At 70.9% G+C, this 57671-nt stretch carries 46 protein-coding genes and 2 pseudogenes (1 of these 48 running past the window's edge); 19 read left to right on the top strand and 29 right to left on the bottom strand.

The genetic code is table 11. The features are described from left to right. Positions 1–254: 254 nt before the first annotated feature. The 12 genes and pseudogenes from AC5WRT_RS08270 to ku all read right to left on the bottom strand — a co-directional run bounded on the left by AC5WRT_RS08270 (position 255) and on the right by ku (position 15907). On the bottom strand, positions 255–3230 hold the full coding sequence (locus tag AC5WRT_RS08270; RefSeq protein ID WP_496100055.1) for a DUF499 family protein: 2976 nt from the start codon (positions 3228–3230) through the stop codon (positions 255–257). 2 nt (positions 3231–3232) lie between these two features. Next, on the bottom strand, positions 3233–6016 hold the full coding sequence (locus AC5WRT_RS08265) for a DUF1156 domain-containing protein (protein ID WP_496100054.1): 2784 nt from the start codon (positions 6014–6016) through the stop codon (positions 3233–3235). After that, entirely contained in the window at positions 6013–9171 is a 3159-nt protein-coding gene (locus tag AC5WRT_RS08260; RefSeq protein ID WP_496100053.1) for a helicase-related protein, read from the bottom strand. Before AC5WRT_RS08260 ends, AC5WRT_RS08265 begins: the two co-directional genes overlap by 4 nt. Positions 9172–9997: 826 nt before the next feature. After that, positions 9998–10405, bottom strand: coding sequence for a hypothetical protein (locus AC5WRT_RS08255; protein ID WP_496093516.1), 408 nt, complete (start codon positions 10403–10405; stop codon positions 9998–10000). 128 nt (positions 10406–10533) lie between these two features. Beyond that, positions 10534–10656, bottom strand: a pseudogene (locus AC5WRT_RS08250) (NERD domain-containing protein); the annotation flags it as partial. A gap of 554 nt (positions 10657–11210) precedes the next feature. After that, the gene (locus AC5WRT_RS08245) at positions 11211–11399 is read right to left on the bottom strand and encodes a ComEA family DNA-binding protein (RefSeq protein WP_496100100.1); all 189 of its coding nucleotides are present in this window, start codon (positions 11397–11399) and stop codon (positions 11211–11213) included. A 21-nt stretch (positions 11400–11420) separates the two neighbouring features. Then, positions 11421–11639, bottom strand: coding sequence for a hypothetical protein (locus AC5WRT_RS08240; RefSeq protein WP_496100104.1), 219 nt, complete (start codon positions 11637–11639; stop codon positions 11421–11423). Positions 11640–11997: 358 nt separating this feature from the next. Next, positions 11998–12153: pseudogene (locus tag AC5WRT_RS08235) on the bottom strand (DUF4236 domain-containing protein); the annotation flags it as partial. A 554-nt stretch (positions 12154–12707) separates the two neighbouring features. After that, entirely contained in the window at positions 12708–13193 is a 486-nt protein-coding gene (locus tag AC5WRT_RS08230) for a hypothetical protein (protein ID WP_496093518.1), read from the bottom strand. 507 nt (positions 13194–13700) lie between these two features. Next, positions 13701–14123 carry a hypothetical protein gene (locus AC5WRT_RS08225; RefSeq protein WP_496093519.1) on the bottom strand — a complete coding sequence of 141 codons (423 nt, stop codon included), beginning with the start codon at positions 14121–14123 and terminating at the stop codon, positions 13701–13703. A 138-nt stretch (positions 14124–14261) separates the two neighbouring features. Beyond that, a complete protein-coding gene (locus AC5WRT_RS08220; protein WP_496093520.1) occupies positions 14262–14603 on the bottom strand; it encodes a hypothetical protein in 342 nt (113 codons plus the stop codon). Positions 14604–14812: 209 nt separating this feature from the next. Beyond that, positions 14813–15907 carry a non-homologous end joining protein Ku gene (gene ku, locus AC5WRT_RS08215; RefSeq protein ID WP_496093521.1) on the bottom strand — a complete coding sequence of 365 codons (1095 nt, stop codon included), beginning with the start codon at positions 15905–15907 and terminating at the stop codon, positions 14813–14815. Between the two features lie 86 nt (positions 15908–15993). Between ku and ligD the strand changes: the two genes are divergently transcribed. Then, on the top strand, positions 15994–16881 hold the full coding sequence (gene ligD / locus AC5WRT_RS08210) for a non-homologous end-joining DNA ligase (protein WP_496093522.1): 888 nt from the start codon (positions 15994–15996) through the stop codon (positions 16879–16881). Between the two features lie 506 nt (positions 16882–17387). Here ligD and AC5WRT_RS08205 read toward each other — a convergent pair. Next, positions 17388–18191, bottom strand: coding sequence for an NERD domain-containing protein (locus AC5WRT_RS08205; RefSeq protein WP_496093523.1), 804 nt, complete (start codon positions 18189–18191; stop codon positions 17388–17390). Positions 18192–18291: 100 nt separating this feature from the next. Between AC5WRT_RS08205 and AC5WRT_RS08200 the strand changes: the two genes are divergently transcribed. From AC5WRT_RS08200 to AC5WRT_RS08180, 5 genes are all read left to right on the top strand, one after another. After that, positions 18292–18801 (top strand): protein-tyrosine phosphatase family protein, encoded by a 510-nt coding sequence (locus AC5WRT_RS08200; protein ID WP_496093524.1) that lies wholly within the window; start codon positions 18292–18294, stop codon positions 18799–18801. 133 nt (positions 18802–18934) lie between these two features. Continuing rightward, positions 18935–19675 carry a hypothetical protein gene (locus AC5WRT_RS08195; RefSeq protein ID WP_496093525.1) on the top strand — a complete coding sequence of 247 codons (741 nt, stop codon included), beginning with the start codon at positions 18935–18937 and terminating at the stop codon, positions 19673–19675. Further along, complete coding sequence (locus AC5WRT_RS08190; RefSeq protein ID WP_496093526.1) at positions 19672–20922, top strand: ATP-binding protein; 1251 nt, start codon at positions 19672–19674, stop codon at positions 20920–20922. Before AC5WRT_RS08195 ends, AC5WRT_RS08190 begins: the two co-directional genes overlap by 4 nt. A 144-nt stretch (positions 20923–21066) precedes the next feature. Continuing rightward, positions 21067–22422 carry an FtsW/RodA/SpoVE family cell cycle protein gene (locus tag AC5WRT_RS08185; RefSeq protein ID WP_496100052.1) on the top strand — a complete coding sequence of 452 codons (1356 nt, stop codon included), beginning with the start codon at positions 21067–21069 and terminating at the stop codon, positions 22420–22422. Between the two features lie 35 nt (positions 22423–22457). Next, positions 22458–23915 carry a penicillin-binding transpeptidase domain-containing protein gene (locus AC5WRT_RS08180; protein ID WP_496100099.1) on the top strand — a complete coding sequence of 486 codons (1458 nt, stop codon included), beginning with the start codon at positions 22458–22460 and terminating at the stop codon, positions 23913–23915. A 25-nt stretch (positions 23916–23940) separates the two neighbouring features. On the opposite strand, the gene AC5WRT_RS08175 is transcribed toward AC5WRT_RS08180, so the two are convergent. Then, the gene (locus tag AC5WRT_RS08175) at positions 23941–24846 is read right to left on the bottom strand and encodes a hypothetical protein (RefSeq protein ID WP_496093620.1); all 906 of its coding nucleotides are present in this window, start codon (positions 24844–24846) and stop codon (positions 23941–23943) included. 184 nt (positions 24847–25030) lie between these two features. Further along, positions 25031–26140, bottom strand: coding sequence for a ferritin-like domain-containing protein (locus tag AC5WRT_RS08170; RefSeq protein ID WP_496093528.1), 1110 nt, complete (start codon positions 26138–26140; stop codon positions 25031–25033). A 123-nt stretch (positions 26141–26263) separates the two neighbouring features. Here AC5WRT_RS08170 and AC5WRT_RS08165 point away from each other — a divergent pair, with 123 nt between their 5' ends. The 4 genes from AC5WRT_RS08165 (at position 26264) to AC5WRT_RS08150 (ending at position 29537) form a co-directional block, all read left to right on the top strand. Further along, positions 26264–27202 carry an AurF N-oxygenase family protein gene (locus tag AC5WRT_RS08165; protein ID WP_496100051.1) on the top strand — a complete coding sequence of 313 codons (939 nt, stop codon included), beginning with the start codon at positions 26264–26266 and terminating at the stop codon, positions 27200–27202. Positions 27203–27366: 164 nt separating this feature from the next. Further along, positions 27367–28023: a TetR/AcrR family transcriptional regulator gene (locus AC5WRT_RS08160; RefSeq protein ID WP_496093530.1), complete on the top strand. Its 657-nt coding sequence runs from the start codon at positions 27367–27369 to the stop codon at positions 28021–28023. Between the two features lie 4 nt (positions 28024–28027). Continuing rightward, positions 28028–28360 (top strand): DUF8847 domain-containing protein, encoded by a 333-nt coding sequence (locus AC5WRT_RS08155; protein WP_496100050.1) that lies wholly within the window; start codon positions 28028–28030, stop codon positions 28358–28360. Between the two features lie 124 nt (positions 28361–28484). Continuing rightward, entirely contained in the window at positions 28485–29537 is a 1053-nt protein-coding gene (locus AC5WRT_RS08150) for a C40 family peptidase (RefSeq protein ID WP_496093532.1), read from the top strand. On the opposite strand, the gene AC5WRT_RS08145 is transcribed toward AC5WRT_RS08150, so the two are convergent. From AC5WRT_RS08145 to AC5WRT_RS08125, 5 genes are all read right to left on the bottom strand, one after another. Continuing rightward, positions 29510–30763, bottom strand: coding sequence for a styrene monooxygenase/indole monooxygenase family protein (locus AC5WRT_RS08145; RefSeq protein ID WP_496093533.1), 1254 nt, complete (start codon positions 30761–30763; stop codon positions 29510–29512). The genes AC5WRT_RS08150 and AC5WRT_RS08145 overlap by 28 nt on opposite strands. A 70-nt stretch (positions 30764–30833) precedes the next feature. Then, positions 30834–31493: a GTP-binding protein gene (locus AC5WRT_RS08140; protein ID WP_496093534.1), complete on the bottom strand. Its 660-nt coding sequence runs from the start codon at positions 31491–31493 to the stop codon at positions 30834–30836. Further along, positions 31474–31884 (bottom strand): DUF742 domain-containing protein, encoded by a 411-nt coding sequence (locus tag AC5WRT_RS08135; protein WP_496100049.1) that lies wholly within the window; start codon positions 31882–31884, stop codon positions 31474–31476. Before AC5WRT_RS08135 ends, AC5WRT_RS08140 begins: the two co-directional genes overlap by 20 nt. Continuing rightward, positions 31881–32378, bottom strand: a complete 498-nt coding sequence (locus AC5WRT_RS08130) for a roadblock/LC7 domain-containing protein (RefSeq protein WP_496093536.1) — start codon at positions 32376–32378, stop codon at positions 31881–31883. The genes AC5WRT_RS08135 and AC5WRT_RS08130 overlap by 4 nt, the downstream gene beginning before the upstream one ends. Beyond that, positions 32375–35869: a sensor histidine kinase gene (locus tag AC5WRT_RS08125; RefSeq protein WP_496100048.1), complete on the bottom strand. Its 3495-nt coding sequence runs from the start codon at positions 35867–35869 to the stop codon at positions 32375–32377. The genes AC5WRT_RS08130 and AC5WRT_RS08125 overlap by 4 nt, the downstream gene beginning before the upstream one ends. Before the next feature lie 411 nt (positions 35870–36280). Between AC5WRT_RS08125 and AC5WRT_RS08120 the strand changes: the two genes are divergently transcribed. Then, positions 36281–37069 carry a protein phosphatase 2C domain-containing protein gene (locus AC5WRT_RS08120; protein ID WP_496100047.1) on the top strand — a complete coding sequence of 263 codons (789 nt, stop codon included), beginning with the start codon at positions 36281–36283 and terminating at the stop codon, positions 37067–37069. Between the two features lie 51 nt (positions 37070–37120). Here AC5WRT_RS08120 and AC5WRT_RS08115 read toward each other — a convergent pair whose 3' ends face one another. Beyond that, positions 37121–37612, bottom strand: coding sequence for a MarR family winged helix-turn-helix transcriptional regulator (locus tag AC5WRT_RS08115; RefSeq protein WP_496093539.1), 492 nt, complete (start codon positions 37610–37612; stop codon positions 37121–37123). A 238-nt stretch (positions 37613–37850) separates the two neighbouring features. On the opposite strand from AC5WRT_RS08115, the gene AC5WRT_RS08110 reads away from it, so the two are divergent. Next, positions 37851–38675: a lysozyme gene (locus tag AC5WRT_RS08110; protein ID WP_496093540.1), complete on the top strand. Its 825-nt coding sequence runs from the start codon at positions 37851–37853 to the stop codon at positions 38673–38675. A 119-nt stretch (positions 38676–38794) separates the two neighbouring features. Continuing rightward, positions 38795–41164: an ATP-binding SpoIIE family protein phosphatase gene (locus tag AC5WRT_RS08105; RefSeq protein ID WP_496100046.1), complete on the top strand. Its 2370-nt coding sequence runs from the start codon at positions 38795–38797 to the stop codon at positions 41162–41164. A 1-nt stretch (position 41165) separates the two neighbouring features. Here the strand turns inward: AC5WRT_RS08105 and AC5WRT_RS08100 are convergent, their stop codons facing one another. The 6 genes from AC5WRT_RS08100 to AC5WRT_RS08075 all read right to left on the bottom strand — a co-directional run bounded on the left by AC5WRT_RS08100 (position 41166) and on the right by AC5WRT_RS08075 (position 47686). Beyond that, a complete protein-coding gene (locus AC5WRT_RS08100) occupies positions 41166–41687 on the bottom strand; it encodes a hypothetical protein (protein WP_496100045.1) in 522 nt (173 codons plus the stop codon). 86 nt (positions 41688–41773) lie between these two features. Next, complete coding sequence (locus AC5WRT_RS08095; protein ID WP_496100044.1) at positions 41774–42247, bottom strand: hypothetical protein; 474 nt, start codon at positions 42245–42247, stop codon at positions 41774–41776. A 108-nt stretch (positions 42248–42355) separates the two neighbouring features. Continuing rightward, positions 42356–42949, bottom strand: a complete 594-nt coding sequence (locus AC5WRT_RS08090) for a hypothetical protein (RefSeq protein WP_496093544.1) — start codon at positions 42947–42949, stop codon at positions 42356–42358. 244 nt (positions 42950–43193) lie between these two features. Beyond that, positions 43194–44144: a serine/threonine-protein kinase gene (locus AC5WRT_RS08085; RefSeq protein WP_496093545.1), complete on the bottom strand. Its 951-nt coding sequence runs from the start codon at positions 44142–44144 to the stop codon at positions 43194–43196. 116 nt (positions 44145–44260) lie between these two features. Then, complete coding sequence (gene lon, locus AC5WRT_RS08080) at positions 44261–46681, bottom strand: endopeptidase La (RefSeq protein ID WP_496093546.1); 2421 nt, start codon at positions 46679–46681, stop codon at positions 44261–44263. A 183-nt stretch (positions 46682–46864) separates the two neighbouring features. Further along, positions 46865–47686: a rhomboid-like protein gene (locus AC5WRT_RS08075; RefSeq protein WP_496100043.1), complete on the bottom strand. Its 822-nt coding sequence runs from the start codon at positions 47684–47686 to the stop codon at positions 46865–46867. A gap of 198 nt (positions 47687–47884) precedes the next feature. Here AC5WRT_RS08075 and AC5WRT_RS08070 point away from each other — a divergent pair, with 198 nt between their 5' ends. From AC5WRT_RS08070 to AC5WRT_RS08055, 4 genes are all read left to right on the top strand, one after another. Next, on the top strand, positions 47885–48562 hold the full coding sequence (locus AC5WRT_RS08070) for a spermine/spermidine synthase domain-containing protein (RefSeq protein ID WP_496093548.1): 678 nt from the start codon (positions 47885–47887) through the stop codon (positions 48560–48562). 115 nt (positions 48563–48677) lie between these two features. After that, positions 48678–49418 (top strand): response regulator transcription factor, encoded by a 741-nt coding sequence (locus AC5WRT_RS08065; RefSeq protein WP_031163266.1) that lies wholly within the window; start codon positions 48678–48680, stop codon positions 49416–49418. Further along, positions 49415–50542 (top strand): HAMP domain-containing sensor histidine kinase, encoded by a 1128-nt coding sequence (locus AC5WRT_RS08060; RefSeq protein ID WP_496093549.1) that lies wholly within the window; start codon positions 49415–49417, stop codon positions 50540–50542. The genes AC5WRT_RS08065 and AC5WRT_RS08060 overlap by 4 nt, the downstream gene beginning before the upstream one ends. 303 nt (positions 50543–50845) lie before the next feature. Next, on the top strand, positions 50846–54664 hold the full coding sequence (locus tag AC5WRT_RS08055) for a multifunctional oxoglutarate decarboxylase/oxoglutarate dehydrogenase thiamine pyrophosphate-binding subunit/dihydrolipoyllysine-residue succinyltransferase subunit (protein WP_496093550.1): 3819 nt from the start codon (positions 50846–50848) through the stop codon (positions 54662–54664). Between the two features lie 107 nt (positions 54665–54771). Here AC5WRT_RS08055 and AC5WRT_RS08050 read toward each other — a convergent pair whose 3' ends face one another. After that, positions 54772–54951, bottom strand: a complete 180-nt coding sequence (locus AC5WRT_RS08050) for a DUF6104 family protein (protein WP_018544467.1) — start codon at positions 54949–54951, stop codon at positions 54772–54774. Between the two features lie 221 nt (positions 54952–55172). Then, on the bottom strand, positions 55173–56054 hold the full coding sequence (locus AC5WRT_RS08045; protein ID WP_496093551.1) for a hypothetical protein: 882 nt from the start codon (positions 56052–56054) through the stop codon (positions 55173–55175). Positions 56055–56211: 157 nt separating this feature from the next. On the opposite strand from AC5WRT_RS08045, the gene AC5WRT_RS08040 reads away from it, so the two are divergent. Then, complete coding sequence (locus AC5WRT_RS08040; protein WP_496093552.1) at positions 56212–57213, top strand: DUF4097 family beta strand repeat-containing protein; 1002 nt, start codon at positions 56212–56214, stop codon at positions 57211–57213. Position 57214: 1 nt separating this feature from the next. Further along, positions 57215–57671, top strand: partial view of a PadR family transcriptional regulator gene (locus AC5WRT_RS08035; RefSeq protein WP_496093553.1) — the 5' portion only. The gene runs 608 nt beyond the window's last position; the window shows 457 of its 1065 coding nt (coding positions 1–457); the start codon lies at positions 57215–57217; its stop codon lies beyond the right edge, outside the window.

Raw genomic sequence — 57671 nt, 5'->3', positions numbered from 1 at the left:
TCCCCGGCAAGACCCAGGGCAAGAAGAAGTAGCCAGCCCGACCCTGCCTCCTGACTACAGCATTCGCGTAGGCAGGAGGCTAGAAGGGTCCTGCGCGAGCCTCAGCACGCCGAATCAACCAGTCGGCGCGTTTGAGCCGATTTCGCCTCCTCGTCTTGTCCCTGAGCTGCCGGCCAATCGCGGGTCGGCACAGGGGAACCCCCTGGCCGGCTGCGCGTAATACCAGGCTTTGGCATTGGCTCACGCCCGGCTGGTTAGAAGTCGTCGTCCTCGACCCGAACGCGTGCACCTGCCTGTTGTGCCTTCTGCTCGATAGCCCCCTGCGCGCCCTCAGACGTAACAAGCGTGACGCTCAGGCTAATGAGCTGGTGGTTAGTGCCGGGTGCATCAATGACCTTGCTCAGTTCCTTGAGGAGTTGCCAGACCTGCTCACGAGAATCCGGAGCGGTGATGCTGCGGTTGGTCAGATCGATGATGTACCGCTTAAAGGAGGTCAGCTCCGAGTTGCCCGGAGCGGCATCTCCGGTGCTGGCCTCGCTCGCCTGTCTCGTCGTGGCCCGGTACTCCTGGTCGTCGACGCCAAACAGCCTGCTGGACTCTCCGCCGCTGACTGGCCCGCCTGGCTGCCTAGGGATCGAGATCGTCGTGGTGCTCTTGGACGCACCACCGGCTGCAGGCACGGTCTCGGCCGCTTTAACCGCGCGGCGAAGATTCTGGCTGATGGAGCCGATCGAGATATGTTCCGGAGAGGCGATGGCAAGCTTGTTGCCGTCGGAGTCTGCCAGTTCCCAGCCGTTACGGAGCAGAGCAAAGATTGCCTGGCGTATCTCGTCGGTCGCGGCAACCAGGGGGAACATGGGGTTCTTGTAGAAGGACTGGACGACTTCGCGCGGCGTAAGGGTGCGCTCGAAAGTGTCCAGCAGGGCCGCCAGATAGTCCGCCGAGAGGCCTGCCGTGTCCGTTGCGCGACCAGCCTCGATGAGCGCTGCCCACACCTGGTCCCCGCGCAGGGATGACTTGCTGTCGTCGTCGAACCGCTTGAACTCCACATGGAGCCCGTCCGAGGCGCGGACGAGGTAGGCGTAGTGCTGGAAGGCCTTCTCGATGTCCTTCTTGAGTTTGTCCTCAGCCTCGGTCACCTTGGTGGTGGCCTCGCGGAACTCGTCGACGTCCTCGGGATTGATCTGCTTAAGGACACTGCGCCAGGCAAGGACCTCCCTGGCGCGCTTGCGCGCCACGTCCCGCCTCTGTGTGTTCACGCAGGCCACGACACAGCTGGCGGCATTATCCACGCGCAGCGCGTCGGGTCCGAGCCCGAGCAGAGCTGTAATCTCAGCGCGGCTGAGGGTGTCCTTGCCGTTGAGCAAGGTCCAGCGACGCGAGTCGAGCACGACGAGGCGGGTGACGGCCGAATCCACTCCGTCAAACGTGCGCGGGAGGTCGATATCCCCGGTCGCGGAAGGCGCGTCAATGAAGCGAATCTCGTCGAAGATACCGCGCCGAGCGAGTCTCTGCGTCTGCTCCCAGACCAGCTTTCCGCAAGAGGGTGGGTCCACGAGCGCGAGGGAGGCCGTGAAGTACATCCTGAGCGTCTGCCTGATGGACAGGTAGTAGCGCCCGGGTGCGTTGGTCGGCTGAGTGATCTCAAGAGCGCCGAGCCCGTCCTCGCCAGTAAGGGCATTGAAAATCTCCTCGGCATCGGTGTAGGGGGTACCGGGGGCCGGAGTCGGCTCGAAAATGGCCGCAAGCATCTCGGCCTTTGTCGCCCCCCGACCGCCGCGCGGGCGGGCGACCATCGAGTAGCAGAACAGGGCGGTGGCCATACGCAGGCCCGCGTGGTCCTGGCCGGCGGTGACACCGGCGGCGCGCAGCCGCTGGTCGATGGCAACGGCGCGTCCTGCAGACCCGTCGGTGCTGGTGATGTCGGTGGTGGCGACGGAGCGATAGCCTTGGATGGCCCGGTCGTTGCCCATGAAGAGACCAGAGGACAGCAACTGCTCAAGGGCGGTAGTGAGGGGGATGTCGCCGACGCCGATGAGAGCCGGCGCCCAGCGCCCGGCTTGGTGCTCGGTGACCCAGTGCAGCGCGGTCCGAGCGAAGATGGCGACTGTGGAGCGGACACGCTGGAAATTCTGGACCTGGGACCACTCCTCTCGCACGAGTCGCATGAGCTCGGGGTGGAAGGGGTAACTTGCCTCGACTCGCTCGGCGAAGCCGGTCAGCGCGCGGTTCGGACCGAGCTTGTCAAGCACCTTGTCTCGCCAGGCGGTATCGCTCGCCGTGTCGTACCGCCTGGCCACGTCCGACGCTGCAGCGCCCACGTCGGCCGGCTCGAACAGACGGCGCTGGATGATCGAGGCGAAGTCGTGGGACTCAGTCACCGCGACTCTGCCGTCCGGGCCGTTACGCACGAGCCGGTCGGAGACATAGCTGCGGAAGTCATCGGCTAGCGGTGGGTAACCGCGCTCGTCGAGCTCGCTGCGTATCATGACCACGACACATACGACGCGGGGAACGTCGTCGCAGGCGTCCATGAGGGCGTTGAGGAACGCCTTCTCGTTGGGCATGCGGTCGACGTTGGTCGCGTCCGCGAGCTGCAGCACGTAATCCATCAGCTCGTCGAGCAGGATGAGTACCGGCTGTCCCGCGTCACTGAGCGCCTGCTGTAGCGTCCCCTTGTTGGGGCCGCTCTTGACGTAGCGCTTGTAACGGTCCATGTCGCCGCCGGTCAGCGACCAGAGGAACCGCTCGAACAGGTTCGTGGCCGGGCCGAATGTCTCGCTGGGTCTGCCCGGGCTGAAGTAGTCGGCCGTGAGGACAACGGCCTGGGCACCGGTGAGGTCTACATCGCGGCCGCCCCGCCCCGCTTCAGTGCGGACCTTCCGGCCTAGCTCCGTGGCGAAGAACTCTTGCGGCGAGTTGGCCATGTGGTAGAGCCCGACGAGAGCATGGCTCTTGCCTCCGCCCATGCCTTGGTCCAGGTGGAACAGCGCCGTGGTCTCGGCGTCGGTACCCAGTCGACGGGCGACACGGCTGAAGAAGCCGACGAGGTTCGGGGTGGGCTGGGTGATGTCGCCGTAGTAGTCGACCTTGCGGTAAGGCACGTCAACGGTCTGGTAGACGGCCTTGTGCAGGCTCATCTGCAGCTCGCCCACTGAGCCGTCGGACGCAGTGACCTCGGGCCGGAGTGTGAGGACGTCGGCCCAGTGCGAAGCGGTGCCGGTCGACATGCTCAGGACTCCTTAATGGTGAAAGGAAGGGTGGGCTGGTCAACGCGCTCGCTGGCGGCGAGCTCGGTGGCGACGCGGTGCGCAAGGTTGGCGATGGTGCCGGCGTTGCGCTGAACGGCTGTGAGAGCCTTGGCCACTGTGTCGCTGGGAGGCAGCTGCGCGAGGATCTCCCCGACGACGGCCCACAAGTGCGCGTCAGTAGGTTGCCGGTCAGACTCAGCGACGACAGCGGCAACGCCTTCGGTGGCGCCCTGGTCCCAGGCGGCGGCCATAGCTCGGACCACCTCGAACGTCGAGGACCTGTCGCTGATAGCGCTCGGGGCGTCGAGACGCAACTTGTAGCCGCTCTTGCTCTCCGTGAGCAGCGCGCCGCGCAGATCCTCCAGGCGCAGGTTGTCCGCCTGCGCCTGAAATCGGGCCTCGCCTTTGGGAACGTCCGAGCGTGCGAAGAGCCGCTGCCAGAAGACCGCGAAGCGGGTGGGCGCGTCGAACGTCTCAAGCGGCAGCTCGTCCAGCTTGAGCGCTGTTGCGTCGCGGACCGCGGTGCGCGCTAGCTTGAGGTAGCGGTCGAGTTCGGCCTGGCTGCCGTCAGGCTTGAGAATTTTGGCGTAGCGGCCGTAGACCTCCATCGCCGGTCCGTAGGCTGCCATGAGCTGGTCAGTGAGGGCCAGGCCGTCACGGTCCCATTCCCGTACGGCGGTCTTGACCCGCTCAGCAACCTCACGGTCGACCTGAGCGGCGGTTGCGACTGGCCGGTTCGCGGCGGCAACGCGGCAGCCGATCGCGACTGTGACCTTGATGCTCGCCACCCCGGTCGAGGACGTCTCGGTCCTCGACGGCCAGGAGCTGGTAACGACGAAGCCGGCATCGCGCAGGGCTCCGAGCAGCCGTCGCCACGCGTCAGGGTCGGAGTGCCCAAACACAACGACAAGGTGGCCATCCGCGCGCAGCACGCGCCGTGCCTCGCCGAACGCACGGCTGAGCATCTGCTCGTAGAAGTCGCGAGTCCGGTGCTCACCCGGGGCGTTGCCGCGCTTGACGATGATCTCGTCGGTCTTGTCCTGCAAGCCTGGAACATCGAAAACATCGGGGAACACGTCGAAAAGGCAGCGCTTCAGCCAGACGTGAAAAAGATCCGACGCGTCGGCGTAGTCGATCATGTTGTAGTACGGCGGGTCAGTTACGACCGCATCCACCGACCCGTCGCGGAAGGGGAGGGCTGTCGCGGAGGCTCGGCGGAAGCGGCCCGGACGTCCTGCATTGCTTCCCTGGATGACCTTCTTGAGCGCCTGCAGGCCACTGTCAGTCACGCTCTCCCAGGTGCCCGGACCGGTCCCCGGCCCGGCCTCGAGGTAGTCGAACTGAAAGGACACCTTGCTCTCGTCCGCGAAGATGTCGTGGACCTGGACCCACGTCCCTTTGCGCGAGGCGTTGCCACCGAAGGCGCGTAGCTTCGCGCCCCGAGTGGAGTACCGGAGTCGTCGCTGCATGGTGGCTGCGGCGTAGGCCGTGAGCGCGTCCGCGTAGTCGGTGGTGAGTCGCGCAGCCAAAAGGTCGGTTCGAATGCCGCGGATGGCGCGGACTGTCTCCACGAAGAGTAGGGCCTGCCGGTTGTTCATGAGGGCGCCGTAGGTGCGGTATCCGTAGCCACTGGCCCGGATTGTGTCTTGATTGCCAGGCGGGATAGCTTCGTCCGGAACAGCAGTGAAAGGGCCGAAGCCGTCGAGCCGGGCAAGGTCGACGGACTTGGCGGCTGTAATCTCGTCAGCCGTCGGGGCGCGGAAGGTCTTGCCGACACCCTCATTCTCCTCACCAACGGCGAGGATTTCGTCCTCATATTGGCGGGCGAAACCCTTCGCCTTGACGGTGTCGAGCGTGTGGACGTGTCCGCAGGACGGAAACGGGCAGCGGGCGCTCTTGCCCTTGCGGCCCGCCGCGGCCGAGAACGTCGGCTGCTGGGCGGGGTCCCCGTCCACCACCTGGGAACGCCATCGGTCCCCGTCGATGACGAGCTCGAGCGACTGCCCGACGTCCCCCTCACGCCCGGAAGGAAACTGCAGCCGCATGCTGCCGATGAGCGGGAAGCGCCGACGGCACTGATCACAGGGGATGCTGACGGCCCACAGGTAGGCCCAGGGCACCTTGCCGCGGCTATTTGTCGGGTAGTAGGGCGCGACAGCCTTGGCCACACGCTTGTTCACTTCAGCGAGTACGGCGCGGACGTCGCGCAGCAGTCGAGGCTCATCGTCGCTGAAGAGCGTCTCTTCCGACTCAGGTCCGCTGGCGAAGGGAACGGCAGCCTCGGTCGACCAGTCGCGCAGCGGGTAGTCGGCCAGGAGGCGCCCACCCAGTGTTGCGACCGGGCTGAGGTCCGTTCCGACCGCGGTCACGCCGAGGCGCGCTGCTTCGAGGGGGATGATGCCTCGGCCACTGAAGATATCGAGTACGACAGGGCGACCGGTGGGGTACTCCTCCGCGATGGCTTCGCGCAGACGACGCAGCGCAGTGGGGTCGCCCGCTTCGATGGCCGATCGAACATCTGCGTGAAGATCTTCGCGGTCAGGCAGCAGGGTGGTCAGAACGGCGGCGCGAGCCTGCGCGATGGGACGAGAGGCAAACCAGGTGAAGAGTGCTTTTTCGCTGCGGCCGGATCCCGCGGTGGTACCGACGGAGGCGTCGACCGATGAGCAGGGGAACCAGTGGTCGATGAGGCGGCTGTGCACGTCACTGACGCGATCCGAGGCGGCCGCTGTGTCCGTCGACGGCGCCTTGGTGGTTGTGGTCACCGCTGCTCTCCCATCAGCCGACGCAGGTCGGCAACCTTGATCTGGAACCGCTCGATGCGCCGTGGCCCGGTGGCTAGGAGCTTGGCTGGGTCCTGGGCGCGGACGAGGACTGTCGGGGATGTGGCGCAGTCGGCCACGACGTAGAGCCAGTAATCCTGACCGCGCTGCTGCGCCTGAGCCCACTCGTGCTGCTCCAGCCACACCGGCTCCAAGCCCGCATGGAAACCCTTGACCTCGACGAGGCGTTGCTCTCGGGTGGTGCGGTGCCGGGCAAGCAAGTCGTAGCCGACACCAGCGGACTGCCGGTCGTCCACGTCGAAACCGAGCCGGTCCAGCTCGGCCAAGACCGTGGCCACCGCGACTGCTTCGCTGTCAGGGTCGTAACCAAGCTGGTCGACGAGGGCCTCACCGATAACGTGTGCCCAACCGACCAAGCGGGGAGCGCTCTGCCCGACCTTGCTGATGTCTTCAAGCTGGGCGAGACGGTGGCGCTTAAGCCCCTCGAAGCGGGACATCCGCTCACGCCGTTCGGTGGCTGGCAGCTCCTCGAGCTCGTCCATATATCGGTACTCGACCTGGTCAAGCTGCTGGCGCGCCTTGTCGACCCACGCCTCCCGCTCCGCGCGGGCGCGTGCGACCTCCCGCGTAAGCGCCGCCCGGGCTTCCAGTGCACTGTCGTGCCGCAACGCCGGAGATAGGGGCGGCACGACATGGCTGGAACCGGTGGGCCTGAGCAACATTAGGGACTCCCAGGCGCTCTCGAATGCCCCGGCACCGGAGTACCGAATGAGGACCGGGGACTTGCGCCGCTGCCGGCGGATGCCGTCATGTACCTCGACCTCGGCGTCGTAGACCAGGACGGTGTAGTTCGTCAGCGACGCGGGGTCGCTGAGGACCGTGCCCCGAATGAGCTCGCTCTCGCCAGTACGCAGGGCGAGGTCGGTCAGTTCGGCGAACGGCTCCTCGGTAGGCCCAAGCACAACGACGTCATCCAGCCCCTGAGAGCCGTCGTGGATCGCCTGCCGAACAGAGGCACCGTCAGCAGCAACGAGCGCCTCGTGCTCACCGCCGAGTGTGGGCGGCAACAGGCGGGCCGAGGTGACACGGCGGATGCCTTTGGCCGGCCCCGGGCCGAGGCGCCACTGCTCGGCACGGGCGAGTTGGTCGACGAAGCCGTCAACGATGACGGGGTTGATCGCTTCGAGGCGGTCGCTACGGAACCGGTCGAGGGCGGCCTCGGTGTTGGCGGGCGTGTGGAGCCGATCCTCGTCGCTCACCAACTCTCTTGCTTTGGACAGCAACTCGGCTGTGCCGGGAACGGTGACGGCCTGACCGGCTTGAGCGTCGATGAGCGCGCGGGTGTAGTCGAAGCCAGCTCGGGCGGCGGTTGCGTCGAGCAGGTCGAAGATCCGTCCGTCGAGCGCCTCGCCGGCGGCTTCCAGGTTGCCCAGCATGACTTCCTGGACCCGGCCCTCACGGGTATCGGGCGCAACGAGGTGGTAGATGTGCACCGGCTTGGTCTGGCCGATGCGGTGCAATCGGCCCATGCGTTGTTCGAGGCGGACCAGGGACCACGGAATGTCCCAGTTGATCATGATGTGGGCGGACTGTAGGTCGATGCCCTCGCCGCCGGCGTCGGTGGAGACGAGGACCTGGAACTCCCCGGCGAGAAACCGCTGCTGAAGCTGGTCGCGCTCATGGTGCCTGACTGCACCCTCGAGGGTCTCGACGCTGTACCCGGCGTGCGTGAACTGACTGGCGAGCCAGCGGGCAGTGTCGGCGAACTCGGTAAAGATGAGCAACTGACCCTGACCCGGCGCGATGCCATGCTGGGTGAGGAGCTTCTGGGTGCGTAGCCACTTCGTGGACGGGCCAACAGTCGTGGCAAGTCGAATGGCCGCGATGACCCCGTCGATCGCCCTGAGCTCCTCGCTCTTGCTGCGACTGCGGGCGTTGACGACGATGCCCTCGGCGCGCTCCCACGCCTCGTCGTCCTCGACGGCAAGGTTGACCGACCCGTCGCCCTGCGTGAACTCGTCAGGTATGGGGCCGTCGACCCGGCTGGACGCCGGCCCCTTGAGGGCCTCGTGCCGTCGTGTGATCGTAGCGGCGGCAGCCACCAGTGCAGAGGCAGCCCGCTTGCCGTAAATCGAGCGGGCCAGGGTCGCATTCTCGCCGTAGTACGTGTCGACGTAGTCCATCACCGCGGTGTAGGCCGCGAGTTCGTGGCCACTAAGGTCGACGGGCACCGTCTCGGCGTACCGAGGTGGGAAGAGATCATTGCCGTCGAAGTCTTTCAGTTCCTCCTTCATCCTCCGCAGGAAGGACAGAGTCGAAGGCCTCAGCGCAGTGTCGTACTCGGTCTTCCGCGGATCCCAGGGATACAGCGTGGGATCCAGGAGGCTCAGCAGGCCACGGAAGTAGTGCTCCTTACCTCGGTGCGGCGTAGCGGTGAGCAGCAGCAAGTGGTGAGTTCGGTTCGCCACTTCCCGCGCGGCGCCGAGGTATTGGGACGTAGGCGTCAGCCGGTGCGCTTCATCGAAGACCGTCAGCGACCACGACGCCCGAGCCCCAGAAATCTTGCGCCTAACGTCCGGGTTGTAGGTGTACAGGTCCACGCTTACGACCCACACGCTGACGCGCGGATCGAGGTCACGCGGGTCCCTGGCGACGTCAGGAGTGACTGTGGCCGCCTCGATCGCGAAATAGCGACGCAAGTCCCGCTTCCACTTCTCCACGAGGTGCGCGGGCACGATGATCACAGTCCTGCCAGGTATCAAACCTCTCCGCGTACCCTCGGCGATGTACATACCCGTCATGATCGTCTTGCCGGTGCCTGGTTCATCTGCGAGCAGGAACCGCAGGCGTGGCTGGGCCAGCATGTGGCTGAACACCGCCTCGTCCTGGTGCGCGTAAGGCCGCAGCGGGCGTGTGGCGAGGACAGCGGACCGGATGCGGGGGACGGCATACTGCATCCACCGCCCCCACAGTGCGGCGAGCGCCCGGGCAGGATCACCACCGGCGTCGTTGACAGGCACAACAGCCGCATGCAACTCAACGAGGCTCAGAGAAACGTCAGTGAGCGTGCCATCACTGCGGCGCACGACGAGGTCGACTCCATCGCCAGCGCCGGTAGCCGCGACGACGGTAGCCATCCCGCCGTCGATGAAGAGTTGGCTACCAGGGGACGGTAGATCGTTCGAGTCCGTCCCGCTCATATCTAACCCCGCTCGCGACTGACAATCCCCACCCGACAACACACCTGCTAGAAGTCCCTCGCGGCGCCCACTACCCCCTGAACACCACAGAAAATCGTACGGAACTGTACGTGTTCTTGGGAGAGTTGGTGACCACAGACCTCTGAACCGCCGCCCTTGAGCATGTCACCGACGTACCTCGCGGCGACGAACATCGCTGGTGAGCGGTTATGTGGATCATCATGCACACCGCGGAGAACATGTGGTGATGGCGTGATCAAAGTGTAATCTACATGAACCAGCATCACGAGGGCCAGAGGCCCGTTCCCGTGAGGATTCGTCAGCACCCGGGTCTCTGAACGTGTGCCGTCAGCCCTCCCGGTGTCGGCTCGGACTGGCCGACACCGTCGAACCTGGAACCCCAGTAGCTGGCCTGACCAACCTCGGTCGTCCGTGGACCATCCGTGGACGGGAGCAGGTCATAGCGAACTATGAACAGCTATGACCAGCACAGATACTGAGGAATCAATCGCCCTCCGGAGCCGTGTGCGCAGGTTCGAATCCTGCCGGGGGCACCCTGCATGAGGTGCCCAAAGACCCCGTCACCAGCGGAAACGCTGAGGCCGGGGTCTTCGCGTTTGTGCAGGCGTATGCGGCCCGGAGCGGCCGTATGTCGGGGTCCGTGAATAAGGCGTGGACGGGATCTTGGAGCATCCCCGCAGGTGAAGCCCACCAAGCCACGACGTCGCTGGACGGTCGGTCCACAGCACCCCCTGTCCTTGAACTACGGGATGGTGGTTGGCGTCAAGGCGCGGGAGCGCGAGGGCCGGGCAGCCAAGAGGACAAGAGGCACGCACGCAAGTTCGCCGAGGGCCACGAGCGGGAAGCCGTCGGTTGCGGTCAGGACAGCGACGGCGAGATGGCCGAGGGCGAGGAAGAGGAAGCCGCGGGACCAGGAGGCGATCGGCCAGCGGTACGCACGGGCGAAGGACCGGAAAGCGCCCCAAAGGCATGCGACGACCCAGAGCAGGGCGATAGCCAAGGAGACATAGGTCGTCCACGTAGTGCCGGGGCGGTCAGTTTCGCGGGGGAAGGCCACAGCGATCACAGTGATCCCGGCGAGCAGAACGAAGAGCCAGAGAGCCTCGACGATCAGGACCAGACCGAGGACGATGAAGGCAACCCTGCGCACCGGCGCTCCTCTGCGGGAGGGGTAAGGGGAGAAGGCGACGGAACAATACGCCGGACACTCAAGTCCTGCGGGGCCGCCCATGACTCCATCCAGTGGGAACGGCCGGCGCCCCATCGGGGTGCCCCGGCTCAGGCCTGGTTCCATGCCTGGTGATCGCGAGCGACGCTGTACACCTGCTCCACCTGGTCGACCGTGAGAACGCCTGAAAGCGGAGCAAGTGCCGATACCTGGCGCTCCTGGTACACCCGGACACGCCCGGCACGGCACCTCGCCGCGTTCTCGGACCACCCGAGTACGCCCGGTAGCGGGTGATCCTCCGCCGTGCGACGCACCGCACCGGACGCCGCGGCCCGTCCGACCCGATCCAAACGAAACCCCTCAGGTGCACTCGGTCACCCGGGCCGGCGTCGCAGCCCAGGGCGTCGAAGCGAGCCCCATCACGCAGCGAATCGCCTTGCGTCGTGGGCAGGCTTCCGACGTCGTCCATCGGGCCTTGCGCCGCGACGCTCGTCCTGCCGAGGAGCCAGAGATCCACCTCGCAGCATCTCCTTGGCACAGGAGCAGGCGGACCCGTACCGATCGTGCCGCTCGGTACAGGGGGCGGCTACCAGCGCGTCCGCGCCTACCTGCGCGACAAGCGCGCTTCCCCGTGGCCGGTGACTGCCCGACCGCCGCCCCCCCCGCCTCGGACCGTCGTCGTGTCGTTGCCGCCGAGGCGGAGAACCACCGCCGCGTTCTCACGCACGCGGTCCGGAGCCAAGGCTCGACTCGGGTCCGGCACGAGACTCCGGACCGTCCTGGACACCTACCGCGGCAGGAGCAGCGCGTAGTCGCGGATGCGTGCGGCGGCACCTTTCTCGACCTGGACGAAGGCGAACACCTCGTCCAGCGAGCCGAAAGAGCCGAGGTCCTGACGAGTGGCCACGATCTGTTCGGCCAAGGACGGCTCGACAGAGCACGCCTCGGCGATGACATGGGCCGGGGCACTGTTCAGATCGATCAGGCCGCCGTCGTCCTACTGGCGCGGCACGTCCGGGCGGCCGATACGGAGGTCGTGGGCGAGAACAGGGTCGCTCTGCGCGAGGGCGCGCGCCTCGTCCCTGCGGGCACGGGCGGCAAGGTGCGCTGCGACGACCGGATCGGCAACCACGAGGTGAGCAGGCACTGCCGGATCCGTGTCGGGGCCGTAGACCTCGCGGCGGAGCGAGACCAACTGGAAGCAGGCTGCCGCCATCACAGCCAAGGCCAGAAACGCAGAGATCGTGCTCAGCGCGTGGCCGGCTGTGCCGACCGGGTTCCCCTGGGCGTCCTGCGGCGTGATCGAGACGAGACACCCGGCACGACTGCGACGGCCGCATGGATTCCAGCCCGAAGTCGCAGGTCCTTACGGCCCAGTCGGGCCGCCGCGTGAGCGAAGGTATCGCGCTGAACAGGCCGACCGACAGAAGCACAATCGCGAAGTACCACGCTCCGGGACGCCGCCTCCTGCCTTCACGGTGCGCCGCCGAGTCGGCGGTCACAGCGACGTTCACTGCTGTGCTCGAGGTGCCAGCACCCTGCCGCTTGCCCCTGCTGCTCGTGGTGTAGCGCAGACCGGTCCCGGGAGCGGAGACGGTGGTCTGCACACGGCCGTTGGCCCGCTTGGTCACTCGGAGGCCCTTCACGCCGGCCGAGTAGCTGATCCCCGACTTGGAGGCTGTGACGCGAAACGGGCCCGCCTTGAAGCTCTTACGGTAGGAGAAGCCCATGTTCTACGCCCTTCTGACATTCCGTTTGGAGCGCCATCTCTCCAGGCACGGACGATCACGCAGCGCGCCGTTGCCGAGTTGTGATGGGCTCTGGCACGAGAAGCCGTATCGCCATCGAGTACGGGGACGAGCTTGATCGGGCACGGCCTTGGTCGGTGATCTCGACCGGGTGGTTGCGTGAGTACAGGACCGCTTTGCGCGTGGCCGGGACGTGTGGGACGGGGTACGGACGGGGTCATGCGGTCTCGTCGCCGGGGTGGATTTCGGGACAGGGGCGGTCCGCGCCCCCGTCAGGCGACCCCGTCCACCACCAACGTGCCGTTGCGGGGCCGCGCACGGGCGTCTGCGAGGAGCAGCCGATGACCACGGGATCGGTCCGGCGGCCTGCCTCCGGTGGTCCTCGGGTGCACTGGAGCGGGCCGGGAAGCGGCTGTCCGCGAGGATGCCAGCGCGTCTCCTACTTGGGCATCGGTCCGGCGGCCTGCCTCCGGTGGTCCTCGGGTGCACTGGAGCGGGCCGGGAAGCGGCTGTCCGCGAGGATGCCAGCGCGTCTCCTACTTGGGGAGGGCGTTGAGTTGGCGGTGCAGGAGTGCCTCCGCTCCGCCGCGGTCGGGGGTCGCGGCGGTGAAGTAGTGGATGTAGACGAACAGGTTGCTGCGGACGCTGATGAGTTTGACGCCGGCGTTGCCGAGGTTGTCGAGGGTGGTGATGACGGAGCCGGTGGCGTGGTCCGCGGGGTCCGCGAAGGTCTGACGGTGCGGTGTGCTTCGGGCCTGCCAGGTGGCGACCATGGACTTGTACATGCTCTCGGCGCCGGTGGGTGCGGCGAACCGTACGAGGAGGATGTCGGCCTGGCTCTCGTCGACGTCGATCCAGCCCTGTCGCGCGGCCGCGACGAAGTGTCGGCGTTCGAGCACGGCCTTCTCCCGCGAGACGACGTCCGCGGCGAAGAGCCCGTGGGCGAAGCCGTCCAGGTCCAGCGGGCCGTTGCGGTCGGTCCAGGCATGCGCGCCTGCCGGTACCGGGAGGATGGCGGCCATGAGCTGGGCTCCCGCTCCAGAGGCGGCCGCGTCCGAGGGTGAGGACGGGATGGCGGGGGTGGGCGGAGGTGACGCCGTCGAGCCCGTGGCCGCCGATGACGGGCGGGAGTGTGGCGTCGAGCAGCCGGCCAGCGCTGCCGCCAGAAGGGTTGCGGCGAGGACCTCGGCGTATCGTCTCGGTATGTGCACGCCGGGATCATGGTCGATCCCACGATCCTGCGTCCAGTGTCTTTCCGCGGGCTGCCGGACCACCGGGTGACGTCTTGTTGTACGGGTGCTGTGCGGTCGGCGCGGTCGCGCGGCGGCCCGACGGTGTCAACGGGATGAAGACGGAAGGCAGTGGTCGCGGAGTTGTGGCTGCGGCTGTCGTCGGCTCGATCAGGCCGACGGCGGGCCGCTTGCGCCTTCATGCCCCGAGAGCGCGAAGTCCGGACCCGCCGCCGGCCGGCACGAGGAGACGTACCCGGGGAACGAAGCGCGGCGAGGCAGCACAATAGGCTTTCTCGTTCACTCGTTGTCATCCCGCTCGTTGTCGTTCTGCTTGATGTCGCTCTGCTTGACGTCGTCCTGCTTGACGTCGTCCTGCTTGACGTCGTCCTCCCCGGGCTCGACGTGGATGACTCGGCCGTTCCTGCCGTTCATCCCTCTTCTTCCGTTGTGGCCCCTCCTGCCGCGATGGCCGATTCTGCCGTCCGGTCCCCGCCTTCCTGTCGGGCCCGCGGGGCCGGAGGGGCCCGAGGGGCCGGAGGGGCCGGGCGGGCCCTGCAGTGTGCCGGTCCCCATCAGGTCGACGCGCCGTGATCGGAGTTCGTCGAGTTGCTGTTGGTGGGCGACGAGCGCGGCCGACTGGGCGACGAGCGCAATGGTCAGCACCGCGCCGAGCGCAAGGCGGCGCCGTGGGGCACGCGGCGTCTCGTTGACGTTACTCACTTCATTCCTCACGGTGGGTGACGGAGTGGGGGCAAGTGACGAGGATTCGGGCGAGGGGACATGCGTGTCGGACCGGTCCGTCGGGCTTCGCCGGCCGGGCCGATGGCGCCGCCCTGCCCTTGCGCTGCGGCCGTGGGACTACGACGTCCCATGGCTGCTCGACGCCGGCGGGGCGACAGCGTCCTTGCCGTCCTTGCCGTCCTTTCCGTCGTGGCCGTCCCGCCCGTCCTTGCCGTCCTTTCCGTCCTTGCCGGGCGGCCCGATGGGGCCCGCCGGGCCGGGAGGGCCCGAGGGGCCGGACGGGCCCGGGGGACCGGGTTCGAGGCGCTGCTGGAGGTCGATGGGCTGTACCTGCAGATCGTCGATCTGCATCTGCTGGTCGATGAGCGCAGCTGACTGGGCGACGAGCGCGACGGCCAGAACTGCGCCGAGCACAATGTGGCGTCGTGGGCCACGCAGCGTTTCGATCACACTTCTCACATTGTTCCTCACGCTCTGTGACGGCATGCGAAAGTGTAAGCGCGACGCGCTGGGGAGGGTTGGACCGCCGCGTCGCATCGACGCCCGGGGCGATCACGGCCCCTCGAATGCGGGAACAGCGACAGCACCGGTGGCGCGAACGCGTGCCGGGCTCACGTCCGGCACGCACCGCTTTGCCCCGTCCGCCCGCAGCGCCGAAAGGACGGCTCTCACGCCGTCCGCTTGCGGGACGCGGTCTTCGCCGCCGTCTTACCCGCCGCCGTCTTACCCGCCGCCGTCTTTCCCGCCGCCGCCTTCTTCGTCGCCGCCCCGGCCCTCGCCGTGCCCTTCGAGGCCGCCGTCTTCTCCGTCGCCTGAGCCGTCCTTGTCGTCCCCACCGTCCCGGACGTCGGCTTCCGGGTGGCCCCCGTCTTCTTCGCGGCGGTCGCCTTCCTGGCCGTGGCGGTCGACTTCTTGCTTCCGGCCGCCTTGGGTGCCGCCCTGCGGGACAGTGGTCTGACCTCGCCCCGTGCTCCGGCGGGCCGTTCGCCCCGGGACTCGCGCGCCGCGCGGACGCTGCTCTCCAGCGCGGCCATCAGGTCCAGCACCGTGCCTCCGGCAGCCGGCTCGGGTGCCTTGGGCGGGGCCTCGCCGGAGGCCTTCGCGGCGATGACCTCCTCCAGGGCCTCGCGGTACTCGTCGTGGAGGTCCTCGAGGTCGACCTCGCCGAGGGTGTCCATCAAAGCGTCCGCCAGGTCGAGTTCCTTGTCGCGGACGGCGACGGAGGTGTCGGGGGCCACACCCTCGGGGGCGCGGACCTCGTCAGGCCACAGCAGGCCGTGCATGGCGATCGCGTCGCCGATTACGCGGAGCATGCCGAGGCGTTCGCGGCCGCGCAGGGCGTACTTGGCGATGGCGACCTTGTTGCTGCGTTCGAGGGCCGCGCGGAGCAGGACGTACGGCTTGGCGGCCGGGGCTCCGCCGGCGGCGAGGTAGTACGCCGCGCCCATCTGGAGCGGGTCGATCCGTTCGGCCGGTACGAAGGCCACGATCTCGATGGTGCGGGCGGTCGGGATGGGAAGGTGGGAGAGGTCCTCGTCGGTGATGGGGATGATCGAGCCGTCCGCGTCCTCGTACCCCTTGCCGATCTCGGCCTGGCTGACTTCGCGGTCCTCCAGTTCGCAGACCTTGCGGTAGCGGATGCGGCCGTTGTCCTCGGTGTGGATCTGGCGGAAGGAGATCGCGTGGCTCTCCGTGGCGTTCACCAGCTTGATCGGGATGCTCACGAGCCCGAAGGAGAGGGCGCCGTTCCATATCGATCGCACGAGCCGCACCCTTCCTGCGCCGATGGCCGATCGTAGGGATCAAGCGATTACAACGACTTCGCCGGTTTTTCTGGGATTGTCATCCTATGACGCCTATCACAGAGGTGGAGGGGCGGCGGGTCGCGCTCAGCAACCTGGAGAAGGTGCTGTACCCGGAGAGCGGCTTCACCAAGGCGGAGCTGGTGCACTACTACGCGACCGGCGCCGGTGCGCTGCTGCCGCATCTGCGCGACCGGGCCGTGTCCTTCCTGCGCTATCCGGACGGACCGGACGGGCAGCTGTTCTTCACCAAGAACGTCCCGCCGGGTACGCCCGAGTGGGTCACGACGGCCGAGGTGCCGCGGTCGTCGGCGGACAGTCCGGCCCGGATGGTCGTCGTACAGGATCTGCCGAGTCTGGTCTGGGCGGCGAACCTCGTCACCGAGTTCCACACGCACCAGTGGCTGGTGCAGTCGCCGCACCTGGCCGACCGGCTGGTCTTCGACCTCGACCCGGGCGCGCCCGCGAACGTCGTCCACTGCTGCGAGGTCGCCCTGTGGTTGCGGGACCGGCTCGCGGCGGACGGCATCGAGGCGTACCCGAAGACGGCCGGGTCGAAGGGGCTGCACCTGCTGGCTTCCGTCCGGGGCTCGTCCTCCGAGCGGACCAGCGACTACGCGAAGGCGCTCGCCGTGGAGGCCGAGCGGGCGATGCCGCGGCTGGTGGTGCACCGGATGACGAAGAGCCTGAGACCGGGAAAGGTGTTCGTCGACTGGAGCCAGAACGCGGCCCGCAAGACCACGGCCACGCCCTATACGCTGCGCGCCCGCCGCGCGCCGCTCGTGTCCGCGCCCGTGACCTGGGAGGAGGTCGCGCAGTGCCGCAGCCCGGGACAGCTGGAGTTCCAGGCCGGCGACATCGCGCCACGGCTCCAGGATCTCGGTGACCTGATGGCGCCGCTGCTGGACGCGGGGGCGGCGGCCCCGTTGCCCTGACCAGGGCCCCCGCAGGTCGCCGGCGGGCATCCGTCCCGGTCAGGACGATGCCGGCCCGGCGGTGGGAGCCGAGAACTCCGGTCAGGACAACGGGCCGGGCTCCCCGGGCGGGAGGGCCGGGGACGAGGGCGCCGCGAGCCGGGGTGCCCGCGCAGCAGCGGGTCAAGGCAGCCAGGGGCGAACGTTCCCGTCAGGAGAGCCGCCGCACCCCAGCCGGGTGCCTCCCCCACCTGTCCGAGCGGCACGCCCCGGGGGGCGTTCGGATCAGGTCGGACAGGCCGCGGCGTCCGGTGCGGTGTGTCGCACGGCGGAGGGCCACCCGCGTACCGGGCGTGCTCGGGTGGTCCGGCAACGCGGCGAGGTGCCGTGCCGGGCGTCGCGGACCCGGGCCGATCCGAACGAAACCCCCTGGCTGGTGCCCCGGCAGGCACCGGAAGGCCGCACCCGTTCAAGATCCCTCAGCCGAGACCTGGCTCACCCGTCCACAACCTCCCGAGACAGAACACCTAGACCCTTCCCCACGTCCTGCGGTCCCGTGCCATCGCGTGCAGCGCCTCCACGTCCGCCGGTTTCAGGACCCCTCCCAGCCGACCCAGGCCGGTCAGCTCGGTGTCCTGGAGGATCCGTACCGTCCTCGGCCGAATCGTCATGGTCACGTCGGCCGGGCCGGCCAGGGCCAGGACCGGGCGGACCTCGGCGGTCAGGGCGTAGGAGGCCCGGTCGGCGACGGCGCGCAGCCGGCGCAGCAGGGGCTCGGGCTCGCGGCGGCCCACGGTGACCATGGGGTCGGCGATCCGCACCCGTGCCTTGCGGGCGTACAGGGCGTGTACGGCGAACAGGCCCCCGGGGCCGAGCAGGAGATGGTGGATGCGGTCGCCGCCGGGCAGGGATATGGAGTGCAGGGTGTGCCAGCCGGCGCCCTCCAGGCCGTCCAGCGCCGTGCCGACGGTCTCCTCGGCACTCAGGGCGCGCCGGCGCGGGTCGGGGCGCAGCCGGCGGGCGGGGCCGGGGTCGCGGTCGAGGTCGACGAGCAGGGCCTCGCCCGGGCGGTTGGGCGCCAGGTCGTCGTCGGGGTGGAGAGTCAGCCGGGCGAGTTCCGCGGGGGTCGGGACCGGTGGCGGGCCCACGGTGACCGGGCCGGTCAGGAACGGTTTCAGGGCCTCGAGCACGTCGTCCCTGCTGTCCTCGCCGAGCAGGTTGACCCGGCCTGTCTCACGGTCGTACCAGGCGACGCCGGATCCGTCCGGGCGGCAGACGTAAAGCCGTTCCCGGCCGTGCCGATACGCCGGCACCACGCGCAGTGCGCTCATGCGCCATCACCCCTCGACCATGGGAACAGGCGGGGTGCTCCCGGGGCAAGACCGGTTACCGTGGGGGGCGGCCCCGCGAGGGGGAGTTGGGGAGGCGCCGTTGCGGATCCGCGGAAAGCAGCCCGACGTACCGGCTCCGGAGAGCCCGTGGAACGAGATCGTGCCCGGCCTGTGGATGGGCGGGCACGAGTTCCGTGGCCGTTCGGGACGGCCGGAGCTCGCCGTCGTCCATGACGAGTTCGATGTGGTGCAGACGCTGCTGCGGCTGCCGGGGTACGGCCCCGATCCGGGTGTCGAGCACCATGTGTGGCCGATTCCGGACGGGCCGCTCGACGGGACCCAGCTGGCCGGGGTGATCCGGCTGGCGCGCGCGGCGAACGAGGCGCTGGACGCCGGCCGCCGGGTGCTCGTGCGCTGCTACCACGGGTACAACCGTTCGGGTCTGGTCGTCGCGCATGCCCTGGTGCAGCGCGGGCAGGCCTCGCCCGACGAGGTGATCCGGCTGATCCGGTCCCGGCGCTCGGCGTGGGCACTGCACAACGAGCTGTTCGTGGAGTATCTGCGCGCGGGCCTGTCGACCGTGCGGCTGCTGGAGGAACTGGCCGAGTAGCCTCTCTTCCGGCGTCACCCGGAAGGACGCACAGGCGTCACTCTCACGGGTGCAAAAAGTACTTAGATCGGAATTTACCCGTCTACGCATAAGGTGTATGGGCCCCGACCGGCCCCGAGATCCCAGGAGCACCGTGCCAGCCCGCCGTTCCGCGCGCACCGCCCTCGCCGCGGCCGCCGTCGTCCTCCTCTCGGGGACGGCGGCGGCCTGCGGAGACGCGGCAGGGCTGCGAGGCGCCGGCGCGACGCCGCCCGCGGTCAGCCCCGCCAAGCTCTGGCCCGACCTGCGTCCGGCGTCCAGCCCCGCCTACCCCTACGACGTGGCGACCCGGGAGGTCGTCAAGGGCGTCGCGGTCCCCGGTGACGACATCCGCAAGATCGACCCCGTGGACGTGGTCGAGGCCGAGATCCGGGCTCATCCGGACGACTACGGGTCGAAGGGGCCGTACCACGCGACCGTGGACCGGCTCAGGGACTGCCGGGCCGGCGGCGACCAGGCCCGCTGCCCGCTGCTGAAGCCGTACTACCGGGACCTCACGGGCGACGGCCGGGACGACATGACGCTCGGTTTCCGGCTCTACCCGACCAACCAGACGGCCGTACGGGTCTACACCGTCGAGAAGCACAGGCTGGTGCAGGTGCTGTCCGACAACGACGCGATCATCGGCGTGGAGCTGGCCGGCCGGACGTTGATCGAGCGCTCGCCCGCCGACATCTCCGGCTACGAGTACCGCACGACCTGGGTGTGGGACCCGGGACAGCGCGCGATGGTCTTCTCCCGCGACGAGTACCTCCACACCGGTGACGGCCGGCACGCCAAGAAGCCCTCGCCGTCCCCCTCCCCGTCCGGCTCCCCCTCCGCGAGCGCGCCATGAGGCTCGCGCTCCCCCGGTGGGCCGGGCCGCTCGCCGTGAAGGCCGCCGCCTTCATCACGGTGATGTGCTGTGCGCTGGCCGCGCTGCTCAGCGTCCTGGTGCACGTCTCGGTGACCAACCAGACCGTCGGCCAGGCCCGCGGCCGGGCACTGTCCCACCTCGCGGACGCCACCGCGGCGTACGAGGCCGGGGACGCGCTGCCGCCGAGCGCCGGTGTGGACCCCGAGGGGCTGCCCGCGCCGTTGCGGCGGCTCGCGGCGGCCGGCGAGCGCGGCACGATGGTCTCCTCGTACGACGGGCGCCCCACCATGTGGGCGGCGGGCCCGGTGACCGGGCACCGGGCGCTCGCCGTGGCCCTCGACTACTCGCAGCAGTCCCGCACCATCGCCGGGCTCGACAACTCCATCCTGTGGTCGTCGGGGCTGGCGATCGGGGCGACGGTGCTGGTCGGCGTGTTCGCGGTGACCCGGGTGACACGGCGGCTGCACGGCACCGCGCAGGTCGCCCGCCGGATCAGCGCGGGCGACCTGGACGCGCGCGTGGACGACCCGCGCACGAAGGACCCGTCCCGCCCGCAGGACGAGGTGGCCGCGGTGGCCGCGGCCCTGGACACGATGGCCGCGACGCTGCAGAGCAAGCTGCTGAGCGAGCAGCGCTTCACCGCGGACGTGGCGCACGAGCTGCGCACCCCGCTGACCGGCCTGCACGCGGCGGCCGAGCTGCTGCCACCGGGCCGGCCGACGGAGCTGGTGCGCGACCGGGTGGCGGCGCTGCGCACCCTGACCGAGGACCTGCTGGAGATCTCCCGGCTGGACACCGGGCGGGAGAAGCTGGACGCGGACACCGAGGAGCTGGGGGCACTGGCCCGGAGGGTGGTACGGGCCTCGGGCACCGACACGGAGGTGCGGGTCCTCGCCGACGCGCGCGTGGAGACCGACCGGCGGCGCCTGGAACGGGTGCTGGGGAACCTCGTGGCCAACGCGCACAAGCACGGGGCGCCGCCGGTGGTGCTGACGGTGAACGGGGCCGTCGTGACCGTCCGGGACCACGGAACCGGATACCCCGAGTATCTGGTGGCCCATGGGCCGCAGCGCTTCCGTACGGAGGGCGGTGCCACCGGGCACGGGCTGGGGCTGACCATCGCCGTGGGGCAGGCGGAGGTGCTGGGGGCGCGGTTGTACTTCGCGAACGCCGTGGACGGCGGGGCGGTCGCGACGCTGATCCTGCCCGCGACCGAGAAGGCATAGCGCCCCGGACCGCCGGTCGCCTCCCGGTGACGGATCCCTCGGTGTCTCCCGCACCCACGCGCCGGAGCCGCACATGGATACGGTCCCGGGCCCCTTCGGGGTGCCCCACGGCGGCGAGACGTCCCGTTTGGGTAGGTTCCGGGCATGACCAAGGCCGGAACCACCGTGGCGGCGCAGGCTCCCCCGCCCGTACGCCTCGCCCGGCGCCGTGGCATCGAACTCGCCCTGATCCTGCTGGCCGTGCTGCTGGCCGTGTACGGGTACTGCGCGGTGGGACTGGCCCGGACCGGCACCGTCCCGCCCGACGCCGTCGGTTACGGCGCCGGGCTCGGGGTGCTCGCGCTGTGCGCGCATCTGGCGGTGCGGATCCGGGCACCGTACGCCGATCCGCTCTTCCTGCCGATCGCCGTGCTGCTCAACGGACTGGGGCTGGTCCTGATCTACCGGCTGGACCTGGAGACCCCGGGCCAGGAGGCCGCTCCGGCCCAGCTCGTGTGGTCCACGCTCGGGGTGGGGCTGTTCATCGCCGTGGTGCTGGTGCTGCGCGACCACCGGGTGCTCCAGCGGTACGCGTACGTCTGCGTCGCCGTCGCGCTCGCGCTGCTGGCGCTGCCGATCCTGTTCCCCCCGGTCAACGGCGCCCGGATCTGGATCCGGATCGCCGGATTCTCCATCCAGCCGGGCGAGTTCGCGAAAATGATGCTCGCGGTGTTCTTCGCCGCCTATCTGGCCGCCAACCGCAACGCGCTCGCCTACACCGGCCGGCGGCTGTGGCTGCTGCAGTTCCCCACCGGGCGGGTGCTCGGGCCGATCGTGACGATCTGGCTGCTGAGCGTCGGCGTCCTGGTCCTGGAGCGGGACCTGGGCACCTCGCTGCTGTTCTTCGCGCTGTTCGTGGTGCTGCTGTACGTCGCCACGGGGCGGACCGGCTGGATCGCGGTCGGGCTGCTGCTCGCGGTCCTCGGCGCGGTGGCCGTGGGCCGGACGGAACCGCATGTGCACCAGCGCATCACGGACTGGCTGCATCCCTTCGCCACCATCGAGGCCGGGCAGGGCCCGAACCAGCTCTCCCAGTCGCTGTTCGCGTTCGCGGCGGGCGGAGTCCTCGGCACCGGGCTCGGGCTCGGCCACTCCGTCCTGATCGGCTTCGCCGCCAAGTCCGACTTCATCCTGGCCACGGCCGGCGAGGAACTGGGGCTCGCGGGGCTCGCGGCGGTCATCCTGCTGTACGCGCTGCTGATCGAGCGCGGCTACCGGGCCGGCCTCGCCCTGCGCGAGCCGTTCGGCCGGCTGCTCGCGGTCGGGCTGGCCTCGGTCCTGGCGCTGCAGGTGTTCGTGATCGCGGGCGGGGTCACCGGGCTGATCCCGCTGACCGGCATGGCGATGCCGTTCCTCGCCCAGGGCGGCTCCTCGGTGGTCACCAACTGGGTGATGGTGGCGCTGCTGATCCGGGTGAGCGACTCGGCGCGCCACCGGTACGACGGGCGGGAGGCACCGTGACCGGGTACGGCGGCTTTCACGAGGGCGAGCGGCCGATGGGCCGGTACATCCGGCACGCCTGCGCGTTCTGCACGCTGCTGCTGGCGGCGTTGCTGGCCAACGCGGCCCGGGTGCAGGTCGTGCAGTCGGGGGTCTACGACGGCAACCCGTACAACCGGCGTGCCACGATCGCCCGTTACGGCCAGCCGCGCGGCGACATCCTGGTCGGCGGCGAGCCGGTCACCGGCTCCGTGGACACCGGCGAGCAGCTGCGTTACGAACGCACCTACCGGAACGGCCCGTTGTATGCGCCGGTCACCGGATTCTCCTCGCAGTCGTACGGCACGACGTTCCTGGAGCACGCCGGGGACGGGGTGCTCTCCGGCACGGACCCGATGCTGACGCCGCTGCCGCTGTGGAACGACGTGACGCGGGCGGCGGACCGGCCCGGGAACGTCGTCACCACGCTGAACCGGGCCGCGCAGGAGGCGGCGTACCGGGGTCTCGCCGGGCGCAAGGGCGCGGTGGCCGCGGTCGACCCGGAGACGGGCCGCGTCCTGGCGCTGGTGTCCAGTCCGTCGTACGACCCCGGGGAGCTGTCCGGCAACGGCGAGGCGGTGGCCTCGGCGTGGGCGCGCCTCACCCACGACCCGAGGCAGCCGATGCTCAACCGGGCGGCACGGCAGACCTATCCTCCGGGCTCGACGTTCAAGGTGGTCACCGCGGCGGCGGCGCTGGACGCGGGGGTGGTCACCGACCCGGACAAGCCCACCGACTCCCCCGAGCCCTACCTGCTGCCGGGCACCAGGACCCGGCTGACCAACGAGGCCGGTGCCTGCAAGGACGCCTCGCTGCGGTCGGCCTTCGAGTGGTCCTGCAACACGGTGTTCGCCAAACTCGGCGTGGACGTCGGGGTGAAGGACATGGTGGCCACGGCGGAGGCGTTCGGGTTCAACGACGCCCGCCTGCGCATCCCTTTCTGGGTGGCGCCGAGCACCTTCGACCCGCGGGTGGACCGGGCGCAGCTGGCGCTGTCCTCGATCGGGCAGTACAACACCCGGGCCACACCCCTGCAGATGGCGATGGTCGCGGCGGCCGTCTCCGACCGAGGGCAGCTGCGGACGCCGTACCTGGTGGACCGGACGACCAGGCGGAACGGCGACACGGTCGCGGGCAGCGGGGCGCATCCGGTGCGGCAGGTGATGCATCCCTCGACGGCCGAGCGGCTGAAGGAGCTGATGGCCGACGTGGTCCGGGAGGGCACCGGCACCCGGGCGGCCATCCGCGGTGCCCTGGTCGGCGGCAAGACCGGCACCGCGCAGCACGGGGTCGGCAACTCCGGTGTGCCGTACGCCTGGTTCGTCTCCTGGGCGCAGACCGACGAGAGTCTGGAGCCGCAGGTGGCGGTCGCGGTGGTGGTGGAGGACGCCTCGGCGGACCGGGGCGAGATCAGCGGCGGCGGCGACGCGGCACCGATCGCGCGGAACGTGATGCGGGCGGTCCTGGGCCGGTGAGCACCGGCCCAGGACCGCCGGGTGGTCAGCCGACCGGCTGGAGCATCTCCGAGCGGACCTCGAGCGTGTGCCGGGCGGCCGCGTCGAGGTCGACGCCGGACGGGTCGGGCGCCGGCAGCGCGGCCTCGCCGATGATGGCCGCCGTGTTGCCGTCCGCCCAGGCGCAGACCGGGTAGGTGATCGTCACCAGCGACGCCTTCTGGGTGAGCACCTCGCAGCTGATCGTGACGTCGGAACCGGACGGCGTGACGTCCTTCGGCGTCTGGTCCACGGTCACGCCGTCGGCCTGGGCGGCGCCCTTGAGCATGTTGCGCCGCACCGCGTCCTCGTTCTTGAACCGCCCGTACATGCCCGACACCAGCAGCATGCCCCTGGTGCTGTCGCCGCCGGGGCTGTAGCGGGCGGTGACGGCGTGGATGTCCTTGGCGTCCCAGGCGCCGTCTGCCTCCTTCTCGACCTTCTTGCCCTCGGTGTCGGACATGTCCTGGGCGAGCCGGTACTTGTCGCCGAGCAGGGACTTGGGCAGCGTCAGCTTGTTCTTCGCCTCGGGGAAGCCACTCTCGGCCGCCATCCCGATCATCGCGAGCACCACGACGATCGACACGACGGCACCGCCCGCGATCCCGACGATCAGCCCGACCCGCCGCTTCTTCGGCAGCGGGGCCATGGGCGGGACACCCCAGGCGCCGTACGGCTGCTGGGGGTACGGCTGGGGCGCGTAGGGCTGTTGCGGCGGGTACGGCGAGCCGTACGGGCCGGGGGCGGCCTGCGGCGGCTGCAGGCCGTAGGGGCCCGGGGCGGGGGCCGGCTGCTGCTGGCCGTAGGGCCCCGGGACGGCCTGCGGGGCCGGTCCGTAGGGGTTCGGCTGCTGCTGGGGGCCGTTGGGGTACGGCTGACCGTTGGGGTACGGCTGCTGCGGTGGCGGAGGCATGGACACGTCGGAACGCTACTGCACCCGGGCGAACGACCGACGGCCACCTCGGCATCCGCCGTCGGGGCCCCGCCGTCCGTGCCCTCGCCACCTCGGTTCGCCGCCGGGTCCGCCGGGTCCCGGCATCTCGCCCTCCCCGCCTCAGCTCTGCGCCGCCGGGTCCCGGCATCTGACCCTCCCCGCCTCAGCTCTCCGCCGCCCCCGCCTCGATGGTCTCCTGCACCTCCGCCACCCGCTCGCGCTCCTCCGCGGCGAAGCGCTGGGCGTCCAACTGGTCGGCCAGTTCCTCGTCCTGGGCCATGAGCAGGTCCAGGTTGGAGTCGCCCATCTCCAGGACGCCCATGTCGACATAGGCCTCCTGGAGCCGCCTGCCCCACAGGCCGATGTCCTTCACGCACGGCACGATCCGGCTGAACAGCAGCTTGCGGAACAGCTGGAGGAACTCGGAACGCTCGCTCAGCGCCTCCGCCTCGGCCTTCGGGATGCCGAAGTTCTCCAGGACCTCCACGCCCCGGAGCCGGTCGCGCATCAGATAACAGCCCTCGATCACGAACTCCTCGCGCTCGCGCAGTTCGGCGTCGGTGAGCTGCTTGTAGTAGTCCCTGAGGGCCAGCCGGCCGAAGGCCACGTGCCGGGCCTCGTCCTGCATGACGTAGGTGAGGATCTGCTTGGGCAGCGGCTTGTCGGTGGTGTCCCGGATCATCCCGAACGCGGCCAGCGCCAGCCCCTCGATGAGGACCTGCATGCCCAGGTACGGCATGTCCCAGCGGCTGTCACGGAGCGTGTCGCCGAGCAGCGACTGGAGGTTGTCGTTGATCGGGTAGACGAGCCCGATCTTCTCGTGCAGGAAGCGGCCGTAGATCTCGGCGTGCCGGGCCTCGTCCATGGTCTGGGTCGCGGAGTAGAACTTGGCGTCCAGGTCGGGCACCGACTCCACGATCCGGGCGGCGCAGATCATCGCGCCCTGCTCGCCGTGCAGGAACTGGCTGAACTGCCAGGAGGCGTAGTGCCGGCGCAGTTCGCCCTTGTCCTTCTCGGTCAGCTTGTCCCAGTACGGGGTGCCGTACAGGGTCATGGCCTCCTCGGGCGTGCCGAGCGCGTCGTACGGGTCGACCTCCAGGTCCCAGTCGATGCGCTGCTGCCCGTCCCACTGCTTGTCCTTGCCCTTCTGGTACAGGGCGAGCAGGCGTTCACGGCCGTCGTCGTACTCCCAGCTGAACCGGGCCGCGCCGCTCGCGGGCACCTGCCAGGGGGAGTCTTGGGGGGCGTTGGCGTACAGGTCATGGGTCGGCATACCTCGCAGGCTCACACGTAGACGCGAAGTCAACAAGTCATGCGCAGGGGATTGACGCCCTTGCTGACAGGCAGTCTTATAAGAGAAGGAGTCACTACCCCCGGGCAACGAGGTGAGGGAGCCATGACGACCCTGACGGAAGCGGACGCGCTGGACAGCCTGCGCGATGCGCTCGGCCTGCTCAAGGACCGGGAGCAGGTGGCCGAACGGCTGCTGGTCTCCTCCGCCAAGCACTCCTTCGACCCGGACAGGGAGCTGGACTGGGACGCGCCCTTCGAGGAGGGCAAGTGGTTCTGGCCGCCGGAGCTGGTGTCGCTGTACGGCACGCCGATGTGGAAGCGGATGAGCGAGGAGCAGCGGATCCTGCTCTCCCAGCACGAGGCGGCGGCGCTGGCCTCGCTCGGCATCTGGTTCGAGATCATCCTGATGCAGCTGCTCGTCCGGCACATCTACGACAAGGCCGCGACGAGCGCGCACGTCCGCTACGCCCTCACCGAGATCGAGGACGAGTGCCGGCACTCGAAGATGTTCGCCCGACTGATCTCGCACGGCGGGACGCCCTGGTACCCGGTCGCCAGGGCCCACCAGAACCTCGGCCGCCTCTTCAAGACGATCTCCACCACCCCCGGCTCCTTCACCGCCACACTGCTCGGCGAGGAGGTGCTGGACTGGATGCAGCGGCTGACGTTCCCGGACGAGCGGATCCAGCCGCTGATCCGGGGCGTGACGCGCATCCACGTGGTCGAGGAGGCCCGGCACGTCCGGTACGCCCGTGAGGAGCTGCGGCGCCAGATGGTGACCGCGCCGAAGTGGTCCCAGGAGTTCACCCGGATCACCTCGGGCGAGTTCGCCCGCGTCTTCTCGGTCGCGTTCGTGAACCCCGAGGTCTACACGAACGTCGGCCTGGACAAGCGGGAGGCCATGGCACAGGTCAAGGCGAGCGGGCATCGCCGCGAGGTCATGCAGACCGGTGCCAGGCGGCTGACCGACTTCCTGGACGACATCGGCGTGCTGCGGGGGGTCGGACGGCGGCTGTGGAAGTCGTCGGGCCTGCTGGCGTAGGTCCGGGCCGGGTGGTGCGGGACGCCGCCCGCCAAGAGGTGCCCCGCGTCCCGGAAGGGGCGCGGGGCCGTACCGATGTGCGGCTGCGCCGCGTGGGCGCGACCGGCCGCGACGAACCGGCGGACGACGGCGGCCCGGGCCGCGCAGCGATTAGGCTGCGGTTCATGACCCCGGCCGCCACACCCGCCTACCGCCGGCTGAGCGTCGAGGAGCGACGCAGTCAGCTGCTCGGTGCCGCGCTGTCCCTGTTCGCACATCGCGCCCCGGAGGACGTGTCGCTGGACGACGTGGCGGAGGCGGCCGGAGTGTCGCGCCCCCTGGTGTACCGGTACTTCCCGGGCGGCAAACAGCAGCTGTACGAGGCCGCGCTGCGCTCGGCCGCCGAGGAGCTGCGACTGTGCTTCGACGAGCCCCGCAAGGGCCCACCGCTGCCCCGGCTGTCGCGGGCCCTGGACCGGTATCTGAGCTTCGTCGACGAGCACGACACCGGCTTCAGCGCGCTGCTCCAGGGCGGCAGCGTGGTGGAGACCTCGCGGACCACGGCCATCGTCGACGGGGTGCGCCGGGCCGCGGCCGAGCACATCTACCGCCACCTCGGTGTCGCCGAGCCCGGCCCGCGGCTGCGCATGAGCGTCCGGACCTGGATCACGGCCGTGGAGGCGGCCTCCCTGATCTGGCTGGACGAGGACAAGCAGCCACCGGTCGAGGAGCTGCGCGACTGGCTGGTGGAGCAGTTCGTGGCCGTCCTCACGGTCACCGCCGCCCGGGACCCGCAGACGGCCGTGGTCGTCGGCGAGCTGGGCGCGGATGGCCGAGACTGAAGCGGTGAAGAGTCAGGACACCCCCTTCGAGGGCGGCCCCATGGACGGGCGCGTGCTGCCGGTCATGGTCGGGCCCACCGGGCACCCCCCGAAGACGTACCGCATTCCCGTCCCGGACCCGGACGGCGGGCCGCCCACGGTGCTGGTCTACCGCCGGGTGCCGCGCGGGCACAGCGCGGGGGTCCCGCGCGAACGCAGCCGGTGGGAGAGGCTGGGCCTGTTCCAGGGGTGGAAGTACCTGTACGACCCGGAGGACACCTCCGGCGGAAGGCTCCGGTGGCCCTGGTCGAAGCCGGCCGCCGCGCCGCCGGGCCGGCCGGATGACGCGAACGGGTGACACACGTGCGCCGAACCGCGCACACCGGGCGCGCGTCCCGCACCTATACATCTGATTATCGCGGTGCGATAGGAGGCGAACAGCCCGCCCGCCGGGATCCTCCTCCAGCACCCGAGGTGATGACGTGTCAGGAACGTTTCTACGCCTGGCCTGTACGGCCACGGTGGCAACCCAGGCCGTCCTCGTGCCCGCACCGGCCGCGGCCGCACCGGAGCCCCAGCGGTCCGTCTCCCAGCTGCTGACGGACCTTCAGACGCTGTACCGGCAGGCCGAGCAGGCCACCGAGACCTACGACGCCACCTCGGTGAAGCTGCACCGCCAGCGCGCCGAGGTGTCCCGCCTCGACGGCGAACTCGCCCGCGCCCGCCTCGCCCTGCTGGACAGCCGGTCCGACGCCGGCCGGCTGGCCCGCCGGCAGTACCAGAGCGTCGGCGGCCTCGGCCCGTACGTCCGCGTGCTCCTCGCCCCCGACCCGCAGACGGCGCTGGACGAGGGCCATGTCGTCGCCGAGCTGGCGCGCGACCAGGCCCGCGCGGTGAACCGGCTGAGCACCATGGAGCAGCGCAAGGACACCGTGGCCCGGGCCGCCCGCAGGGCCCTCGACACCCAGCTCACCCTGGCCGACCGGCAGAAGAAGCAGCAGGACGCCGTGCGAACCAGGCTGGCCGCGGTGGAACGCCTGCTGGCCGGTCTCACCCCGGCCCAGTTGGCCGCGATCACCGCGCTCGAGCAACGGGGTGTCGCCGAGGCCCAGGCAAAGCTCGCCACCGCGGGCTCGCTTCCCGCGAACCGGCCCGCCTCTCCCGAGGGCGCCCGCGCGGTCCGCTACGCCCTGGACCAGCTCGGCAAGCCGTACGCGTGGGGCGCGCAGGGCCCCGGCTCCTACGACTGCTCGGGCCTCACCTCGCAGGCCTGGCGGCACGCGGGCAGATCCATCCCGCGCACCAGCCAGGAGCAGTGGCTCCGGCTGAAGCGGATCCCGATCGGGCAGCTGCGTCCCGGTGACCTGGTCGTGTACTTCCCGCAGGCGACGCACGTGGCGATGTACGTCGGGAACGGCAAGGTCGTACAGGCGCCGAGAACCGGAGCCAAGGTCCAGGTGTCACCCCTGGCGTCCTATCCGGTCCTCGGCGCCGTACGACCGGACGGTCAGGCTCCGGTCACCGAGGCCAGGTAGGCCTCGGTCCTCTCCGGCTCGTAGAAGAAGTTCTCGAAGTCCGCCGGATCGTTGAAGGCGTTGGCGAAGCGGTTCGCCACCGGCTGCAGCTGCCCGGCCGCGCCGATGAGGTTCAGCACGTGCTCCGGCGGCGGGGCCAGCATCGCGTTCGTCCACTTGGTGACGTGCCGGGCCGTCTTCCAGTAGCGGTCGAAGGTGGCCTGCATCCACTCCTCGTCGAACGGCTTGTCACCGTGCTCCAGGATGGACGCGAGGTACGCGGCCGCACACTTGGACGCCGAGTTCGAGCCCTGGCCCGTGATCGGGTCGTTGGCCACGACGACGTCCGCGACGCCCAGGACGAGGCCGCCGCCGGGGAGGCGGCCGATGGGGTTGCGGACGGTCGGGGCGTAGCGGCCGGCCAGCGTGCCGCCGGCGTCCGTCAGTTCGACCTTCGTCGCCCGCGCGTACTCCCAGGGCGTGAACCTCTCCATGAGTTCCAGGGTCAGGGAGAGGTGCTCCGCCGGGTCCTTGACGCCGTTGAAGACGTCGAGCGGGCCACCGGGTATGCCCTCCCAGAACAGGATGTCGGCCGGTCCGGAGGTGGTGAGCGTCGGCATGACGAACAGCTCGCCGACCCCGGGGACCAGGTTGCAGCGGACGGCCAGGAAGTCCGGGTGCTCGGGGCGCGGGCCGAGCCCGTGGACGTACGCCACCGCCAACGCCCGTTGCGGCTCGCTGTAGGGCGAGCGCGAGGCGTCGCGGCCGAACATCTGCACCAGCTCGCCCTTGCCGGCGGCGACCAGGACGAGGTCGTACGTCCGGGAGAAGTAGTCGAGGTCGCCGACCGCCGCGCCGTGGATGACCAGCTGGCCGCCGCGCTGGGCGAAGGCCTCCATCCAGCCGGCCATCTTCACCCGCTGGTCGACGGACTGTGCGTACCCGTCCAGCTTGCCGGCCCAGTCGATCGCCCGTTGGGTGGGGCCCGGGTCGTGCGAGCCGGGGGCCGCGACCGAGACGCCGAGTCCTTCGATCTTCGGGGCCTGGGACTCCCAGAAGTTCAGGTTCAGATCGCGCTCGTGCTGCAGCGCCGTGTGGAACATGCACTGCGTCGACATGACCCGGCCGCTGCGGATCTCGTCCGCGGTCCGGTTCGACATCAGGGTGACCTCGTAGCCGTGCGACTGCAGGCCGAGGGCGAGCTGGAGGCCGGACTGACCGGCTCCGACGACGAGTATCTTCCGCATGCGGGTGGGGACTCCTTACGGGAACTGCTCGGGGACTGCACTGGGGACTGCGCGGTGGCCGCCGGGGGGACTACTCGGGGGTCTCGTCCAGCGCGTGGCCGACCAGGGCCAGCAGTGTCTCGACGACCGAGATCCGGCGCCGCGCGTCCATGATCATGACAGGGACGTGCACGGGTATCGTCAGCGCCTCCCGTACGTCCTCCGGTTCGAACAGGTCACTGCCGTCGAAGTGGTTGACCGCGACGACGTACGGCAGCCCACAGCTCTCGAAGTAGTCCAGCACCGGGAAGCAGTCCTTCAGCCGGCGGGTGTCGGCCATGACCACCGCGCCGATCGCGCCCCGCACCAGGTCGTCCCACATGAACCAGAACCGCTGCTGTCCCGGCGTGCCGAACAGGTAGAGCACCAGGTCGTCGTCGAGCGTGATACGGCCGAAGTCCATGGCCACGGTGGTGGTGAGCTTGCCCGGCGTGGCGGTGAGGTCGTCGGTCTCCTCGCTCGCCTCGGTCATCAGCGCCTCGGTCTGCAGCGGCGTGATCTCCGAGACGGAGGTGACCAGCGTGGTCTTGCCGACGCCGAAGCCCCCCGCCACCACGATCTTCGTGGCGATGGGCGCCCGGGTACGGTCCGTCTGCCAGGACCTCAGGTCGTCGTCGGGCTCGGTGAATCCGGCGACGAGGGGGGCGCCTCCGGCGGCGGAGGCGGCGGCGTCAGAGACGACGGAGTCCACTCAGCACCCTTTCCAGCAGAGCGCGGTCCGGGCGACCGGTGCCGTGACCGGTTCCGGTGCCGTACACACGGATCTTTCCCTGGTCCGCGAGGTCGCTCAGGAGCACGCGGACCACGCCGAGCGGCATCTTCAGCAGCGCGGCGATCTCGGCCACCGTGCGCATACGGCGGCACAGTTCGACGATGGCCCGCATCTCCGGCATGACCCGGGTGGTGAGGGAACCATTCGCCAGTTCCTTGCGCTCCTCGGGGGCCTCCAGCGCGGCCACGAAGGTCTCCACGAGGAGGACGTGGCCGAAGCGGGTGCGGCCGCCGGTGAGCGAGTAGGGGCGGACGCGGGCGGGTTTGCGTTCGCCGCCGCGCACGGGGAGTTTCTTCGATGTGCCGCTCATCGGGCGCTCCCCGCCGACGCTGCCTCCAGGGACTTCCGCAGCTCGCTGCGGAGCTCCGGAGTGAGGACGTGGCCGGCGCGGCCGACGAACAGCGCCATGTGGTACGCCACCACGCTCATGTCGCACTCGGCGCTGCCGTGCACGCCGAGCAGCGAGCCGTCGCTGATCGACATCACGAACAGGCTGCCCTCCTCCATCGCGATCATCGTGTGCTTGACGCCGCCGAAGTCCATCAGCTTCGCGGCGCCGACGGTGAGGCTGCCGATGCCGGAGACGATGGTGGCCAGGTCGGCGGCGGAGCCCCGAGGGCCTTTCGTGGGGCGGTTCCTCCGGGACTGCTCGGTGCGGGCCGGGTCGGAGGACAGCAGCAGCAGTCCGTCCGAGGAGACCACGGCGACGGACTGGATGCCGGGGACTTCCTCGACCAGGTTGGTCAGCAGCCAGTGCAGGTTGCGGGCTTCGCTGCTCAGTCCGTAGGTACTCGGCGCGGTCAACTGCTTGCCTCCTCGGCTGTGCCCCCCGTGACGTGTTCGGTTCGTTCCGCGATCTCTGCCTCTACGTCGCGGTAGCCGGCCTGGGCGCCCTGGCGGAAGCCGCCGAGCCTGCGGCGAAGGGCTTCGGCGTCCACAGAGCGGGGCCGCTGGCGCGGGGCCTGGGTCGGTACGGTGATCCTGGGTGTGCGCTTGGGGAGACCCTTGGCGGTGACCTGCTCCTGCTCCTCGGGCTCCGCCTCGGCTTCGCCTTCGGCGCGGACGTGGCTCCCGGCCGCGGCACCCGTGCGGTTCTCGCCGTCGGCTCGGGTCGGCCCCTGTGGGGCGCGTCCGACGTCGCCGGCCGGTGGCTCGGTGGGATCCCGGGTCAGGTCCGGGAGCAGCAGCTCCATCGTCGACTCGGCGAAGGTCTCCACCGGGGCCTTGGGCCGGGTCTCCGTGTCCTGGGCCCCCGCGCCGGCCTGCTCGTGGACCGCGCGTTCCACGGCGCCGTCCGCCGTGTCCCGCGCCGCGCGCTCCCCCGGCCCGCCGAAGGCGTGCCGCACCGGATCACCGACCGGCCCGCCCGGGGCGGCACCGGCGCCGTCGTCCGCCAAGGTCCCGGAGGCGTCCCGCGCCGCCCTCTCGTCCGCCGGCCCGCCGAAGGCGTCCCGCACCGCGTCCTCGGCCGACCCGCGGAAGGCGGCACCGCGCCCCTCGACACCCGGCCGCCCGAAGACTTCCTCGCTCTCGACACCGGTGCGACCGAAAACGTTCTCGGGCTCGGCGCCAGTGCGACCGAAGGCTGCCTCGCTCTCGGCGCCGGTACGACCGAAGGCTGCCTCGGGCTCGACACCGGTACGACCGAAGGCTGCCTCGTCCTCGGCGCCGGTACGACCGAAGGCTGCCTCGGGCTCGACACCGGTACGACCGAAGGCTGCCTCGGGCTCGACACCGGTACGACCGAAGGCTGCCTCGTCCTCGGCGCCGGTACGACCGAAGGCTGCCTCGCTCTGGACACCGGTGCGGCCGAAGGCTGCCTCGCTCTCGGCGCCGGTACGACCGAAGGCGTTCTCGGGCTCACTGCCCGGCCGGTCGGAGTTGGTCTCACCGGCCAGGTCCCCGAAGACGCTCGCGGGCCGCGCGGACTCGTTGCCGGAGGCGGCCGCGTCCCTCCCGGCCCGGTCGTCGGAGGCCGACGTCGGCTCTCCGCCCGGGGACGTGTGGTCGTGGGTCGTGTTGCCGGAGGCCGCCCGGACTGCCTCTTCCGCCAGGGTGACCAGGGGGTCCTGGTGCTTGGTGCGGGCGTGCAGGACGTTGGAGTTGACCTCGGCGACGGCGCCCGGGAGGGAGAAGGTGCCGGTGGTGCTGGGGCTGGGGGACGCCGCGTGCGGAGGGAGCGCGGCCGACGGCGGGTCGGTGACGAGGGTGGCCGGGAGGACCACCACCGCCGCGACACCGCCCTGCTTCTGCTCGCGCAACTGCACGCGCACGCGGTGCCGGTGGGCGAGGCGGGCGACGACGTACAGACCGAGTCCGAGGCCGACGTCGCTCTCGTCGTCGTAGCCGGACTCGGGGTCGAAGTCGGCCAGCCGGGCGTTGAGGCGGTCCAGGCGGTCGGTCGCCATGCCGATGCCCTCGTCCTGCACCGAGAGCATCACCTCGCCGGACTCCAGGAGCCAGCCGGAGATCTCGACCGGCAGGTCCGGCGGGGAGAACGAGGTGGCGTTCTCCATGAGTTCGGCCAGCAGATGGGAGAGGTCGTCCGCCGCGAAGCCCGCCACATGGGCGTGCGGGGGCAGCGCCGCGATTCGGACCCGCTCGTAGCGCTCGATCTCGCTGACGCCGGCCCGCACCACGTCGACCAGCGGCACCGGTGCGTGATGCTGCTGCACGTGCTCGGCACCGGCCAGGACCAGAAGGTTCTCGCTGTGCCGACGCATGACCGTGGCGAAGTGGTCCAGCCTGAAGAGCGTGGCGAGCCGGTCGGGGTCGTGTTCCCGCTCCTCCAGGCCCTCGATGACCGCGAGCTGGCGTTCGACCAGGCCGAGGGTGCGCAGGGCGAGGTTGACGAACGTGCCGCCGATGCTGGTGCGCAGCCGCTCCAGCCGGGCGGCGGACTCGGCGAGCTCGGCGTGGAGTTCCTCGCGGGCGTCGGCCATCTGCTGACGCTGGCCGACCAGGTGCTTGCGGTCGGCCTCCAGGGTCGCCACGCGCTCGTGCAGGCCCGCCGCACGCTCGCGCAGGGCCACCGCGTGCGCGTGCAGGGCGTTGACCGAGCGCACGACCTGGGCGAACTCGTCGTTGCGGCCGGTGAAGGCGATCGGTTCCTGGGCCGCCGGGTCCGCGGACTCCGCGAGCCGGGCGGTGCCGCGGCGCAGCACCGACAGGGGACGGGTCAGGGTGCGGGCCATGGCGGTGGCGAGGCCCACGGCGACCAGCATCAGGGCGCCGAGGACGGCGATGCGGATCTCCAGGGCCGTGACATCGTCGTCGCGGAGTTTCGCCAGGTCCTTGGTGCGGTGGTCGTAGAGGGCCGATTCCGCGCCGCGCATCAGGTCGACACGGGCGGACAGGGCCGCGTCCAGCTTCTTGGTGCTGGTGGTCAGCTCGCTGTCGGCCAGCATGGGCTGGTCGGTGAGCGTGGCGAGGTACTTCTCGGCCGAGTTGACCTCGGGTCCGGTGACCGTGGAGTCGTACGACTCGACGGCCGTCCCGGGCGCGTCGGCGCGGAACCCGGCGAGGGCCGCGTCCGCGCGCAGCCGGGCCTGCTGGGCGGCGGCGGTCAGCTGGTCGCGCTGCTTGCGGTCGGCCTCCGAGCCGGCGGAGGTCGTGGTGGCCACGCCGGTGACGGGGTTGATCACCGTCCGGGTGCCGGACGGCACGTTCAGCGCGGCGAGCAGCAGGCCGCGGGCGGCGGCGGACTCCTGGACGGCGGTGTCGAGTTCGGCGAGCGCGTGGGCGCCGGAGCCGGCCCGCGGCGGGGTCCGGTCGGCGAGCTGCTCGGCGACCCGGTGCAGTTCGGCGATGGTGTCCGAGTAGGCCTGGTGGGTCTGGAGGGCGGTGGTCTTGCCGGTGAGGGCGGCCCGCCGGACGGCGGCGATGCCGTCGAGGTCGCCGCGCAGGCTCGCCGGGGTGTCGTCCTCGGCGCGCAGGTCCTCGACCTGCCGGTCGACGCGGGCGCTGCGGTCCTCGTCGGGCGCCTTGGACTTGTCACGCCCCGACGCGATGTAGGAGGTGACGTCGTCGCGCTCGTCCGCGAGGGAGTTCGCGAGGGCGAGGGCGTCCTGGGTGCGGGAGGCCAGCGTCACCAGGTCCTGGGAGTCGCTGACGTCCTGGGAGGCGGTGAGCAGGGAGGGAGCGCCGGCTCCCGCGACGGCGGCGGCCACCACGGCGACCGCGACAACGAGCCGGGTGCGCACATGGGTGGGGCGGCCGCTGCCCACGGGTGTCTGCTGGGCGGTCCCCGTGGGGGCCGTCTGCCTGCCTGTGCGCCGAGGCCGCTTCATCTGCACCGGTGCTCGCATTCCTGAACTCGTCTACCCAAGGGCCCGGGTGGCGTCCCGTCGTGTCCGGTGCCCGGCAGGGCCCGGCCATATCAGTGCCAAGTGGTGCGTACACCCGGTTCGTACGGTTCCCGACCCTCCCAGCGCCGGTGGGCAGTGGTCGCGCATCACCTGACCCGCCACCCGAAGGAGTGAACATCGGAGGGGAGTTGGTGGGCAAGTTCCTCCGGCGTGTGCGAGTCGGTCCGGCGGCACGCCGGTTGGACGCGCGCGGCTGGCTTTGGCAGTATTCGCCACCACGCCTTCCCGGAGTGCCCCATTCCAGCCTAAACCAGACGGCTGACCTGCGGGGTCGCGTCAATTCGGCGGTGGTTGCCAGCCTTTCGCGCATCCTGTGAAGGCTTCGTGCAGACTGGCCGAATGCGAACGGATCTCGTTTCGGAACCCGGCGACGCGCACCGACCCAACGAGGACTTCGCCGGTGTCGGACTACCCGCCTCCGGGCAGGGAGGTTGCCTGGTCGTCCTCGACGGAGTGACTCCGCCGCAGGGTGAGACGGGCTGTCTGCATTCCGTCCCCTGGTTCACCGCGCGACTGGGCGGCGCACTGACCGAACTGACCCTTTCCGCCGGAGATCTGACACTCCCGGAGATTCTGTCGCGGGCGATCGCCCGGACCGCCGAGGCCCACGCCCACACCTGTGACCTTTCTCACCCGCGCACCCCCCAGGCCACCGTGGCCCTGGCCCGCTGGTCCGTCGACACCGTCGAGTACCTGGTGCTGTCCGACGCCGCCCTGCTGCTGCAGGGCCCGGACGGCACGGTCACCCCGGTCCTCGACGACCGGCTGGCCCGGCTCCCGAGCTCCGCGCTCGCCACCGACACCTCGGTGGACGCCATCCTGCGCAACAGGGAGGGCGGCTTCTTCACGGCCGCAGCCGATCCCTCGGTGGCGGCCCGCGCGGTCGTCGGCACGCTGCCCCGCCGCCGGGTGCGGGCGCTCGCCGCGCTGACGGACGGCGCGAGCCGCTGGACGGAGAAGTTCCGCGAGGGCGACTGGCAGGTGCTGTTCGAACTGGTCGCCAAGGAGGGCGCCCGGTCGTTGGTGGAGCGGGTGCGGGAGCTGGAGAGGGCGGACCGCGAGGCTCGGGCGTTCCTGCGGCGCGGCAAGACGCACGACGACGCCACGGTGGTGTACGCGGAGCTGTGAGCGCCCGCCGGCCCGCCTGCGCACCGCCTGCGCACCGCCTGCCGGGCGGCTCTACTTCTCCATGACGCCGTTCAACCGGTTCAGCAGCCGGGCCAGTTCCGCGACCTCCCGGCGGTCCCAGTGGGCGAGCTGGCGGACGTAACGGGCGCGGCGCGCCTCGCGGACCTTGCCGACCCGGCGGCGCCCCTCGTCGGTGAGGGTGACGAGCCAGGCGCGGCCGTCGGCCGGGTCCGGTTCGCGGGCGATCAGGCCCAGCTCCTCCAGGGCGCGCAACTGCCGGGACATCGTGGCCTTGCCGACCCCGATGTAGGCGGCAAGTTCCGTGGCGCGCCGGCCGCCGCACTCGTCCAGGCGGATGAGCAGGCCGTACGCGGAGGACTCCAGGTCGGGATGGACCTCGCGGGCCATCTCTCCCTGGTTGGCCCGGGCCCGCCTGAGCAGCACGGTCAACTCCCGTTCCAGATCCAGGAACTCCTGGTCTGCACCATTGGGCGTCGTCTCGCGGGCGCCGCGATGTGCGTCGCCGTTTCCGTCCTCGTGCACGTCAGCACCCCTGCTCGGTTTCGCGGTCCTGAAAGTTTCCGTCAAAAGTCGTCATTGCCGCAGCTCCGTCAGTATTTCGCAGGGCTAGACCAACGGCGGTGTCCGGGCCCTCTTCCCACCCCTTTGTCTACGTGCGTAGCTTCATCAGCAGGCAAGAAAATGGCATGCCCACGCCAGTGCGGCATCCGGTACACGGTCACGGTCACGTTCTCCCCACCCCACTTCCCGGAGGCACGTCATGCCCGTGCACAGACCCGGCTCCATCCGCCCGCGTCCCCTCGCCGTCCTGATCACGGCCCTGCTCGCGGCGCTCTCCCTCACCCTCCCCCTCACCTCCGCCCACGCCGCGACGACGCCCACCCGCGGCTCCGCCTACATGGGCATGGGCGTCCTCGCGCACGACGGCCGGCACCGCACCTCCACCTCCGGTGACGTCACCCAGACCGAGGGCGTGGACGTCTCCGGCTACCAGGGCAACGTCGCCTGGTCGACCCTCTGGAACAGCGGGGTGCGCTGGGCGTACACGAAGGCCACGGAAGGCACGTACTACACGAACGCGTACTTCACCCAGCAGTACAACGGCTCGTACAACGTGGGCATGATCCGCGGCGCCTACCACTTCGCGACCCCGGACACCACCAGCGGCGCCACCCAGGCGAGCTACTTCGTCAACCACGGCGGCGGCTGGTCCAGGGACGGCAAGACGCTGCCCGGCGCGCTCGACATCGAGTGGAACCCGTACGGCGCCGAGTGCTACGGCAAGTCGGCGAGCGCGATGGTCGGCTGGATCGCCGACTTCCTGAACACCTACAAGTCCCTCACCGGCCGGGACGCGGTGATCTACACGGCGACCAGCTGGTGGAGCGACTGCACCGGCAACTACGGCGGCTTCGCGGCGAACAACCCGCTGTGGATCGCCCGCTACGCCCCGGCCCCGGGCACGCTGCCGGCCGGCTGGTCGTACTACACGATGTGGCAGTACACCTCCTCCGGACCGACGGTCGGCGACCACGACAAGTTCAACGGAGCCCTCGACCGGGTGCAGGCCCTGGCCAACGGCTGACGCTCCCCCGGTGCCCCCTGCCCGGCTCGGGCAGGGGGCACCGCGCTGCGTTGGTGCTCCGCGCCGCCCGGGATCATGCTGGTCAGGAGAGCCTGCCGAACAAGGGCGGATGAGCGGCGATGGAGCGACAGGAGCGACAGTCGACGTACACGGCCACGGCCACCATCGACGAGCAGGGCGTTCTCACGGGCTGGAGCGACGGCGCCGAGCAGCTGCTCGGCTACGACGCGCCGGCTGTCCTCGGCCGGCCCGCGACCACGCTCCTCGCCACCGACGGCTCGGCGGTGCGCCGGGTCCTCGCCGGCCGGGAACGCTGGAACGGCACGGTGCCGCTCCGGCACCGCGACGGCCGGCGGCTGGAGCTGCACGTGCTCGCCCACCGGAGGACCTCGGACCGCGGCGCCACCGACTGGCTCGTGGTGAGCGCGGTGACCGCCCGGGCGCAGCCGCCCCGGGGCGAGCCGCTGGAGGAGTGGACCTTCCTGCAGTCCCCCTTCCCCCTGGCCATCTTCGACGCCGATCTGCGGCTGGTCCGTGCCAACCGCCGGATGGAGCACACCCTCGCGCTGCCCGAGGCCGCGATGCGCGGACTGCGGCTGGTGCACATCGTGCCCGGCGCCACGAGCGAGGAGGCCGTCCGATCGATGCGGCTCGCGCTGCAGACCGGCCGGCCGCAGGACGCCCGGTTCGGCGCGGACCCCGGCCGCGGCGCCGTGCTCACCCCGCTGAAGGACGCCGGCGGCCAGGTGCGCGCCGTCTGCCTGTCCACGCAGGCGCCCGCCCAGGACTCCGGCGCCGGGCAGCACCCGCCGGCCGAGCACGACACGCCGTTCGCCCCGGCCACCGAACAGGCCCGCGCGGCGCAGGAACTGGGCGAGGTCACGGTCCCCCGGCTCGCCGACGTGATAGCGGTCGACCTGCTCGACTCCCCGCGCGAGGCCGGCGCGGAACCCGTGCCGCGGTCCGGTCAGCTCGTCCTGCGCCGCGCCGCCCTGCGCGCCGTTCCGAACAGCATCCCGCCCGGCCACGGCTCCGGCGTCGGCGAGGCGGTCGTCTGCCCGGCGGGCTCGCCGCCGACCCAGTGCCTGGCGGCGGGCCGGCCGCTGCTGTACGACACGGCGGACCCGCGCGTCGCCGCCTGGGCGGCGACGGACCCGGGCGCGGCCTGGCTGCACGTGTCCGGGGCGCGGTCCCTGCTGGCAATGCCGCTGGTCGCCCAGGACAGCACGCTCGGGGTCGCGCTGTTCGGCCGGTGCCCGGGCCGGGAGCCGTTCGGCCCGGAGGATCTGCGGCTGGCCGACGAGTTCGCGGGAAAGGCGGCCGGCGGCATCCGGCAGGCCCACACCGGTGCGCGCGCTCGCACCACGACGATGGCGCTGCAGCAGAGCCTGCTCCCGCACACGCTGCCCGAGCAGGCGGCCCTGGAGATCGCCACCCGCTATCTGCCCGCCGCGACCCGGGCCGGGGTGGGCGGCGACTGGTTCGACGTGATCCCGCTGTCCGGGGCGCGGGTGGCTCTCGTGGTGGGCGACGTGGTGGGCCACGGCATCCGCGCCTCGGCCACCATGGGCCGGCTGCGCACCGCCGTACGCACCCTGGCCGACGTCGATCTGCCGGCCGACGAGCTGCTCACCCACCTCGACGATCTGGTGCTGCGGCTGGCCGCCGACGAGGGCAGCACGGACCCGACCGCGGAGACCGCCGGCGGCATCGGCACCACCTGTCTGTACGCCGTCTACGACCCGGTCACCCGCCGGTGCACGGTGGCCCGGGCCGGCCATCCGCCGCCCGCCGTGGTCACGCCGGAGGGCGCCGTGCGCTTCCTGGACGTGCCCGCGGGGCCACCGCTCGGGCTCGGCGGGCTGCCGTTCGAGGCCATCGAGACCGAACTGCCCGAGGGCAGCCTGCTCGCCCTGTACACCGACGGGCTGTTCGAGGCCCGCGACCACGACATCGACGAGGCGCTGGACAAGATGTTCGCCGCACTGGTCCGGCCCGCCGGGTCGCTGGACGCCGTCTGCGACCACGTGCTCACCGAGCTGCTGACCCACCGCCCGGACGACGACATCGCCCTGCTCGTCGCCCGCACCCGGGTGCTGCACGAGGACCGGGTGGCCGTCTGGGAGCTGGAGGACGACCCCGAAGACGTCGCCCGCGCCCGCCACCTCGCCTGCGGCCAGCTGTCCGCGTGGGGCCTGGCCGAGGCCGCGTTCCCCACCGAGCTGATGGTCAGCGAGCTGGTCACCAATGCCATCCGGTACGGCCGGCCGCCCATCCGGCTCCGGCTGATCCACCAGGACTCGACGCTGATCAGCGAGGTGTACGACGCCAGCGGCACCACCCCGCACATGCGGCGTGCCCGGATCTTCGACGAGGGAGGCCGGGGCCTGCTGCTGGTCGCCCAGCTGGCCGACCGCTGGGGCACCCGGCACGACCGGGTCGGCAAGACGGTGTGGGCGGAGCAGTCGCTGACCGCGGCCACCGGATGAGTCAGCCGCCGCCACCGTTGCCGCCACGGCCGCCCTGACCACTGGTCTCGCAGCCGGTGCCGAGGCAGATCCCGCCGTTCCCGCCCCGCCCGCCGTCGCCGCCGTCGCCGGTGCCCGCCGCGTCGCCGCCGTTGCCGCCGTTGCCGCCGTTGCCGCCGTTGGCGCTGCCCGCGCAGACACCGACGCAGATGCCGCCGGTGCCGCCCTTGCCGCCGCTTCGGCCCGGTGCACCGTCGGTGCCGTTGCCGCCGTTGGCGCTGCCGTTGCACAGACCGGCGCAGATCCCGCCGTCGTGTCCGGCGGTGCCGTTGACGGTGCCGTCGCAGTTGCCCGCGCAGATCGTGTCGCCGATGCGGACGCTGCCGTTGCCCACGTGGACGCTGCTCAGGTGGGGAGGGATGCTGCCGGATCCACCGGCGGCCGAACCGGTGTCGGCCGTCGCGGCCGGGGCCGTCGCGCCGCCGGTGAGCACCACGGTCGTGACGGCGAGGCCGATTCCGAATTTCCAGGAGCGCCTGCGCATGGGTTTTCCCTTTCCATAAAAGCCTGGGTTTCCCGGGTCATTCTCAAGGTGATTCCCAGGGGGAATTCGCCGGAGTGTTCCGCGGATCATTGGTCCGCAAGTCCGGCCCAGTCGCCGTTCAGGATCCGCTGCTCCCATGTGCCGATCTCCTTCTCGGAGATCCTGTATTTCTTGGCCACCTCGGCCTTCGTCGCCCGGCCGGTCAGTACGGTGAGCGCGATCCGGGCCCGGTCCGTGGGGGAGAGTTCGGACTTCGGCCTGTCGGGCAGGTCGTGCGGGGAGAGGCAGCCGGGCTTGCCGGGTTCGCCGGGCCGGCCGGGCTGACCGGGTGCACCGCCCTGGCCGCCCTGGCCCCCCTGGCCGCCCTGGCCCCCCTGGCCGCCCTGGCCGCCCTGGCCGCAGTGCGCGGAGGGGTGGGCCGGGGCCGTGTGGCCACGGGGGGCCGGGGAGCCGGTGGGGGCCGTGTGGGTGGCTGCCTGGGCGCCGCACGCGGTGGCGGTGAGGAGAGCCACGGAGGCCGCCGCGAGAAGGAGGGGGCGCCGGGAGGGGCTGGTGAACATGGGGGCCTCGTTTCGGTTCGGGATGAGGGTTCGGGGTGCGGGCGCTGTGGCCCGGTCAGGTGTGGGGGCCGGGCGGCCCCCACACCCGTCGACGACAGCGGGAGAAGGTCAGAAGAAGCTGCTGCCGCCGGCTCCGCCGGACCCGCCGAGGCCACCGAAGACGCCGGAGCCGCCCTTGCCGCCCTTGCCGCCGTCGCCGCCCTGGAAGACGCTGTTGCCGCCCTTCCCGCCGTTGCCGCCCTTGCCGCCGACAAGGACGCCGTCGCCACCGCCGCCACCGCCACCGGCGTTGCCGCCGGAGAAGATGCCGAAGCCGCCGTCGCCGCCGTCACCGCCCTTGCCGCCGATCACGCCCTCACCGCCGCCACCACCGCCACCACCGCCACCACCGGCGATGACGCCGTCGCCGCCCTTGCCGCCCTTGCCGCCGTCGCCACCGGTGCCGAGGACGCTGCCGCCGCCGGATCCACCGGCGCCACCGCCGCCGCCGACCAGGCCGTCCCCGCCGGCGCCGCCGTCGCCGCCCTTGCCACCGCCGTGGACGAAGGCCACGGCCGACGTGGGCACCGGGGCCGCCATCGCGCCGGCCGCGGGCAGTAGAACGCCTCCGGTCACCAGGGCCGCAGAGGCGGCGACGGTCGCGAGACGCAGGCAGCGGCGCTTCGGACGGGCGTCGGTGCGGGTACGCGTGATACGAGTCATGAGCTTTCTCCGATTGCTGTGAGGATTTCCCAGGCTGGATTACCTGAGCGGATTACCTGAGCGAAATACCCGGGAGGACCGTCCGGCAGAATCTCCGGGATTTCCGTCCTCCGGACCGCCTCACGTCGCTTCCGGTGAGGCCGTGCTCCAAGTAAGGCCGAACGGGAAATCGGGGTCACGTTCCGAGGACTCGGGACTTGACGCGCTCACAGGCGTCGGGTAAAGCCCGCGTAAGCGGCGGGGGTCAGTCGAGGAAGGGCCGGGCCCAGGCGGGCGGCTCCGGCGGCGGCACGCGGTCCACCACCGTCGGCGTACGGACGGGCGGGGCGGCGCCCGTGACCGCCTCGCGCAGGGCCGCGACGAACTCCAGACAGCTCCCGTGACGGTCGTCCGGGGCCTTGGCCAGCGCCTTCCTCAGCACGTCGTCGGCGGCCCGCGGGATGCCCGGCCGCTCCTCGCTGAGCGCAGGCGGCGGGTCGTACTGATGGGCCCAGAGCAGCTCCAGGTGGTCCTCCCGCCGGAAGGGCGGGGCACCCGCGAGCATCTCGTGGACCACGCAGGCCAGGCTGTACAGGTCGGCCCTTCCGTCCACCGGGCGCCCGGCGATCCGCTCGGGCGCCACGTAGTCCAGGGTGCCGACGAACTCGCCCGCGCTGGTGAACCCGGTGAGCGACAGCGACTTCTTCGCGAGCCCGAAGTCGGTGAGGTAGACGTGCTCGGGGTGGTCGCTGTCGACGCCCTTGGCGACCAGCACGTTTCCCGGCTTGACGTCGCGGTGCACCAGGTCCTGGGCGTGGGCCGCGTCCAGGGCGGAGGCCAACTGGGCCGCGATGCGCAGGGCGGTCGGCACCGGCAGCGGGCCCTCGCGGTCGAGCAGGGCGCGCAGGTCCTGGCCGTGCACGAAGCACATGGCGATGTAGAGGACGCCCTCGAACTCCCCGGCCTCGAAGACGGGCACGATGTTGGGGTGGTCGATGGCGGCGGCGATCCGGGACTCCTGGGCGAAACGGCGGCGGAAGGCTTCGTTGCGCGTGTACTCCGGTGCGAGCAGCTTGAGGGCGACCGTCCGGCCGAGGCGCAGGTCCTTGGCGCAGTAGACGACGGCCATGCCGCCCCGGCCGAGTTCGCGCTCCACCCGGTAGCCCGCGATCTCGGCCCCGATCACGCCGGAGGGGCTGCTGGGGGGCCAACTCACGCCTGAATTCTACCGAGTCATTGCGTTATGGGCATGTGGCGAGGGTCCGATGCGGGCACGGCGGAGGCCCGGGCCTCCCTCACGGGACCCGGGCCTCGCCTCTCCCGCGGCGTCCGTCACGCCGCCACGGGAACCTCCGGCGCCGCGCCGCTCGTCGCGGGCGCGAGCGCCAGTTCCAGGACCTGGCGGACGTCGGTCACGGTGTGGACGTCGAGCTTGTCCAGCACCTCCGCAGGGACGTCGTCCAGGTCGGGCTCGTTGCGCTTGGGGATGATCACGGTCGTCACCCCGGCGCGTTGGGCGGCGAGCAGCTTCTGCTTCACACCGCCGATGGGCAGCACCCGGCCGGTCAGCGAGACCTCTCCGGTCATGGCCACGTCCGTGCGGACCAGACGGCCGGACAGGAGCGAGGCGAGGGCCGTCGTCATCGTGATGCCCGCGCTCGGGCCGTCCTTGGGAACCGCGCCCGCCGGGAAGTGGATGTGCACGCCCCGGTCCTTCAAGTCACCGACCGGCAGTTCCAGTGCGGCGCCGTGACTGCGCAGGAAGCTCAGCGCGATCTGCGCCGACTCCTTCATCACGTCACCGAGCTGACCGGTCAGGGTCAGACCCGCCGCGCCCGTCTCCGGGTCGGCCAGCGACGCCTCGACGAAGAGCACGTCGCCGCCCGCGCCGGTGACCGCGAGGCCGGTCGCCACACCCGGGACGGCCGTACGGCGCTCGGCCGGGTCCTGTGCGGACTCGGGCACGTGGTGCGGGCGCCCGATCAGGCCGCGCAGCTCGTCCTGCGTCACCGTGAACGGCAGCTCCCGCTCGCCGAGTTCGTGCTGCGCCGCGATCTTGCGCAGCAGGCGTGCGATGGAGCGCTCCAGGGTCCGGACGCCCGCCTCGCGGGTGTACTCGCCCGCGAGCCTGCGCAACGCGCCCTCGTCGATCGTGACCTCGTCCGCGCCGATCCCGGCCCGCTCCAGCTGGCGCGGGAGCAGGTGGTCACGGGCGATGACGACCTTCTCGTCCTCGGTGTAGCCGTCCAGGCGGACGATCTCCATCCGGTCGGCGAGCGCCTCCGGGATGGCTTCCAGGACGTTGGCGGTGGCCAGGAAGACCACGTCGGACAGGTCGAGTTCGACTTCCAGGTAGTGGTCCCGGAAGGTGTGGTTCTGCGCCGGGTCGAGGACTTCGAGCAGGGCCGCGGCCGGGTCGCCGCGGAAGTCGGAGCCCACCTTGTCGATCTCGTCGAGCAGGACCACCGGGTTCATCGACCCGGCCTCCTTGACGGCCCGCACGATCCGGCCGGGCAGCGCGCCGACGTACGTACGGCGGTGGCCGCGGATCTCGGCCTCGTCACGGACGCCGCCGAGGGCGACGCGGACGAACTTCCGGCCCATGGCGTGGGCGACGGACTCGCCGAGCGAGGTCTTGCCGACGCCGGGCGGGCCCACGAGTGCCAGCACGGCACCGCCGCGCCGGCCGCCGATGACGCCCAGGCCGCGTTCGCTGCGCCGCTTGCGAACGGCCAGGTACTCGGTGATGCGCGCCTTCACGTCGTCCAGACCGGCGTGCTCGGCGTCCAGGATCTCCTTGGCGCCCTGGATGTCGTACGCGTCCTCGGTCCGTTCGTTCCAGGGCATCTCCAGGACGGTGTCCAGCCAGGTGCGGATCCAGGAGCCCTCCGGGGCCTGGTCGCTGGACCGCTCCAGCTTGTCGACCTCCTTGAGCGCGGCCTCGCGGACCTTCTCCGGCAGGTCCGCGGCCTCGACGCGGGCGCGGTAGTCGTCGGACTCCTCGCCGTCCTTCTCGCCGTTCAGCTCGCGCAGTTCCTTGCGGACGGCCTCCAGCTGGCGGCGCAGCAGGAACTCGCGCTGCTGCCTGTCGACGCCCTCCTGGACGTCCTTGGCGATGGTCTCGGCCACCTCCTGCTCGGCGAGGTGGTCGCGGAGCGCCTGCGTGGCGAGCTTCAGCCGGGCCACCGGGTCGGCGGTCTCCAGCAGTTCGACCTTCTGCTCGGTGGTCAGGAACGGCGAGTAGCCGGAGTTGTCGGCGAGCGCGGAGACGTCGTCGATGGCCTGGACGCGGTCCACGACCTGCCAGGCGCCGCGCTTCTTCAGCCACTCGGTGGCAAGCGCCTTGTACTCCTTGACGAGTTCGGCGACCTGACCGGGCAGCGGCTCCGGCAGGGTCTCCTCGATGCGCGCGCCCTCCACCCACAGGGCCGCGCCGGGGCCGGTGGTGCCGGCGCCGATCCGCACCCGGCTCCGGCCGCGGATCAGAGCCCCCGGGTCGCCGTCGGCCAGCCGGCCGACCTGTTCGACCGTGCCCAGCACACCGGTCTTCGCGTACGTGCCGTCGATCCGGGGCACCAGCAGCACCTTGGGCTTGCCCGGTTCCGACCGGGCGGCGGCCTGCGCGGCCTCCACCGCGGCCCGCACCTCGGCATCGCTCAGGTCCAGCGGAACCACCATGCCGGGCAGCACGACCTCGTCGTCGAGCGGCAGCACGGGCAGGACGAGCGTGAACGCCGGTGACTCAGCAGCCATGATCTCCCCTTCGGCAGTCAAGTTGAGCTGTACCGACTCAACTGCCGGAGATGGACGGGTGTTCCCTCCGCCTGTTCGCTGTGAGCGATCAGACGCGTCCAACGGAATGCATGGAAAGGAGCGTTGCGGGGGCCGCGTACGCAGCCACGCCGGTGAGCCGCCCGCCGGGACGGCCCGGCGCCTCTATCGGGGCGCCTGCGCCCACCGGCGCACGAAGGGCCGGCTCGCCACCCCTGTCGTCAGCGCGATCAGGTGACCCCAGTTCGTCATCGGGTCCTCGAAGGCGATCAGGTCGGTCACGAGCTCGCCGGCCGTCAGGGCGAGGAGGGGCCAGCCGAGCCAGGGGGGCAGCAGGCCGCACAGAGCGCCGATGCTGGCGGCGACGCCGAAGCTGATGCCGTAGTCGAGGCGGTGCAGCGAGGTGGCCGGCAGATGGCCGACCAGGACGGCCAGGCCCACGGGGATCTCCGTGGCGAGGGTGGCCAGGACGTGCCCGGCGAGGAAGACGCAGGCGGCTCTCGCGCCGCCTATCCGCCGCTCCAGCGCGGTGAGGACCAGCACGAACGCGAGCGCGTACGGCGACAGGACCCCGCCGGCGATCCACAGCGCGCTCGCCAGCAGCACCACGGCGGGCGACCGCAGCAGGTGGGCCACGTCCGTGCTGGAGTCCTGGTAGAAGGCGTGCACCAGGGCCGGGTCGGCGAGGGCGGCCACCACGGAGGTGACCGCCAGGAGGGCCGTGTAGGCGAAGGTGAACGGGGTGCCGACGGGGGTGGGCAGCAGGCGCCACACCCGCGGGAAAGGGAGCCGGAGCGGTACGGCCGGGGACGCCTCGGACGGGGCGGCGGACCGGGGAACGGGAGCCGGGGCGTCCCGCTGGCGCGGCATGCCGTCCAGGAGACGCGCGAGCGCGGGGAGCGGGAGGGCGGTGGTGCCGTCCGGGACGGGCACGTCCGTCAGGGGCGGGGACGCGGCCGTCGCAGGGCCCGTCGCGGTCCGTTCCACGTTCGTGGCACTCCTTCCGTCCGGCCCAACACTTCGCGGTCCGCGGGCCACTGTCTATGACCGACGCCACGCGAGAGCCGATTCACAGCAACCTCCTACGTTTCGGCGGCGTCCGCGCCTCACCCCCCTTCGGCCGCACATCAGTGCGGCACCCGTAATTCCCGTGTCGGCCACGGTGTGTTCGAGCAGGATGGAGGCATGACTGCCGTGTACGACTCCCCCGTGGTCCTCGACCGGCGCGACGGCCCGTACGGCGAGGTGGTGCTGCGCCGGCACGGAGCGCTGCTGCAGATCATCGCCAACGGCTGCTTCCTCATGGACACCTCCGACGGCCGCTCCGAGCGGCGGCTGGTCGACGCCGCATACGAGGCGCTGGACGACCGCCCGGAGCCGAACGTGCTGATCGGAGGGCTGGGTGTGGGTTTCTCGCTCGCGCACGCCGCGGCGGATCCGCGGTGGGGGCGGATCACCGTCGTCGAGCGGGAGCCCGCCGTCATCGACTGGCACCGCGACGGGCCGCTGACCGAGGTGTCCGCCGGCGCGCTGCGCGATCCGCGCACCGAGATCGTGCAGGACGATCTGGTGGCGTTCGTCAATGAGACATCCGACACGTTCGACGCGCTCTGCCTGGACATCGACAACGGCCCCGGCTGGACCGTCACCGACGACAACCACACCCTCTATTCACCGGCCGGTCTCACCTCCTGCACAAGAGCGCTGAACCCGGGTGGAGTACTCGCCGTATGGTCCGCCGAGCCCTCTCCGGAATTTGAAGGAACCTTGCGGAATGCCGGGTTCCATCAGGTGCGTACCGAAGAGGTGTCCGTTGCCCGGGGCGTTCCGGACGCCGTCCACATCGCTGTCCGACCTGGATAGCGACAGCGCGGTGGATCCCCGTAATGTGCTGCCGTGACGCACGGATCATTCAAGCGTCAATCGCAGACATGGGATCACCCCACTGGTTCCGGAAAGCAACAAGCAGGGGCGGGCGATGGAGCAGACACACACCTCCCAGAGCGGCGCGGCGACGACCACCCCGGGCGCACAGCGCCGGGTGCTGGTCGTCGAGGACGACCCCACGATCGTCGACGCCATCGCGGCCCGGCTCCGTGCTGAGGGATTTCTCGTACAGACGGCGTCCGACGGCCCGGCCGCGGTCGACACGGCCGAGGCCTGGCAGCCCGATCTGCTGATCCTCGACATCATGCTGCCGGGCTTCGACGGCCTCGAGGTCTGCCGGCGGGTGCAGGCGCAGCGCCCGGTGCCGGTGCTGATGCTGACCGCGCGGGACGACGAGACGGACATGCTGGTCGGTCTCGGGGTCGGCGCCGACGACTACATGACCAAGCCGTTCTCGATGCGGGAGCTGGCGGCACGCGTGCACGTGCTGCTGCGCCGCGTGGAGCGGGCGGCCCTCGCCGCCGCCACCCCGCGCTCCGGCATCCTGCGGCTCGGCGAGCTGGAGATCGACCACGCGCAGCGCAGGGTGCGGGTGAAGTCCGAGGACGTCCATCTGACGCCCACCGAGTTCGACCTGCTGGTGTGCCTGGCGAACACACCGCGCGCGGTGCTCTCCCGGGAGCAGCTGCTGGCCGAGGTGTGGGACTGGGCGGACGCCTCCGGCACCCGCACGGTCGACAGTCACATCAAGGCGCTGCGCCGGAAGATCGGCGCCGAGCGGATCCGCACCGTGCACGGCGTCGGCTACGCGCTGGAGACGCCCACCCCATGAGCGGTGACGGGCGCCAGGCCGCACGGAGGAGCCCCGGGACCCTCACCGAGGACAATCCCTGGGGCGGCGTACGCCCGTTCTCGATCAAGACCAAGCTGGGCGCGCTGGTCGTCATCGCGGTGCTGATCACCACCGGGCTGTCGATCGTCGCGGTGCACACCAAGACCGAGCTGCGCTTCATCACGGTCTTCTCGATGATCGCCACGCTGCTGATCACGCAGTTCGTGGCGCACTCGCTGACCATGCCGCTGGACGAGATGAACACGGTGGCGCGGTCCATCTCGGAGGGCGACTACACCCGCCGGGTGAGCGAGGGCCGCCGCGACGAGCTGGGCGACCTGGCCCGCACGATCAACGCCATGGCGGACGAGCTGGAGGCCCAGGACCGCCAGCGCAAGGAACTCGTGGCAAATGTCTCCCATGAGCTGCGCACCCCCATCGCCGGGCTGCGCGCGGTGCTGGAGAACATCGTCGACGGCGTCACCGAGGCCGACCCCGAGACCATGCGGACGGCCCTGAAGCAGACCGAGCGGCTCGGCCGGCTGGTGGAGACCCTGCTGGACCTGTCCCGGCTCGACAACGGCGTCGTACCGCTGAAGATGCGCCGCTTCGAGGTGTGGCCGTACCTCTCCGGCGTGCTGAAGGAGGCCAACATGGTGGCCTCGGCGCGCGCGGGCATCGCCTCCGGCTCCGGCAGCCACACCCGCACCGACGTCCATCTGCACCTCGACGTCTCACCGCCGGAGCTGACCGCGCACGCGGATCCCGAGCGCATCCACCAGGTCGTGGCCAACCTGATCGACAACGCGGTCAAGCACAGCCCGCCGCACGGCCGGGTCACGGTGAAGGCGCGGCGCGGGCCGCGGCCGGAGTCGCTGGAGCTGGAGGTCCTGGACGAGGGCCCGGGCATCCCCCGGTCGGAGTGGCACCGGGTGTTCGAGCGGTTCAACCGGGGCGCCGTGACCCGGCCGCACGGCCCGGGCAGCGACGGCGGTACGGGGCTCGGTCTGGCGATCGCCCGCTGGGCGGTGGACCTGCACGGTGGCCGGATCGGCGTGGCCGAATCCGAGCGCGGCTGCCGGATCATCGTCACCCTTCCGGGACTTCCCTCCGCCTCAGGTTGACGTAAGGTTCGAACCGGAAGCACAAGATCCACGACCGTCCGCGCCGCAGTGGCGCAGCTGGACACGTGTGATCAGCGGCGGGCCCGCGCGACCGGTCGAACAGGCAAGCGCCGGGCCGGGGCGAATGCACCCTCTCATCTGCGGAACCACGCTTGTTTCCCGCCATATCAAGCCCTGAAACAAGATTTCTCGTGTGACTTACGCGACGATGACCTTGCCCGACCTGACCTTCACCCTTGGGGAGGCGTAGCCTTTATTCCCGCTGTCCATCACCTTGTGAAGCGGAAGAGGGCGGTTGCCGCCGTGTCGCCACAGTCCCCCAGTAACCCGAGTGTCTCCACCGACGACCAAGCCGGGAAGAACCCCGCAGCCGCGTTCGGTCCGAACGAGTGGCTCGTCGACGAGATCTATCAGCAGTACCTCCAGGACCCGAATTCGGTAGACCGCGCCTGGTGGGACTTCTTCGCCGATTACAAGCCGGGGGCCCCTGCCACGCCGGCTCCGGCGGGTACTGCGGCCACGGGGGCCGCAGAGACCCCGCGGGCCCAGGCCGCTCCCGCACCGGTTCCCGCGGCCCCGGAGCCCGCCGCAGCCCCTGCTCCGGCCCCCGCGGCGCAGGCCGCGGCCCCCGCCCCGGCCAGGCCGGCGACGCCCGCACAGGCGCCGGCCCAGCCGAAGCCCGGTGCAGGCACCGGCTCCACTGGAGCGGCTGACGCCGCGCGATCGTCCGCCGCCAAGGCACCCGAGGTCCCCGACGGCCCGGAGCTGATCACGCTGCGCGGCCCGGCCGCCGCCGTCGCGAAGAACATGAACGCCTCGCTGGAGCTGCCGACCGCCACCTCGGTCCGCGCGGTCCCGGTGAAGCTGCTGTTCGACAACCGGATCGTCATCAACAACCACCTCAAGCGCGCCCGGGGCGGGAAGATCTCCTTCACCCACCTCATCGGGTACGCGATGGTGCAGGCCATCAAGGCCATGCCGTCGATGAACTGGTCGTACGGCGAGAAGGACGGCAAGCCGACCCTCGTCAAGCCGCCGCACGTCAACCTGGGCCTCGCCATCGACCTGGTGAAGCCCAACGGTGACCGCCAGCTCGTCGTGGCCGCCATCAAGAAGGCCGAGACGCTGAACTTCTTCGAGTTCTGGCAGGCCTACGAGGACATCGTCCGCCGCGCCCGCGACGGCAAGCTGACGATGGACGACTTCACCGGTGTCACGGTCTCCCTGACCAACCCGGGCGGCCTCGGCACCGTGCACTCCGTGCCGCGCCTGATGCCCGGCCAGTCCGTGATCATGGGCGTCGGCTCCATGGACTACCCGGCGGAGTTCCAGGGCACCAGCCAGGACACCCTGAACAAGCTCGGCATCTCGAAGGTCATGACGCTCACGTCGACCTACGACCACCGGGTGATCCAGGGCGCCGCCTCCGGCGAGTTCCTGCGCCAGGTCTCCAACCTGCTGCTGGGCGAGAACGGCTTCTACGACGCCATCTTCGAGGCCCTGCGGATCCCCTACGAGCCGGTCCGCTGGCTGCGGGACATCGACGCCAGCCACGACGACGACGTCACCAAGGCCGCCCGCGTCTTCGAGCTGATCCACTCCTACCGGGTGCGCGGCCACGTCATGGCCGACACCGACCCGCTGGAGTACAAGCAGCGCAAGCACCCCGACCTGGACATCGTCGAGCACGGCCTCACCCTGTGGGACCTGGAGCGCGAGTTCGCCGTCGGCGGCTTCGCCGGCAAGTCGATGATGAAGCTGCGCGACATCCTCGGCGTGCTGCGCGACTCGTACTGCCGCACCACCGGCATCGAGTTCATGCACATCCAGGACCCCAAGCAGCGCAAGTGGATCCAGGACCGCGTGGAGCGCCCGCACTCCAAGATGGAGCGCGAGGAGCAACTGCGGATCCTGCGCCGGCTGAACGCGGCGGAGGCCTTCGAGACCTTCCTGCAGACGAAGTACGTCGGCCAGAAGCGCTTCTCCCTCGAGGGCGGCGAGTCCGTCATCCCGCTGCTCGACGCGGTCATCGACTCCGCGGCCGAGTCGCGGCTCGACGAGGTCGTCATCGGCATGGCCCACCGCGGCCGCCTGAACGTCCTCGCCAACATCGTCGGCAAGTCCTACGCGCAGATCTTCCGCGAGTTCGAGGGCAACCTCGACCCGAAGTCGATGCACGGCTCGGGCGACGTGAAGTACCACCTGGGCGCCGAGGGCACCTTCACCGGCCTGGACGGCGAGCAGATCAAGGTCTCCCTGGTCGCGAACCCCTCCCACCTGGAGGCCGTCGACCCCGTCCTCGAGGGTGTCTCCCGCGCCAAGCAGGACATCATCAACAAGGGCGGCACGGACTTCACCGTCCTGCCGGTGGCGATCCACGGCGACGCGGCCTTCGCGGGCCAGGGCGTGGTGGCCGAGACCCTGAACATGTCGCAGCTGCGCGGCTACCGCACCGGCGGCACGGTCCACATCGTCATCAACAACCAGGTCGGCTTCACCGCGGCCCCCGAGTCCTCGCGTTCCTCCATGTACGCGACGGACGTGGCGCGCATGATCGAGGCCCCGATCTTCCACGTCAACGGCGACGACCCCGAGGCCGTCGTCCGCGTCGCGCGGCTCGCCTTCGAGTTCCGTCAGGCGTTCAACAAGGACGTGGTGATCGACCTCATCTGCTACCGCCGCCGCGGTCACAACGAGTCCGACAACCCGGCCTTCACCCAGCCGCTGATGTACGACCTGATCGACAAGAAGCGCTCGGTGCGCAAGCTCTACACCGAGTCGCTGATCGGTCGCGGCGACATCACCCTGGAAGAGGCCGAGCAGGCGCTCCAGGACTACCAGGGCCAGCTGGAGAAGGTCTTCACCGAGGTCCGCGAGGCCACCTCGCAGCCGGCCACCGGTGACGTCCAGGCACCGCAGGACGGCTTCCCGGTCGTGGTCCCGACCGCGGTCTCCGCCGAGGTCGTCAAGCGGATCGCCGAGTCCCAGGTCAACATCCCCGACGGCATCAGCGTCCACCCGCGTCTGCAGCCGCAGCTGCAGCGCCGTGCGGCGATGGTCGAGGACGGCACCATCGACTGGGGCATGGGCGAGACCCTGGCCATCGGCTCCCTGCTGCTGGAGGGCACCCCGGTCCGGCTCGCCGGCCAGGACTCCCAGCGCGGCACCTTCGGCCAGCGCCATGCGGTGCTGATCGACCGGGAGACCGGCGAGGAGTACACCCCGCTGCAGTACCTGTCCGACGACCAGGCCCGCCTGAACGTCTACAACTCCCTGCTCTCCGAGTACGCGGCCATGGGCTTCGAGTACGGCTACTCGCTGGCCCGCCCGGACGCGCTCGTGATGTGGGAGGCGCAGTTCGGCGACTTCACCAACGGCGCGCAGACGGTCGTCGACGAGTTCATCTCCTCCGCCGAGCAGAAGTGGGGCCAGACCAGCGGCGTGGTCCTGCTCCTCCCGCACGGCTACGAGGGCCAGGGCCCGGACCACTCCTCGGCCCGCCCGGAGCGGTTCCTCCAGCTCTGCGCCCAGAACAACATGACGGTCGCGATGCCGACGCTGCCGTCGAACTACTTCCACCTCCTGCGGTGGCAGGTGCACAACCCGCACCACAAGCCGCTGATCGTCTTCACCCCGAAGTCGATGCTGCGTCTGAAGGCCGCGGCCTCGAAGGCGGAGGAGTTCACGAGCGGGGAGTTCCGCCCGGTCATCGGCGACAACTCCGTCGACCCGGCCGCCGTCCGCAAGGTCGTCTTCTGCGCCGGCAAGGTCTACTACGACCTGGAGGCCGAGCGCCGGAAGCGCGGCGTGACGGACACCGCGATCATCCGCATCGAGCGGCTGTACCCGCTGCCGGGTGCCGAGCTCCAGGCGGAGATCAAGAAGTACCCGAACGCCGAGAAGTACCTGTGGGCGCAGGAGGAGCCGGCGAACCAGGGCGCCTGGCCGTTCATCGCGCTCAACCTGATCGACCACCTGGACCTGGCGGTCGGCGCGGACGTCCCGCACGGCGAGCGCCTGCGGCGCATCTCGCGCCCGCACTCGTCGTCGCCGGCGGTGGGCTCCGCCAAGCGGCACCAGGCCGAGCAGGAGCAGCTCGTGCGCGAGGTTTTCGAGGCGTAGGCCCCGGAGACGAAGGGCCCGGTACCGAGTTTCTCGCTCGGTACCGGGCCCTTCGGCCGGTCGGGGGCGGGTGCGCGGGTGGCCGTGCGCGGGCGCGGGCGCGACTACTACTCGTCGTCCTCGTCGTCGAGCCGGGCGAGCCAGGTGGCCAGCCGCTCTACGGGCACCTCGAAGTCGGGGTTCAGATCGACGAACGTGCGCAGCTGTTCGGCCAGCCACTCAAAGCTGACCTCCTCCTCGCCGCGCCGCTTCTCCAACTCCTCGATACCGCGGTCGGTGAAGTACATGGGGTGCGTCTCCTGCGTGAACATGCCGGTGGTGGCTACAGGACAGCGTATGCAATGTTCCGGGGTCGACCGCCACAGCCCTTCCCCGGTGGACTGCCACGGGATCTGTGCGGGGCCTGGCGGGTCGCCGCCGGGCGCGGGTCGCGGCGGCCGGTCGGGCAGTTTCCGGCGCCCCCGAGGGGCGCCCGCAGCACCGTCCGCCGCCCGCGCCGCGCACACCGTCACCCACGCCCGTGCACCCCCTCGTACGCCAGCCCCAGCACCCCGTGCGCCAGCAGCAGCACCCCTGCCGCCACCCACCCTCCGCTCCGCCGCCAGATCCCCCACACGGTCACCGGCAGCCCCACCCCGACCTGCGCCATCCCGAGCCATCGGGCCCGTGGATCCCCCGAGCCCGGCACCCACACCCGGAACCCCGTGCAGCCGCTGTCCTTCTCCCCGGCCTCCGGCTCCCGCTCCGGCTCCGCTCGCACCGCCTCCCGCCACCCGGCCCCCTGGACCCACCGCACCCCGCCCGGCGCGTCCGCCACGGCGTGCAGCAGCCGGTCGGCGCTCTCCCCCGGCGCCAGGCCCGCCGGCAGTTCGACCCCCGCGCGCGTGAGGACGGCGATCAGCCCCCGCAGCCGTGTCCGCCCGTCCGCCTCGGAGTCCGGCGTCGTCAGACCCTCCAAGGCCTGTACGTCCAGTACGGGATCCAGGCCCAGCCGCACCGCGAAGGTGTGCATCGCCTCGTGTTCCCCAGCCGGCGTGCCGTTGGCCAGCCAGACGTAACCCACAGGACGGCGGAAGCCGGACGCGAGGGTGTAACCGACCCGGTCGGCGTCCCACCACAGCGCCAGCACGGGCCATGACGATCCGACGGCGAGCGCGGAGGCCCACCCGGTGAGCACGCGGTCGACGGGCTCGCTCCCGGCACCGCCTGTGCGCCATGGACCGCCTTCCGGTACCAGTACGCTCCACCGCCCGCCCGCGTGTGTGAGCGCCATCCGCTCGCGCAGCAGCGGCGCGAGCAGGCCGACGGATTCCGGTTCGGCCCGGCAGAGCAGCAGCGCACCGCTGGCGGAGGCGGCATGGGAGCCGCGGTGGAACGCACGCGTCGACATGGAAACACGCTAGGCATCCCGTCACGATCACGCCCGGTATGAGCCGTACGCGCTCACGCGAAAGAGTGCCTTGACTTCCGGAGCCCACGATATATCGTGTTTCTCGGAAGACGCGATATGGCGTGTCCCGTGTCCGTGCCCGGCCGAGGAGGTCCCCATGCCCGAGTGGTCCGTCAGCGAGCCCCGGAAGTTCACCTTCGACACCCGCGTGAGCGACGTCCAGGTGCGCATCGTCAACGGAACGGTCAACGTGGTGGGCACGGACGAGGGTTCCGCGCGCCTGGAGATCTCGGAGATCGAGGGCCCGCCCCTGGTGGTCACCCAACTGGGTGACACCCTCACGGTGGCCTACGAGGACCTGCCCTGGAAGGGCTTCCTGAAATGGCTCGACCGCAAGGGCTGGCGGCGCAGCGCGGTCGTCTCCCTGGCGGTGCCCGGCGACACCCGGGTGGAGGTGGGCGTGGTCGGCGCCGCCGCCGTCGTCTCCGGTATCCGCGGCCCCGCCGTGGTCAAGGGGGTCACCGGCGACACGACCCTGGTCGGCGTCTCGGGCCCGGTGCGCGCGGACACCGTGTCCGGGAACCTGGAGGCCCAGGCCGTCACCGGCGACCTGCGGTTCAACTCGGTCTCGGGGGACCTGACGGTCGTCGAGGGCTCCGGCCGCTCCGTGCGCGCCGACTCCGTCAGCGGGTCCATGATCGTCGACCTGGATCCGGAGGGGCCGACGGACGTCACCCTGACCAGCGTCTCCGGCGAGATCGCCATCCGCCTGCCGCACCCGGCGGACGCCGAGGTGGAGGCGAACACCGCGAGCGGCACGATCTCCAACGCCTTCGACGGGCTGCGGGTGCACGGCCAGTGGGGCGCCCACAAGATCACCGGCCGCCTCGGCGCGGGCACGGGCAGACTGAAGGCGACCACGGTCTCCGGCTCGATCGCCCTGCTGCGCCGACCGCCGCGCGAGGACGAGCCGGACACCCCGTGGGACGCCGAGTCCTTCGGTCCCTCCGGCTCGTCCGGGTCCCCGCAGCACCCCGGCACCGGACCCGGCGCCGGCGCCCCGCCCGCCCCGGGGGAGAATTCCGTCTCCGGCCGGGGCACCGGTGGAACCGGCACCGACGCCCCGGCCGACGGCACGACCGACAAGAAGGTGCTCTGACATGCCCCCCGTCTTCGCCCACGGGCGCCTGCGCCTGTACCTGCTCAAGCTGCTCGACGAGGCCCCACGCCACGGCTACGAGGTGATCAGACTCCTCGAGGAGCGCTTCCAGGGGCTGTACGCCCCGTCGGCGGGCACGGTCTACCCCCGGCTGGCCAAGCTGGAGGCCGAGGGCCTTGTCAGGCACACCACCGAGGGTGGCCGCAAGGTGTACGCCATCACGGACGCGGGCCGCGCCGAACTGGCCGACCGGAGCGGCGAGTTGGCCGATCTGGAACTGGAGATCCGCGAGTCGGTCGCCGAACTTGCCGCCGAGATCCGGGCCGACGTGCGCGGCGCGGCCGGCGATCTGCGCCGCGAGATGCGCGCCGCGGCGTCCGAGGCCCGCCGGGCCAGGTCCGGCGCGCCGGGTGCCCTCGGGGAGCACGGCGACCTCACCGACAAGGAGGCCTGGAAGT

Source organism: Streptomyces sp. NTD91 (assembly GCF_059510455.1).
This window is presented reverse-complemented; position numbering and strand designations above follow the sequence as displayed.

What these genes read in the sequence shown, in the direction of transcription:
- ligD (WP_496093522.1), top strand. Translation starts at nt 15,994, where the DNA reads ATGACGCCTATCACAGAGGTGGAGGGGCGGCGGGTCGCGCTCAGCAAC.
- AC5WRT_RS08090 (WP_496093544.1), bottom strand. Translation starts at nt 42,949, where the DNA reads ATGACTCGTATCACGCGTACCCGCACCGACGCCCGTCCGAAGCGCCGC.
- lon (WP_496093546.1), bottom strand. Translation starts at nt 46,681, where the DNA reads ATGGCTGCTGAGTCACCGGCGTTCACGCTCGTCCTGCCCGTGCTGCCG.
- AC5WRT_RS08050 (WP_018544467.1), bottom strand. Translation starts at nt 54,951, where the DNA reads ATGTACTTCACCGACCGCGGTATCGAGGAGTTGGAGAAGCGGCGCGGC.
- AC5WRT_RS08160 (WP_496093530.1), top strand. Translation starts at nt 27,367, where the DNA reads ATGACCCCGGCCGCCACACCCGCCTACCGCCGGCTGAGCGTCGAGGAG.
- AC5WRT_RS08040 (WP_496093552.1), top strand. Translation starts at nt 56,212, where the DNA reads ATGCCCGAGTGGTCCGTCAGCGAGCCCCGGAAGTTCACCTTCGACACC.
- AC5WRT_RS08065 (WP_031163266.1), top strand. Translation starts at nt 48,678, where the DNA reads ATGGAGCAGACACACACCTCCCAGAGCGGCGCGGCGACGACCACCCCG.
- AC5WRT_RS08230 (WP_496093518.1), bottom strand. Translation starts at nt 13,193, where the DNA reads ATGGCCGCCATCCTCCCGGTACCGGCAGGCGCGCATGCCTGGACCGAC.
- AC5WRT_RS08145 (WP_496093533.1), bottom strand. Translation starts at nt 30,763, where the DNA reads ATGCGGAAGATACTCGTCGTCGGAGCCGGTCAGTCCGGCCTCCAGCTC.
- AC5WRT_RS08110 (WP_496093540.1), top strand. Translation starts at nt 37,851, where the DNA reads ATGCCCGTGCACAGACCCGGCTCCATCCGCCCGCGTCCCCTCGCCGTC.
- AC5WRT_RS08190 (WP_496093526.1), top strand. Translation starts at nt 19,672, where the DNA reads ATGAGGCTCGCGCTCCCCCGGTGGGCCGGGCCGCTCGCCGTGAAGGCC.
- AC5WRT_RS08045 (WP_496093551.1), bottom strand. Translation starts at nt 56,054, where the DNA reads ATGTCGACGCGTGCGTTCCACCGCGGCTCCCATGCCGCCTCCGCCAGC.
- AC5WRT_RS08260 (WP_496100053.1), bottom strand. Translation starts at nt 9,171, where the DNA reads ATGGCTACCGTCGTCGCGGCTACCGGCGCTGGCGATGGAGTCGACCTC.
- AC5WRT_RS08240 (WP_496100104.1), bottom strand. Translation starts at nt 11,639, where the DNA reads ATGGCGGCAGCCTGCTTCCAGTTGGTCTCGCTCCGCCGCGAGGTCTAC.
- AC5WRT_RS08175 (WP_496093620.1), bottom strand. Translation starts at nt 24,846, where the DNA reads ATGCCTCCGCCACCGCAGCAGCCGTACCCCAACGGTCAGCCGTACCCC.
- AC5WRT_RS08060 (WP_496093549.1), top strand. Translation starts at nt 49,415, where the DNA reads ATGAGCGGTGACGGGCGCCAGGCCGCACGGAGGAGCCCCGGGACCCTC.
- AC5WRT_RS08180 (WP_496100099.1), top strand. Translation starts at nt 22,458, where the DNA reads ATGGGCCGGTACATCCGGCACGCCTGCGCGTTCTGCACGCTGCTGCTG.
- AC5WRT_RS08135 (WP_496100049.1), bottom strand. Translation starts at nt 31,884, where the DNA reads ATGAGCGGCACATCGAAGAAACTCCCCGTGCGCGGCGGCGAACGCAAA.
- AC5WRT_RS08120 (WP_496100047.1), top strand. Translation starts at nt 36,281, where the DNA reads ATGCGAACGGATCTCGTTTCGGAACCCGGCGACGCGCACCGACCCAAC.
- AC5WRT_RS08100 (WP_496100045.1), bottom strand. Translation starts at nt 41,687, where the DNA reads ATGCGCAGGCGCTCCTGGAAATTCGGAATCGGCCTCGCCGTCACGACC.
- AC5WRT_RS08270 (WP_496100055.1), bottom strand. Translation starts at nt 3,230, where the DNA reads ATGTCGACCGGCACCGCTTCGCACTGGGCCGACGTCCTCACACTCCGG.
- AC5WRT_RS08185 (WP_496100052.1), top strand. Translation starts at nt 21,067, where the DNA reads ATGACCAAGGCCGGAACCACCGTGGCGGCGCAGGCTCCCCCGCCCGTA.
- AC5WRT_RS08070 (WP_496093548.1), top strand. Translation starts at nt 47,885, where the DNA reads ATGACTGCCGTGTACGACTCCCCCGTGGTCCTCGACCGGCGCGACGGC.
- AC5WRT_RS08165 (WP_496100051.1), top strand. Translation starts at nt 26,264, where the DNA reads ATGACGACCCTGACGGAAGCGGACGCGCTGGACAGCCTGCGCGATGCG.
- AC5WRT_RS08095 (WP_496100044.1), bottom strand. Translation starts at nt 42,247, where the DNA reads ATGTTCACCAGCCCCTCCCGGCGCCCCCTCCTTCTCGCGGCGGCCTCC.
- AC5WRT_RS08205 (WP_496093523.1), bottom strand. Translation starts at nt 18,191, where the DNA reads ATGAGCGCACTGCGCGTGGTGCCGGCGTATCGGCACGGCCGGGAACGG.
- AC5WRT_RS08105 (WP_496100046.1), top strand. Translation starts at nt 38,795, where the DNA reads ATGGAGCGACAGGAGCGACAGTCGACGTACACGGCCACGGCCACCATC.
- AC5WRT_RS08170 (WP_496093528.1), bottom strand. Translation starts at nt 26,140, where the DNA reads ATGCCGACCCATGACCTGTACGCCAACGCCCCCCAAGACTCCCCCTGG.